At 54.8% G+C, this 57671-nt stretch carries 51 protein-coding genes (1 of these 51 only partly in view); 28 read left to right on the top strand and 23 right to left on the bottom strand.

The genetic code is table 11. The features are described 5' to 3' along the window. From pdxA to HZS52_RS13645, 9 genes are all read left to right on the top strand, one after another. Window positions 1-833, top strand: partial view of a 4-hydroxythreonine-4-phosphate dehydrogenase PdxA gene (gene pdxA, locus HZS52_RS13685; RefSeq protein WP_022522884.1) — the 3' portion only. Its footprint begins 121 nt before the window's first position; the window shows 833 of its 954 coding nt (coding positions 122-954); its start codon lies beyond the left edge, outside the window; the stop codon is at window positions 831-833. A 20-nt stretch (window positions 834-853) separates the two neighbouring features. Beyond that, window positions 854-1750 carry a dihydrodipicolinate synthase family protein gene (locus HZS52_RS13680; protein WP_263364878.1) on the top strand — a complete coding sequence of 299 codons (897 nt, stop codon included), beginning with the start codon at window positions 854-856 and terminating at the stop codon, window positions 1748-1750. Continuing rightward, window positions 1747-2871 (top strand): iron-containing alcohol dehydrogenase, encoded by a 1125-nt coding sequence (locus HZS52_RS13675; RefSeq protein ID WP_190372975.1) that lies wholly within the window; start codon window positions 1747-1749, stop codon window positions 2869-2871. The genes HZS52_RS13680 and HZS52_RS13675 overlap by 4 nt, the downstream gene beginning before the upstream one ends. A 117-nt stretch (window positions 2872-2988) precedes the next feature. Beyond that, window positions 2989-4038: a four-carbon acid sugar kinase family protein gene (locus HZS52_RS13670; RefSeq protein WP_190372974.1), complete on the top strand. Its 1050-nt coding sequence runs from the start codon at window positions 2989-2991 to the stop codon at window positions 4036-4038. A 12-nt stretch (window positions 4039-4050) separates the two neighbouring features. Further along, window positions 4051-4794, top strand: coding sequence for a FadR/GntR family transcriptional regulator (locus HZS52_RS13665; RefSeq protein ID WP_190372973.1), 744 nt, complete (start codon window positions 4051-4053; stop codon window positions 4792-4794). Window positions 4795-5065: 271 nt separating this feature from the next. Further along, window positions 5066-5656, top strand: a complete 591-nt coding sequence (locus HZS52_RS13660) for a DUF4202 domain-containing protein (RefSeq protein WP_190372972.1) — start codon at window positions 5066-5068, stop codon at window positions 5654-5656. Window positions 5657-5758: 102 nt separating this feature from the next. Next, on the top strand, window positions 5759-8965 hold the full coding sequence (locus HZS52_RS13655) for an FAD-binding and (Fe-S)-binding domain-containing protein (protein WP_190372971.1): 3207 nt from the start codon (window positions 5759-5761) through the stop codon (window positions 8963-8965). A gap of 105 nt (window positions 8966-9070) precedes the next feature. After that, window positions 9071-10132 (top strand): efflux RND transporter periplasmic adaptor subunit, encoded by a 1062-nt coding sequence (locus tag HZS52_RS13650; protein ID WP_190372970.1) that lies wholly within the window; start codon window positions 9071-9073, stop codon window positions 10130-10132. A 17-nt stretch (window positions 10133-10149) separates the two neighbouring features. After that, complete coding sequence (locus HZS52_RS13645) at window positions 10150-13293, top strand: efflux RND transporter permease subunit (RefSeq protein ID WP_190372969.1); 3144 nt, start codon at window positions 10150-10152, stop codon at window positions 13291-13293. Between the two features lie 11 nt (window positions 13294-13304). Here the strand turns inward: HZS52_RS13645 and trpC are convergent, their stop codons facing one another. The 3 genes from trpC to HZS52_RS13630 are packed head-to-tail and all read right to left on the bottom strand — an operon-like array spanning window position 13305 to window position 15825. Then, window positions 13305-14108: an indole-3-glycerol phosphate synthase TrpC gene (trpC, locus tag HZS52_RS13640; protein ID WP_190372968.1), complete on the bottom strand. Its 804-nt coding sequence runs from the start codon at window positions 14106-14108 to the stop codon at window positions 13305-13307. A gap of 24 nt (window positions 14109-14132) precedes the next feature. Further along, window positions 14133-15152, bottom strand: coding sequence for an anthranilate phosphoribosyltransferase (gene trpD, locus HZS52_RS13635; protein ID WP_027958429.1), 1020 nt, complete (start codon window positions 15150-15152; stop codon window positions 14133-14135). Between the two features lie 37 nt (window positions 15153-15189). Next, window positions 15190-15825, bottom strand: a complete 636-nt coding sequence (locus tag HZS52_RS13630; protein ID WP_190372967.1) for an anthranilate synthase component II — start codon at window positions 15823-15825, stop codon at window positions 15190-15192. A 384-nt stretch (window positions 15826-16209) separates the two neighbouring features. Between HZS52_RS13630 and HZS52_RS13625 the strand changes: the two genes are divergently transcribed. Beyond that, window positions 16210-17124: a metal ABC transporter substrate-binding protein gene (locus HZS52_RS13625; RefSeq protein WP_190372966.1), complete on the top strand. Its 915-nt coding sequence runs from the start codon at window positions 16210-16212 to the stop codon at window positions 17122-17124. 14 nt (window positions 17125-17138) lie between these two features. Here the strand turns inward: HZS52_RS13625 and HZS52_RS13620 are convergent, their stop codons facing one another. Further along, a complete protein-coding gene (locus HZS52_RS13620; protein ID WP_009287986.1) occupies window positions 17139-17882 on the bottom strand; it encodes a phosphoglycolate phosphatase in 744 nt (247 codons plus the stop codon). Window positions 17883-17985: 103 nt separating this feature from the next. Here HZS52_RS13620 and HZS52_RS13615 point away from each other — a divergent pair, with 103 nt between their 5' ends. Continuing rightward, entirely contained in the window at window positions 17986-19284 is a 1299-nt protein-coding gene (locus HZS52_RS13615; protein ID WP_190372965.1) for an NAD(P)/FAD-dependent oxidoreductase, read from the top strand. Window positions 19285-19305: 21 nt separating this feature from the next. Here the strand turns inward: HZS52_RS13615 and rpe are convergent, their stop codons facing one another. After that, window positions 19306-19998, bottom strand: coding sequence for a ribulose-phosphate 3-epimerase (rpe, locus tag HZS52_RS13610; RefSeq protein ID WP_190372964.1), 693 nt, complete (start codon window positions 19996-19998; stop codon window positions 19306-19308). A 252-nt stretch (window positions 19999-20250) separates the two neighbouring features. Between rpe and cysP the strand changes: the two genes are divergently transcribed. From cysP to HZS52_RS13590, 4 genes are read left to right on the top strand one after another with little or no spacing between them, the layout of a single operon-like run. Next, window positions 20251-21261 carry a thiosulfate ABC transporter substrate-binding protein CysP gene (cysP, locus tag HZS52_RS13605; protein WP_009287983.1) on the top strand — a complete coding sequence of 337 codons (1011 nt, stop codon included), beginning with the start codon at window positions 20251-20253 and terminating at the stop codon, window positions 21259-21261. Between the two features lie 26 nt (window positions 21262-21287). Beyond that, entirely contained in the window at window positions 21288-22142 is an 855-nt protein-coding gene (gene cysT, locus HZS52_RS13600) for a sulfate ABC transporter permease subunit CysT (RefSeq protein WP_190372963.1), read from the top strand. After that, complete coding sequence (gene cysW / locus HZS52_RS13595; RefSeq protein ID WP_022522802.1) at window positions 22142-22969, top strand: sulfate ABC transporter permease subunit CysW; 828 nt, start codon at window positions 22142-22144, stop codon at window positions 22967-22969. The genes cysT and cysW overlap by 1 nt, the downstream gene beginning before the upstream one ends. Continuing rightward, window positions 22966-24060 carry a sulfate/molybdate ABC transporter ATP-binding protein gene (locus HZS52_RS13590; RefSeq protein ID WP_190372962.1) on the top strand — a complete coding sequence of 365 codons (1095 nt, stop codon included), beginning with the start codon at window positions 22966-22968 and terminating at the stop codon, window positions 24058-24060. Before cysW ends, HZS52_RS13590 begins: the two co-directional genes overlap by 4 nt. 62 nt (window positions 24061-24122) lie before the next feature. Here HZS52_RS13590 and HZS52_RS13585 read toward each other — a convergent pair whose 3' ends face one another. Then, a complete protein-coding gene (locus HZS52_RS13585) occupies window positions 24123-24731 on the bottom strand; it encodes an alpha-ketoglutarate-dependent dioxygenase AlkB family protein (protein ID WP_022522800.1) in 609 nt (202 codons plus the stop codon). 280 nt (window positions 24732-25011) lie between these two features. Here HZS52_RS13585 and HZS52_RS13580 point away from each other — a divergent pair, with 280 nt between their 5' ends. Continuing rightward, entirely contained in the window at window positions 25012-25914 is a 903-nt protein-coding gene (locus HZS52_RS13580) for a DMT family transporter (protein ID WP_027958421.1), read from the top strand. A gap of 150 nt (window positions 25915-26064) precedes the next feature. Next, complete coding sequence (locus tag HZS52_RS13575; RefSeq protein ID WP_190372961.1) at window positions 26065-26658, top strand: YajG family lipoprotein; 594 nt, start codon at window positions 26065-26067, stop codon at window positions 26656-26658. A gap of 49 nt (window positions 26659-26707) precedes the next feature. Here the strand turns inward: HZS52_RS13575 and HZS52_RS13570 are convergent, their stop codons facing one another. From HZS52_RS13570 to HZS52_RS13560, 3 genes are all read right to left on the bottom strand, one after another. Further along, window positions 26708-27340 carry a class I SAM-dependent methyltransferase gene (locus HZS52_RS13570; RefSeq protein ID WP_141440886.1) on the bottom strand — a complete coding sequence of 211 codons (633 nt, stop codon included), beginning with the start codon at window positions 27338-27340 and terminating at the stop codon, window positions 26708-26710. Window positions 27341-27394: 54 nt separating this feature from the next. Continuing rightward, window positions 27395-28030 (bottom strand): TIGR04211 family SH3 domain-containing protein, encoded by a 636-nt coding sequence (locus HZS52_RS13565; protein ID WP_138800518.1) that lies wholly within the window; start codon window positions 28028-28030, stop codon window positions 27395-27397. 88 nt (window positions 28031-28118) lie between these two features. Next, the gene (locus tag HZS52_RS13560) at window positions 28119-28448 is read right to left on the bottom strand and encodes a DUF1820 family protein (RefSeq protein ID WP_022522794.1); all 330 of its coding nucleotides are present in this window, start codon (window positions 28446-28448) and stop codon (window positions 28119-28121) included. A 208-nt stretch (window positions 28449-28656) separates the two neighbouring features. On the opposite strand from HZS52_RS13560, the gene HZS52_RS13555 reads away from it, so the two are divergent. From HZS52_RS13555 to HZS52_RS13545, 3 genes are read left to right on the top strand one after another with little or no spacing between them, the layout of a single operon-like run. Then, on the top strand, window positions 28657-29880 hold the full coding sequence (locus HZS52_RS13555) for an ATP-grasp domain-containing protein (RefSeq protein ID WP_190372960.1): 1224 nt from the start codon (window positions 28657-28659) through the stop codon (window positions 29878-29880). A 30-nt stretch (window positions 29881-29910) separates the two neighbouring features. Beyond that, entirely contained in the window at window positions 29911-31983 is a 2073-nt protein-coding gene (locus HZS52_RS13550) for a hypothetical protein (protein ID WP_022522793.1), read from the top strand. Between the two features lie 30 nt (window positions 31984-32013). Continuing rightward, complete coding sequence (locus tag HZS52_RS13545) at window positions 32014-32772, top strand: TlyA family RNA methyltransferase (RefSeq protein WP_022522792.1); 759 nt, start codon at window positions 32014-32016, stop codon at window positions 32770-32772. A 20-nt stretch (window positions 32773-32792) separates the two neighbouring features. Here HZS52_RS13545 and mscK read toward each other — a convergent pair whose 3' ends face one another. After that, window positions 32793-36107, bottom strand: coding sequence for a mechanosensitive channel MscK (gene mscK / locus HZS52_RS13540; RefSeq protein ID WP_423250058.1), 3315 nt, complete (start codon window positions 36105-36107; stop codon window positions 32793-32795). Window positions 36108-36322: 215 nt separating this feature from the next. Between mscK and HZS52_RS13535 the strand changes: the two genes are divergently transcribed. The 4 genes from HZS52_RS13535 (at window position 36323) to HZS52_RS13520 (ending at window position 38486) form a co-directional block, all read left to right on the top strand. Next, window positions 36323-37354 carry a phospholipase A gene (locus HZS52_RS13535; protein ID WP_022522790.1) on the top strand — a complete coding sequence of 344 codons (1032 nt, stop codon included), beginning with the start codon at window positions 36323-36325 and terminating at the stop codon, window positions 37352-37354. 109 nt (window positions 37355-37463) lie between these two features. Next, entirely contained in the window at window positions 37464-37796 is a 333-nt protein-coding gene (locus tag HZS52_RS13530; RefSeq protein ID WP_022522789.1) for an ElaB/YgaM/YqjD family protein, read from the top strand. Continuing rightward, window positions 37796-38200: a phage holin family protein gene (locus HZS52_RS13525; RefSeq protein ID WP_022522788.1), complete on the top strand. Its 405-nt coding sequence runs from the start codon at window positions 37796-37798 to the stop codon at window positions 38198-38200. The genes HZS52_RS13530 and HZS52_RS13525 overlap by 1 nt, the downstream gene beginning before the upstream one ends. Then, on the top strand, window positions 38175-38486 hold the full coding sequence (locus HZS52_RS13520; RefSeq protein WP_022522787.1) for a YqjK-like family protein: 312 nt from the start codon (window positions 38175-38177) through the stop codon (window positions 38484-38486). The genes HZS52_RS13525 and HZS52_RS13520 overlap by 26 nt, the downstream gene beginning before the upstream one ends. A gap of 211 nt (window positions 38487-38697) precedes the next feature. Here HZS52_RS13520 and HZS52_RS13515 read toward each other — a convergent pair whose 3' ends face one another. The 7 genes from HZS52_RS13515 to HZS52_RS13485 form a co-directional block, all read right to left on the bottom strand. Next, window positions 38698-39987, bottom strand: coding sequence for an MFS transporter (locus tag HZS52_RS13515; protein WP_190372959.1), 1290 nt, complete (start codon window positions 39985-39987; stop codon window positions 38698-38700). A gap of 213 nt (window positions 39988-40200) precedes the next feature. After that, window positions 40201-41799 carry an IS66 family transposase gene (tnpC, locus tag HZS52_RS13510; RefSeq protein ID WP_190372958.1) on the bottom strand — a complete coding sequence of 533 codons (1599 nt, stop codon included), beginning with the start codon at window positions 41797-41799 and terminating at the stop codon, window positions 40201-40203. Window positions 41800-41844: 45 nt separating this feature from the next. Then, entirely contained in the window at window positions 41845-42201 is a 357-nt protein-coding gene (gene tnpB, locus HZS52_RS13505) for an IS66 family insertion sequence element accessory protein TnpB (protein ID WP_190372957.1), read from the bottom strand. After that, window positions 42198-42410: a hypothetical protein gene (locus HZS52_RS13500; protein WP_190372956.1), complete on the bottom strand. Its 213-nt coding sequence runs from the start codon at window positions 42408-42410 to the stop codon at window positions 42198-42200. The genes tnpB and HZS52_RS13500 overlap by 4 nt, the downstream gene beginning before the upstream one ends. 45 nt (window positions 42411-42455) lie before the next feature. Next, complete coding sequence (locus HZS52_RS13495; RefSeq protein ID WP_223827928.1) at window positions 42456-43319, bottom strand: alcohol dehydrogenase catalytic domain-containing protein; 864 nt, start codon at window positions 43317-43319, stop codon at window positions 42456-42458. Then, window positions 43319-44137: an SDR family NAD(P)-dependent oxidoreductase gene (locus HZS52_RS13490; RefSeq protein WP_027958417.1), complete on the bottom strand. Its 819-nt coding sequence runs from the start codon at window positions 44135-44137 to the stop codon at window positions 43319-43321. The genes HZS52_RS13495 and HZS52_RS13490 overlap by 1 nt, the downstream gene beginning before the upstream one ends. 8 nt (window positions 44138-44145) lie before the next feature. Further along, window positions 44146-44673 carry a 2,4'-dihydroxyacetophenone dioxygenase family protein gene (locus HZS52_RS13485; protein ID WP_022522783.1) on the bottom strand — a complete coding sequence of 176 codons (528 nt, stop codon included), beginning with the start codon at window positions 44671-44673 and terminating at the stop codon, window positions 44146-44148. A gap of 225 nt (window positions 44674-44898) precedes the next feature. On the opposite strand from HZS52_RS13485, the gene HZS52_RS13480 reads away from it, so the two are divergent. Next, the gene (locus HZS52_RS13480; RefSeq protein ID WP_190372955.1) at window positions 44899-46707 is read left to right on the top strand and encodes a sigma-54-dependent Fis family transcriptional regulator; all 1809 of its coding nucleotides are present in this window, start codon (window positions 44899-44901) and stop codon (window positions 46705-46707) included. A 184-nt stretch (window positions 46708-46891) separates the two neighbouring features. Here HZS52_RS13480 and HZS52_RS13475 read toward each other — a convergent pair whose 3' ends face one another. Next, window positions 46892-48076 carry a BaiN/RdsA family NAD(P)/FAD-dependent oxidoreductase gene (locus HZS52_RS13475; protein ID WP_027958416.1) on the bottom strand — a complete coding sequence of 395 codons (1185 nt, stop codon included), beginning with the start codon at window positions 48074-48076 and terminating at the stop codon, window positions 46892-46894. 136 nt (window positions 48077-48212) lie between these two features. Between HZS52_RS13475 and HZS52_RS13470 the strand changes: the two genes are divergently transcribed. Together HZS52_RS13470 and HZS52_RS13465 are read left to right on the top strand one after the other, a co-directional pair. Continuing rightward, window positions 48213-49295 (top strand): efflux RND transporter periplasmic adaptor subunit, encoded by a 1083-nt coding sequence (locus HZS52_RS13470; RefSeq protein ID WP_138800513.1) that lies wholly within the window; start codon window positions 48213-48215, stop codon window positions 49293-49295. Next, window positions 49295-52417, top strand: a complete 3123-nt coding sequence (locus tag HZS52_RS13465; RefSeq protein WP_190372954.1) for an efflux RND transporter permease subunit — start codon at window positions 49295-49297, stop codon at window positions 52415-52417. Before HZS52_RS13470 ends, HZS52_RS13465 begins: the two co-directional genes overlap by 1 nt. Window positions 52418-52557: 140 nt before the next feature. Here HZS52_RS13465 and HZS52_RS13460 read toward each other — a convergent pair whose 3' ends face one another. After that, entirely contained in the window at window positions 52558-52986 is a 429-nt protein-coding gene (locus HZS52_RS13460) for a DUF3617 domain-containing protein (protein WP_022522778.1), read from the bottom strand. Window positions 52987-53133: 147 nt separating this feature from the next. On the opposite strand from HZS52_RS13460, the gene HZS52_RS13455 reads away from it, so the two are divergent. Continuing rightward, window positions 53134-53343 (top strand): zinc ribbon domain-containing protein, encoded by a 210-nt coding sequence (locus HZS52_RS13455; protein WP_027958413.1) that lies wholly within the window; start codon window positions 53134-53136, stop codon window positions 53341-53343. Between the two features lie 6 nt (window positions 53344-53349). Here HZS52_RS13455 and HZS52_RS13450 read toward each other — a convergent pair whose 3' ends face one another. From HZS52_RS13450 to HZS52_RS13435, 4 genes are all read right to left on the bottom strand, one after another. Continuing rightward, the gene (locus tag HZS52_RS13450) at window positions 53350-54177 is read right to left on the bottom strand and encodes an ABC transporter permease subunit (protein ID WP_027958412.1); all 828 of its coding nucleotides are present in this window, start codon (window positions 54175-54177) and stop codon (window positions 53350-53352) included. Further along, window positions 54177-55085 (bottom strand): ABC transporter permease subunit, encoded by a 909-nt coding sequence (locus HZS52_RS13445; protein WP_190372953.1) that lies wholly within the window; start codon window positions 55083-55085, stop codon window positions 54177-54179. Before HZS52_RS13445 ends, HZS52_RS13450 begins: the two co-directional genes overlap by 1 nt. A 68-nt stretch (window positions 55086-55153) precedes the next feature. Beyond that, complete coding sequence (locus HZS52_RS13440) at window positions 55154-56335, bottom strand: ABC transporter ATP-binding protein (RefSeq protein WP_190372952.1); 1182 nt, start codon at window positions 56333-56335, stop codon at window positions 55154-55156. A 101-nt stretch (window positions 56336-56436) separates the two neighbouring features. Then, on the bottom strand, window positions 56437-57540 hold the full coding sequence (locus tag HZS52_RS13435) for a polyamine ABC transporter substrate-binding protein (protein ID WP_022522773.1): 1104 nt from the start codon (window positions 57538-57540) through the stop codon (window positions 56437-56439). Window positions 57541-57671 lie beyond the last annotated feature (131 nt).

Genomic DNA, 57671 nt, shown 5'->3' with positions numbered 1-57671 from the left:
TGGCGACCTTAGAGGCAGCCCAAAAGGCAGTCGGCACATCCATTGACCTTTCAGGCTTAGTCGAGGATGTAGACATTCCGGGTGCTCCATTGCCCTGGGGCCAACTTAGCCACGCGGCTGGGGATGCCGCTTTTCGCTTTATTGAGACGGCGGTTCGGGCGGCTCAAGACGGCTCAATTGGCTGCATTGTCACAGCGCCGATTAACAAGGAGTCGCTGAACGCGGCTGGTCATCATTATGATGGCCATACAGGCATGCTACGCACTTTAACGGGATCGGATGCGGCCTACATGCTGCTGGCATCTGAGCGGCTGGAAGTGATCCACGTATCGACTCATGTCTCACTAAAAGATGCCATTGAGCGCGTGACTCCCGAGCAAGTACTCGTGACGATTCGCGCCGGCTACGAGCATATGCGCCGTATGGGTGTCGAGTCTCCCCGTATTGCCGTCGCAGGACTTAATCCTCACTGTGGCGAAAACGGCTTATTCGGCAATGAAGATATTGAAAAGATCAAGCCAGCTGTCGCCATGGCGCATGACGAAGGCATGAACGTTGAAGGGCCCATTTCAGCTGACACTGTCTATTATCGCGCCTACCAGGGTGAATTCGACTTAGTGATCGCCCAATACCACGATCAGGGCCATATTCCGATCAAGCTAATCGCCTTCGACTCGACGGTGAATGTCTCGGTGGGACTGCCGATCGATCGCACGTCAGTCGATCACGGCACGGCTTTCGATATCGCCGGCACTGGTAAGGCCAACCACACCAACATGAAAGCTGCCATTGCCTATGCGCGCAAACTGGTAGCAGGCAGGTACACATCATGACAACCAACGATTTCGGCGGCGTGTACTGTGCCGCCGCCACCCCCTTTACCCAGGACAGAAGCCCTGATCACGCCGCCTTTGCACAGCATTGTCATGCGCTTATCGAAGAAGGCTGCGACGGTATCGCCCTCCTTGGCACAACCGGTGAAGCAAACTCGTTGGGTCTGAAAGAACGACAGGAGCTCCTTGAGCGGGTGATTGAAGCCGGTATCGCGCCATCGCGGCTGATGCCAGGAACCGCACAAACCAGTGTGGCGGACACCGTAGCGCTGACGCGACACGCGGTCGAGGCTGGCGTAAAGGCGGTCGTGCTGCTGCCCCCCTTTTATTACAAGGGCGTCAGTGACGAAGGCCTCTTCCGCACCTATGCCGACATTATCGACCAGGTCGCCGATGACCGGCTGCGCGTGATCCTTTATCACATTCCTCAGGTCTCCGGGGTCGCGATTTCGCAGGCGCTCATTACTCGCTTGCAAGCCGCCTACCCCGGCATTGTGATCGGGATCAAAGACAGCTCAGGTGATCTTGACAACATGCGCCGCACCATCGCCGAGTGTCCAGATTGCGCTGTGATGGCCGGGGCCGACCCGCTGATGCTGCCGCTTTTGCAATCAGGAGGCGCTGGTTGCATTACGGCCAGCTCGAATTTGGTCGCGGCGGATTTACGCATCGTCTTCGATAAATGGAATGATCCCACGCACCAGGCTGAGGTTGAGTCGGCACAGGCGCGCATCAATGCATGGCGCGAACTCACCAACGCCTACGTTCAGCTACCCACCGTCAAGACGATGCTAGCCCGTCGCCGAGGCCTAGATAGTTGGACACGCGTTCGCCCGCCGTTCATTGAGCTTTCTGATGAGGAGCGTGCGTCGGTCTTGACGCGAATGGAACAACTTGAGCATGAGGACAAAGCATGAGCGCAATCGATAAACCGATCACTATTCACCAGCCTAAGCGGCTGGAAGTGGGGGCCGGAGCCTCTGCTCGTTTAGGCTCATGGGCGGCCGGGGTCGAGCGATCGCTCGTCATCGCTGACCAGCACACGGCCAGCTATGCCGACGCACTAGAGCTGCCGGGTAACGTCACCATATTCGCTGACGTTACACCCGAACCCGACACCAGTGTACTTGAACGGGCAATTGCTTTCGCCCGCGAATGCCAGCCTGATCTGGTCGTGGGCCTCGGCGGCGGTTCGGTGATGGATATCGCAAAATTGGTCGCCGCACTTTGGGACGGTGAACAAGCGCTTAAAGACGTTGCGGGTCCGAACCGCGTGCAGGGGCGCCGCACTCTCCTCGCCCAAGTGGCCACAACCGCCGGCACCGGGTCCGAGGCGGGTATTCGCGCCCTGGTCACTGATCCGGATTCGAAGTCGAAAATCGCAGTTGAAAGCCCATATTTGCTGGCCGATTTCGCCGTACTCGACCCCGTGCTTACTTACTCGGTACCGCCTGCTGTCACCGCGGCGAACGGAATCGACGCCATGGCGCACTGTGTCGAAGCATTCACCAACATCAACGCGCACGACCTGATCGACGGCTATGCACGAATGGGAATGTCCTTGATCGGCAAATACCTACCCCGTGCGGTTGCCGATGGTCAGGATACTGAAGCACGTGCCGGCATGATGCTCGCCTCATATTACGGCGGGATTTGTCTAGGGCCGGTAAATACCGCCGCTGGTCATGCCCTCGCCTATCCCCTGGGAACACGCCTCAGTCTTCCACATGGCCTATCCAATGCGATCATTTTTCCACACGTGCTTGCCTTTAATGAGTCTGTGCACTCAGAAAAGACGCGCGAAATCGCAGGTGCGCTGGGGCTTCACTTCGATGGCTCCGCTGGATCGCTGTTTGATTCGGCGTATGCCTTTTGTCGAGATCTCGGCGTCGAGATGCAGCTTGCCAAGCATGGGACTCAAGAAGAAGACCTGTCTACCTGGGCCGAAGAAGCACATGGTATCCGCCGCTTGATGGACAATAATCCACGCGACATGACCGTTGACGATGTGCTTGCGATATACCGAGCTGCGCTCTAATTCACGGCACTTAAAAACCACCAGGCCTTAGCCCCATCGCTTTGAATAGCCAAAGCTATCGCTTGGCCTGCAGGTGATTGGAAATAACGGTTCAGCGAAATAAAAAAGAGATCCCCAATGGCGCCCAAGATAGAAGCTTTGAGACTCATCATTATTGCTGACGACCTCACCGGTGCACTCGACTCTAGCGCAGCATTTGCACGGTATGGGTTTCGCACCTATGCCGTGACCTCACCAGAGGCCATCGCGCGCGCGTTGGCCGAACGACGCCCAGAGGTTTTGGCCATCTCGACACAAACGCGTGACGCCTCCCCAGAGGATGCTAAAGAGCGAGTCGCTCAAGTAATGCGGGCACTGCCTAGCGGCACACTCATTTTTAAGAAGGTTGACTCCCGGCTCAAAGGACCGATTGCCGCTGAGCTAGACGAAATCTCTTACCATAGGATCGTCGCCATGCCGGCAATCCCGCAATTCGAGCGGATCGTTGTCAACGGCTGCGTCAGCGGCTTTGGGGTGGACGCACCAATCTCGGTCGGCGATGCGCTCGGCCACCATGCCAGCAGCGCCTGTATACCTGATACGCTGCATGACGAAGAGATGGATCAGTGGATTGGCGCTCATACCACCGACACCCTATTTTTGGGTGCACGCGCGCTCGCAGAACGCTTGGCAATGCACATGGCCGATCATGCGACCCCGCAAGACCTGCCGTTGTCGTTCCCGCCAGCGCTGTGTATAACCGCAGGGTCAAGGGACCCGATTACATTGGCTCAGATTAACGCGCTGCTCTCAGCTAAACTTGATGTCGTACATATACCGGCGCCCAACGGCTGCTTAGACGCAGAGCTGCAGCAAAACGCCCGTATAACCGTGTTGCAGGCCACTCCCGGCGCCACATCAATACCGGCTGCAACGGTGGCAACGAATCTCGCTGCGTCGCTCAAAAAGCTAACCCCAGAGAATGACGTTACCTGGTTTCTCACGGGCGGAGCGACGGCTGAGGCTGTGCTGCTAAGTAACGATATACTGGAAATGCAAATACTCGGTGAAATTCTTCCCGGCCTTCCCGTCTGCCGAACCGAAAATACGGTATTTATTACTAAGTCAGGTGGCTTTGGCGCAGATGATACACTGGTAAGGGTCGCCGAAATGATTTGCAAAACTTAACGGAAAAGCCGCATGAGTGATCAACGAGAACCCACATCGGGACGCCGCAGTTTAGGCGAGATGGTCTACGACCAGATGCAACGTGCGATTAAGTCAGGGTCTTACCAAGCTGACGAGCGCTTACCGACTGAACATGAGCTTGCTGCAGAATTTCAGGTATCTCGCCCTATCGTGCGCGACGCACTGCAGAAACTACGCGAGCAAGGGCTGATCTATTCCCGGCGCGGCGCTGGCAGCTTCGTACGTAGCTTCGGCCTACGGCAACCATTGGGTTTCGGACAGATAGAAAACATTGCCGATTTAGAAGATTGCTATGATTTTCGCCTTAGTGTCGAGCCGGGAGCAGCAGCCAGGGCTGCGGAACGGCACAACGAGGAAGACCTTCAACACATTAAATCTGCCTTGAAAATATTGCGCGATGCAACCAACCGTCGCCGACATCATGAGGACGCAGATTTTCAGTTTCATTTGGCAATATCGCAGGCGTCGGGAAACCGCTATTACGCGACAGCAATGGAAGCACTGGAAGATCACATCGCCGTTGGCATGCAGTTTCACGGGCTCTCCCTCAAGGCAACGCCCGATGGCCTGCAACATGTGTTTGAAGAGCACCGCGCTATCGCTGAGGCGATCGAGCAGCGTCGCTCCGAGCTAGCACGGGATCTCATGCGTCAGCACTTGACCGGGTCGCGTGACCGCTTGTTCGAAGGAAAACGACGCGCCACGACTTCCAGCCCTATGACAGCGACAAAGTAATTCTTATGGTCTTGCCTGGGCAGCGACGTCACTACCGCTATGAGAAAGCCTCTGGCAGCTACTTTATTCCTACCAGCACAGCGCCATGGTTGTACTACACATAAAAAAAGCCTGATAAGTCGGATGCCTACAAGACCGGGTGAGCAGGCGCCCGCTGTGATTAGCAGCGGGCGCTGCGCTCCCCTATTCTCATAACCCTCCCTACAGCAGTTGTGATTCACACAGTTTCTCGGCAACCTATTAGCATCATTTCTAGCCGAGCACCGCTGCTATGCCTACCGCTTTTGATCAAACGCTCGCCGCCATCGATGCCTTGCATGCCGAGGATCCGCGTTCCACGACGCTTGCCGATGGCACGTCCATGCCCCAGGAATTGGCCTATGCCCAGCGCATGAGCGAATGGCTAGACCGCGTGCATGACGCGCCCGATGAGGTGCTGCGCTTAGCCGTACGCGCACAGCACTTACAGCGCTGGTTAGTGCCGCGTGAGGAGTACCCCGAAGGGCGCGTAGGCTACTTAACCTGGCGGCGCGACCAGGGCAAGCGCGCAGGCGATACCACCGCCCAGCTAATGCGCGACGCAGGCTACAGTGACAAAGAAGCCAAGCGCGCCGCAGCGATTATTGGCAAGAAAGGCCTGGGCCGCGACCCCGATGTGCAAGCGCTGGAGGATTGTGCCTGCCTGGTATTTCTAGAGAACTACTTTGCCGATTTTTCACGCAAGATCGAGCACGACCATATGGTGCGTATTGTGCAGATGACCTGGCGCAAAATGTCACCCCGCGCCCATGCACTAGCCTTGAAGCTACCGATGTCGGATGCCTCATTAGCGCTAGTAAAAGAGGCCCTGGGAGCAGAGTAAGGTGCAGTGCAAAGCGCGACAGTGAGATGCAGCGGGGCAGCCGCTGCGGTAAAGTAGCGGTCTTCTTTTAATGCGCCCCCGGCACTGACGGCTTGATCAACTATGATTGCATCCTTGGACACCCGTACCGCCCCGTTCGAACGCTTGGGCAATGAGTATGTACGTTTTCTGCAGGCGCTTAAAACGCGCGGCTTCGAAGGCGAAATCGCGCCCGATTACGCCAACCGTACGGTGCTGGCAACGGATAACTCGATTTACCAGCGTCTGCCCCAAGCGGCGGTCTACCCCAAGCATGCCGAAGACCTAGAGCGCCTTACCCGGTTGGTCGCGCAAACCACTCACCGCAGCATTGTATTAACGCCCAGAGGCGGCGGCACCGGCACCAACGGTCAGTCGCTCACCGATGGCATCGTGGTGGATGTCTCCCGCCATATGAATCAGATCCTAGAGATCGATGTGGAAGCACGGCGGGTGCGCGTTCAGGCGGGGGTGGTGAAAGATCAATTAAACGCCGCGCTCAAACCCCATGGGCTGTTTTTCGCCCCGGAGCTTTCGACCTCCAACCGCGCCACTATAGGCGGCATGATCTCTACCGATGCCAGCGGCCAGGGTAGCTGCGAATACGGCAAAACCCGTGATCATGTGCTGGAGCTCGATGCCATTTTGATCGGTGGAAAGCACCTGCACAGCCGCGCTTTAACATCGGACGAAGAGCAGGCTGAGTGCCAGCAGGAAGGCATTCTGGGCCGCGTACATGCCACCGCCGCCAATATTATCGACCAACAGCGCGAATTGATTGCAGCCAAGTTCCCGCCGCTCAACCGTTGCTTGACCGGCTACGATTTGGCCCACCTGCGCGATAGCGAGGGGCAGCTCAACCTCAACAGCCTGCTGTGCGGCTCGGAAGGCTCGCTGGGCTTTTTGAACGAGGCGGTGTTGAATGTGCTGCCGATTCCCAAGCACTCCACTCTGGTCAATGTGCGCTACACCAGTTTTATGGATGCACTGCGGGATGCCAAAGCGCTGATGGCCGCTAGCACCTCTTCACAACCTCAGCCGCAGGCGCTACAACCCCAGCCGCAGGCGCTGCGCCCTACTTCCATAGAGACCATCGACGACACCGTGCTGCAGTTGGCCATGGAAGACTTCGTCTGGGACAGCGTGGCGGAGTTCTTCCCGGCGACCGCTAACACGGTGATTCGTGGCATTAACCTGATCGAATTTAATGACGACGATGAGAGCGCCCTCGCCAAGCGGGTTCGCGCCTTCACCGACCACCTAAGCCAAGACACCACCGTTGAGCGCCTAGGCTACACCTTGGCCGAGGGGCGTGGGCAGATCCAGAAAGTCTACGCCATGCGCAAGCGCTCGGTGGGTTTGCTCGGCAATGTGCAGGGCGAGAAGCGGCCGATTCCGTTTGTGGAAGATACCGCCGTGCCGCCGGAGCACTTGGCGGACTTTATCACCGAGTTCCGCGCCGCGCTGGATGCCAGAGGGCTCGCCTACGGGATGTTTGGCCATGTCGACGCCGGTGTACTGCACGTGCGCCCCGCCATCGATATGAAAGATCCCGAACAGGAAAAACTGATTCGCGCGGTGTCCGATGAAGTGGCGGCGCTGACCCAGAAATATGGCGGCCTGCTGTGGGGCGAACACGGTAAGGGCGTGCGCTCGGAGTATTCACCTAAATTCTTTGGTGAGCTTTATCCCAGCCTACAGCGGGTAAAAGCCGCCTTTGACCCCTATAACCAGCTAAACCCTGGCAAGATCGCCTCGCCTCTCTCTAACCCGCCCGGGGCCGCGGGCATTTCCACCTCGCCCGACGCTGCGAGTAAGCCTCAAAGCAACGAGCTAATCGCCAAAGATAGCGACCCCGATCTGTTGACGGTGGATGGCGTGCCTATGCGCGGTCAGTTTGATCGCACCATCGACGAGCGTGCCTGGCAGGCCTATGACGCCGCGGTGTACTGCAACGGTAACGGCGCCTGCTACAACTACGATGTAGACGACCCAATGTGCCCGTCGTGGAAGGCGACGCGGGATCGCCGTCACTCGCCCAAAGGCCGCGCCAGCCTGATCCGCGAGTGGCTGCGCCTGCAGACCCAGGCGGGAATCGATGTTGTTGAGGAGTCGCGCAAGAAAAAAGCCGAAGGCGGCTGGGGCTTTATTAAACGCTTTCCGCTGCGGGTGGCGAATACTCTAAGCCGCAAGCAGCACCATGACTACTCCCATGAAGTTTATGACGCCATGGCGGGCTGTTTGGCGTGTAAGTCCTGCGCGAGTCAGTGCCCGATCAAGGTCAACGTTCCCCAGTTCCGCTCGCAGTTCTTGGAGGTCTACCACGGCCGCTACCTGCGCCCGATTCGCGACTACGTGATTGGCGGCACCGAGTTTATGCTGCCGACCCTGGCCAAAGCCGCACCGCTGTATAACGCCGTGATTGGCCAGCGCTGGGTAGAGCAACTGATGCGCCGTACGCTGGGCATGAGCGACTCCCCGGCGCTTTCACGGGCCAGTGTTAAAAAGCAACTGAACGCCTGGGGCGTTGCCGAGGCAACACCGCTCTCACTGGCCCTGTTAACCGAACAGCAGCGTGCCAATAGCGTGATTATTGTCCAGGATGCCTTCACCACCCACTTTGAAGCCAAGCTGGTGATGGACGTGGTGGAACTGCTCTCGCGCCTCAATCTACGCGTGTTTGTGATGCCCTATTCGGCGAACGGCAAACCACTCCAGGTGCAGGGCTTTCTGGGCGCCTTTGAACGCGCCGCCGCCAAGCAGGCCGAGCGGCTACGCACCTTGGCCCGCTTTGATATCCCCCTGGTGGGCATCGACCCGGCAATGACGCTCACCTACCGCCAGGAGTACGTCAAAGCGCTAGGTAATGAGGCGGTGCCGGAGGTGCTGATGCTGCAGGAGTGGCTCACGACCCGCATCAATACGCTAGCGCCCAACCAACTTAAGCTAACCGACCCCGGCTTTAAGCTGCTCTCCCACTGCACCGAGAAAACCAATGCACCGGGTAGCCCTAAAGCATGGCAGCAGGTATTTGCGGCGTTTGGGTTAGAGCTTGAGCTGGTGGCCACCGGTTGCTGTGGTATGTCTGGCACCTACGGCCACGAAACCCGCAACGCCGCTACGTCCAAAACGATCTACGCCCAGTCGTGGCAGCCCCAAGTAGAAGCCGAAAACAACGTAGGCAAGTTGCTGGCCACCGGTTACTCCTGCCGCAGCCAGGTAAAGCGCTACTCTGAACAAGTGCTGCTACATCCTTTACAGGCGTTACTCATTGCCCTAAAGCGCAGCTAAAGTTTGTACAAACACTAAACCTTGTATAACGTTGAGGGAGCTAACGGTGTGCGGTGCAGAAAACTGTCACGCTGTTTATTGACTGTTATTTTTTCAGGAGCTGCCTTGTTATCTCTATTTTCTTCCCTGACTCGCCTAGGCGCAGGCGCTGTTTTAACCCTGAGCCTGGGGGCCATGGCGGTCGCTCAGGAAAACCGTGTTGAGACGCAGGTAGTTGCTGACTCTCCCCGGATAGAGATATTGCCACTTACCGGCAGCGTCAGTGCCCCACGTACCTCGCTGCTATCAAGTACTGAAGCGGGTCAGGTCAGCGAGCTAACGGTTGAGATGGGCGACACAGTCACTCAAGGCCAGCCGCTGCTCTCCCTGGATACCCGCGATATTAGCCTGGAAAGCCAGCGCGCCCGCGCGGATCTGGCCCAGGCCGAAGCCGAGCGTGACGAAGCACAGCGCCTAGTAAGCGAAGCCAACCAGCTCTCGGCGCAAAACTTTGCCGCCAGCGACCGCCGCCAGCGTGAAAGCGCTTTAGCGGCGGCCCAGGCCACCCTTGAAGCGCGCCGAGCAGATTACGAGCTGGCTCAACTGCAGCTTGAGCGTCACCAGGTACGCGCCCCCTTCGACGGCATGGTCACCCACCGGGAGAGCAATATCGGTGAGTGGGTCAACCCTGGCGATACCCTGCTCACCTTGGTCGATTTAGCTTCACTTCGTTTAGATTTCTCGGTGCCACTCTCTGCCTTCCAACGCTTTGAGGGCTCTCAATTAGAGGTGCGCTTAGAAGGCAGCGATCAATGGCACCCGGCGCGCACCCTCGCGCGTATTCCTCTCGATGCCAGCTCAAGGCAGTTTCTGCTTCGCGCGGCGCCGGAAACACCGCTGGAGATGCTGCCAGGTATGGCGGTGGAAGGCCGTTTGCAACTTAACGGCGAAAGCGGGCCCAGCGTGCCGCGGGATGCCCTCATTCGCCGCCCGGATGGCAGCGTTAGCGTTTGGCTAGCCCGCCAGAGCGATGATACTTGGCAGGCGTTCGAACAGCGGGTTGAGATCGGCAGCAGCTACCAGGGAGAGGTCGCCGTCAATGAGGGCCTATCAGCGGGAGACCGCGTTATCGTCGTCGGTAATGAGCGGCTTGAAGAAGGACAAAACGTGTCCCTGAGCGACGACTAAAGGAGCCCGCCCCACCTATGTTTGCCGCCATTATTCGTCACGGCATCTTGGTTAGCGTCATTACGCTGATCCTGCTGATTCTGGGTATCGCCGCCATCTGGCGCATCCCTGTACAGATGATCCCTGACCTGGAAACCCGCGTGGTGGGTATCGAGACCCAGTGGCCGGGGGCTACGCCACAGGATATTGAAAAGGATATCCTGATCGAGCAGGAGGAGTTCCTGCGCAATGTGCCTAACCTGCAGCGCATGGAGTCGACAGCAAGCAGCGGTAGCGCCGAAATCGAGCTAGAGTTCCCTTTCGGCGTCGATCTCACCGAAACCTTGATTCGGGTTAACAACGCGCTAAGCCAGGTGCCCTCCTACCCCAACAACGTCGACCAGCCGCGCATCGTGGCCAACTCGTTCTCCGCCAACGCTTTTATGTACTTTAACGTTGGACCCCGGGAGGGCAATCCGCGCCAGCTCGATATGCCCGCCATGCGCGACTACCTGGAAGATAACGTCCGCCCGCGCCTGGAGAGTGTTGCTGGCGTATCAGAAGTCACGGTTTCCGGTGGCGCCGAACGGCAAATGCAGCTGTTGATCGACCCCGAAGCGCTAGCCGCCCGTGAACTGAGTATCGCTTATATTCAGGCCGCCCTTCAGGCCCGCAATCAGGATGTCTCCGGCGGTAACCTAGAGAGCGGCAAACGCCGCTACCTGCTGCGTACCGTAGGCCGTTTTGAGGATGTTGAAAGCCTTGAAGCGCTGATTCTCATCCGCGACGGCGACGCGGTTACCCGGCTAAGCGATGTGGCTGAGGTGCGCCAATCCTACGCCGAACTCACATCCCGCGCTTACAGCTCGGACGGTCAGCCGGTACTGAGCGTGCAGGTGCGCCGAGAACCGGGCGCCAATGTGATCGACATCAAGCGCGCCATGCTCGACGAAGTCGCGGCGCTTAATGAAGGTCTACTAGCCGAGCAGGGCATGCGCATGACGCTCTCCAGCGACGACGTGCGCTACGTGGAGTCATCGATTGCCAATGTTTGGGTTAACCTGGGCCTGGGCGCGCTGTTTGCCACCCTGGTGATGTACGCCTTCCTGCGCTCTGCCCGCGCCACCATGGCCGGGGTTATCGGCATCCCTATCTGCACCATCGCCGCCTTTCTAGGCCTGCTGCTAGCGGGCCGCACGCTCAACGTTATTTCGCTGGCGGGTGTTGCTTTCGCCATTGGCATGACGATAGACAACACCATCGTGGTGCTGGAGAGCATTGAGACCCAGCGCCGCCGAGGCTTGGCGCGTTTTGAAGCGGCTCTCGAGGGCGTTAAGCAAGTATGGCCTGCAGTGCTCGCTTCAACGTTGACCACTATTTTAGTCTTTGTGCCCATCTTCTTTATTCAGCAGGAAGCCGGGCAGCTCTACTCCGATATTGCAGTGGCCATCTCAACCTCGATTATTGTCTCAATGGTGGTTGCCATTACCGTTATTCCCACCCTGGGCGCGCATATCGATTTTCGTGGTAAGGAGAGTGCCTCAACGTCATCACCGCGCTGGGTACGCGGCTGCCTGTGGGTGGTTGATGGCATGATCCGCACTGCTTCCCGGCGCTTTCTCGCTATCGTGCTGGGCATCATGGGAGGTATCGGCATTTTTGTATTGTTGACACCCCCGGCCGAGTACCTGCCCGAAGGCGAAGAGGCCAAAACTTTTGCCAGTATGAACGCCCCGGCGAGTTACAACCTGGCCACCATGGATGCCATTGCGCAAACGCTGCAGCAAGAACTGGAGCCCCATGTAGGCGCTGCTCCAGAGGGCTTCGAACGCGGCGACACCGATATCCCGCCGATTCGCACCATGGGCATACAAGCCGAAGCTCAAAGCCTACGGATCATTGCAGAAACCATCGACCCCACCCATATTGAAGCCTTGATGGACGCCCTCACCCGGCGCTTTGAAAGGTACCCGGACATGCGCGCCTTTGCCGCCCGTGGCTCGATTATCTCCAGCAACGACGGCGGAACGCGCAGCATCACGCTGGATATTGCCGGCAACGATCTAAACGAACTCTACACCACCGCCAATGCGATTTATCAGCGCGCCGAGACAGTGTTCGACAACCCGCGCATTCAGTCGCGGCCCTCCGCCCTGGATCTTGGCCAGCCGCTGATTGAGGTGTATCCCGATTGGGAGCGCGCCGCAGAAGTCGGCCTGGATACCAACGCCCTGGGCACCACCGTCGCGGTGCTCACCAACGGCGCCTACCTGGATGACTTTTATCTCAACGACGAGAAAATCGACCTTTACGGCTATGGCCCCGAGGCGGGGGATATTGACCTGGATGCCCTTGCCACCCTGCCCATCTATACCCCTTCTGGTGTGAGCGTTCCACTCAATACCCTTGCCGAAATTCGCGAAACCGTGGGAACGGCCACCCTTCGGCGGGTGGATGGTCGCCGCAGTGTTACGCTGGACGTCATCCCACCTCGCAGCGTGGCGCTGGAAGCCGGTATCGACCGTATGCAGCGTGGGGTGATTGAACCACTGCGCAATGAGAGCACAATCCCTGCCAACATTAACGTCAGCGTGACCGGCGCGGGGGATCAGTTAGACGCCACCCGCCAGGCGCTTATCGGCAATGCGTTAATTGCATTAGCTATTGTGTATCTGCTGCTGGTGGCAATTTTTGCCCACTGGGGTTATCCGCTGCTTATCCTCGCCACTATTCCATTAGGCGCCGCTGGGGGAATTGTGGGGCTATGGCTAATGAATACCGTGGGAGCTCAGTTGCCAAAAATTGGCTTGAGTGCCATCAGCCAGCCGTTTGATATGATCACCATGCTGGGCTTTTTGATTTTGATGGGGACAGTGGTTAACAACCCGATATTGGTTGTTCATCAGGCGAGAGAGAATCTGCGCACGGCGAGCATGGGGGTTCGTGAAGCCGTTCAACAGGCGGTAGAGAGCCGTTTAAGGCCTATCGCCATGACGACTCTCACTACCCTTTGCGGCCTTTCGCCGCTGGTGTTTCTGCCTGGGGAAGGCACCGAGCTTTACCGCGGCGTTGGGGCCATTGTGCTATTCGGGCTGCTCGGCACGGCGATTGTCACCGTCACCTTCTTGCCAGCGCTTACCGTCGCCGTGCTCAGTTGGAAAACCAAACGACCGGCGAGCTAAAAGCGGGCTACTTAGAAGAACAAACGCTTAAGTGCCAACCCCGGGTCACTTTCGCGCATAAAAGCTTCGCCAACCAGAAAGCCGTTAACATTGTGGTCACGCATTAGCTCAACGTCATCGCGGGTATGAATACCCGATTCGGTAATCACCGTGACGCCCTCAGGAATGCGCGGCAACAGATCCAGGGTGGTATTCAGGCTGGTTTCAAAGGTATGCAGGTTGCGGTTGTTGATGCCGACCAGCTTTAGATCCAGTGCCAGGGCACGCTCAAGCTCGTTGGCGTCGTGCACCTCGACCAGCACATCCATACCCAACTGATTGGCCTGCTGGTGCAGGTCGCGTAGCTGTGCATCGTCCAGGGCAGCAACGATCAGCAGAATACAGTCAGAACCAATCGCCCGCGCTTCACAGACCTGATAGCCATGGGTGATAAAGTCCTTGCGAATCACCGGCAGTGTGCAGACGTCCCGAGCGGCAATTAGATAGTCTTCATGGCCCTGGAAGAAGTCGGCGTCGGTAAGCACGGAGAGACAGGCAGCGCCGCCCTGGGCATAGCTTTTGGCGATATCCGAGGGGTGAAATTCTTCGCGAATAACGCCTTTTGACGGTGAGGCTTTTTTCACCTCGGCGATAATCGCCGGATCACCCGTTGCGATGCGCATATTCAGCGCCTCAATAAAGCCACGCGGGGTGCTCTGCTGCTCTCCTAACGCGAGCAAATCCGCCTCTGGAACGGCCTGACGGCGCTCTGCCACCTCCTGGTCTTTGCGAGCAAGAATGCGCGTTAAAATAGTCGGCGTTGCCTGTTGAGTCATGGTGGTCTCTTCTTATTTAAGAACTTACTGCTTAAAAACGCTGGTGAAGTGCGAAAGCTCTCTAAGCTTCTCAAGCGGCAGTTTAGAAGCTTGCGCGTCCTGGGCTACCATCACACCCTCTTTTAACGTATCCGCGACGCCCGAACAGTAGAGCGCGGCCCCTGCGTTTAGTGCGACCATATCGGCAGCGGCACCTTCACCGGAAAGCGCTGCCTTGACCAAGCGCAGGCTGTCTTCGGCGCTGGCGGCTTTCAGCGTTGCCAAGCTCTGGCGCTCAATACCCAGCTCTTCGGGTGTAATGGTGTACTGGGTAATCTCACCCGCTTTAAGCTCGGCTACCAAGGTGGGGCTGGCCAGAGATATCTCATCCAGGCCGTCCTCGGAGTGAACGACCATCACGTGGCGGCTACCCAAGGTTTGCAACACTTCAGCCATCAGCGGCACCAGCTCCGGCGCGTAAACACCCAGTACCTGATTGGGAGCACCAGCGGGATTGGTCAGCGGGCCCAAAATATTAAACAGCGTGCGCACGCCCATTTCACGGCGGGGGCCAATGGCATAGCGCATGGCCGGATGATGATTAGGCGCAAACATAAAGCCTACACCCACCTGCTCGATACAGCGCGCTACCTGGTCAGGCTTGAGATCCAGGTAGATACCCGCCACATCGAACAGATCCGCACTACCCGATGAAGACGAAACGCTTCGGTTGCCATGTTTGGCCACATGGGCACCAGCGGCAGCGGCGACAAAACTGGCGGCGGTGGAAACGTTAAACAGGTTGGCACCATCGCCACCGGTGCCGACAATGTCCACAACGTTTTCAGCACTCAGTTCAACGCGCTTCATCAACTCGCGCATTACTTGAGCAGCGGCGCTAATTTCCGCGGCGCTTTCACCTTTCATGGCGAGGCCTACTAACAGGCCACCAATTTGTGCATCGCTTGCATCGCCGGTCATAATCTGACGCATCAAAGCGTGCATGGCATCGAAAGAGAGGTCTTCGCGGCGCATCACCGCATTAATCGCATCTCGCATTTGCATGAGCAGAAGGGCCCCTAAAAGCGTGTGAAACCGGCTATCAGCCGCGTTTTAAAAAGTTGGCCAACAGCTCATGGCCTTGGCGGGTAAGAATCGACTCGGGGTGAAACTGCACCCCTTCAATATCCAACTCGCGGTGACGAAACCCCATGACTAAACCGGGGGTTACGTCGTCATCACCTGTCCAGGCAGTGATTTGTAAACAGTCGGGCAGGCTCGCTTTATCGACCACCAGGGAGTGATAGCGGGTAACCTCAACCGGGTTATCCAGCCCTTCAAACACGCCTTGGTTAGCATGCAGCACAGCGGAGGTTTTACCATGCATCACCTGCGGCGCGTGCACGACCTTGCCGCCATACACTTGGCCAATCGCCTGATGGCCCAGGCAAACGCCTAAAATAGGCAGCTTGCCTGCAAAGTGTTTGATGGCGGTCATGGATATGCCCGCCTCGTTGGGCGTGCAGGGCCCAGGCGACACCACCAAGTGTGTCGGCGCCAGCGTTTCGATCTGCTCAATGGTGATTTCGTCATTGAGGTGAGTGATGACTTCGGCGCCAAGCTCCCCCAGGTACTGGACAATGTTGAACGTGAAACTGTCGTAATTGTCCAGCATCACCACTTTTTGCGCTGACTGTTCCTGTGATGGCTGTTTATGCACCGACTGAGCTTGCGCCATTGCCCCACTTACTCCGTTGTGTCATTTCGACCACAGATTAAACCGTTAATGGAGTGATGATACCGCAACCGAGCACTCCCTTGCAGGGGTTAAGTGTCAACCAGCCCCCTCCCCTTTAGACCACCAGCGCTATGGGCGATAAATCACAGCTTTGGGGATGCCACACCGATGCCGCGAATAAGAAACCGTTCAGCCAGTCATAAGGCACGCTATGCTTAGGAGTGTAATACTATTCAGCATAGTGGCACTTTTCACTTGAGGGAATCCTCCCTTGGGTAATACTTCTTGCGGCCTCGCATTGCAGTGGAACTGGCAACGGGCCACCGCAGTCTTTATTATCTGCCGTCTTTTTCGATAGTTTTTTTAGCCAGTTAGGAGCGTGGGATGTCAAAGTGGTTTACCTGGGTGTGGGCGCTCTTATTCGTCGCGCTGATAAGCGCTGCGCCAGCTTATGCCAACACAACGCTGCGCGTAATTGCCTCCTTTTCAGTCATGGAGGAGCTAGTCAAACGAGTGGCGGGTGACACTGTCAGCGTCAATGTCATTGTGCCACGGGGAGAAGATGTTCACCGTTGGGAGCTAACCCCACCCAACGTACTGGCGTTAGAAGAGACGCATATTGTGTTTTATAACGGGCTTGGACTAGAGCCTTGGATACGCCATGTTGAGGCGATGTCTGACGACCGGCTAACGCTAGTGGAAGTGGCTAAAAAGGCCGACTATACGCCGCTGACGATTTCCACCGGGCAGTATAAAGGCGAGCCAGACCCGCATATGTGGATGGATCCAGAGGGCGCTGCAGCCTACATCGATGTCATTGCTGAGACCCTGGCCGAGCATCTACCCGAGCAAGCCGATGCGTTTTATACCCGCGCTGATGAGGCACGCAAGGCGCTGAACAATCTTAACCAAGCGGTAAAAGAGCGGCTTGAAGGTATTCCACAAACTAACCGCACATTACTAACCAGTGAGGCAGGTTTTGGTTATTTTGCCCGCGCCTACGCCTTTGATGCTCAAGGGGTGTGGGGGGTTAACCACGAGACCCAAGGCAGCGCCCAGGCAATGGCCAAGATCAGCGAACAGCTTGCCGAGAAACGCCCCCCTGCGCTGTTTTTTGAAAGCACTACACCTAGTATCCATATGGACGCCCTGTCCCGGGAGGCTTCACTGCCCCTAGCAGGTCCGCTGTATGTCGACTCGCTGAGCGCTGAAGATGGCCCCGCTGCCAACTACGCGGACATGCTGCGCCATAACGCTGAAGTGATGCATACCGCGCTAGGGGGCGCCACGGCCGAGTAAGCGACCGACCAAGCCTAGTCAATGACCTTTGTCGGTCGAGGTGCGTTCAACAGCAACTCAGTTAACGAACTGAGTACTAGGTCGGGATGGCTATTCTCTATCGGCTCCCCATGGTTATAACCATAGGGCAGCGCCAGAGTAGTAAAGCCTGCCGCCTTTCCAGCCGCCATATCGTGACGTGAATCGCCGACCATCACACATTCAGTTGGCGGTATTTGGCAATAGTGCGCAGCGTGAAGCAGCGGCAATGGGTGGGGCTTCTTTTCGGCCAAAGAATCACCGCCGAGACATAGGGTAAAATAGTTCAGCAGCTCGAAGTGATTTAACAGCGGCTCAATGAAGCGTTCGGGCTTATTGGTAATCAGCACCAGGGTCAGACCTTGCTGGTACAGCGCCTCTAGGGCTTGCTTTACGCCAGGGTAGAGCGTTGTCAGGGCATTAGGTGCAGCGCCGTAGTGCCCCATAAACGCATCATAGGCGCGCTGTTGCAGGCTAGGTTCTGGCGGGGCTTGCAACGCCCAGGTCAGAGCTCGTTCCACTAATACCGGCGCGCCATTGCCCACCCAATCCCGCACCTTTGCCTCATTCGGCTCGGGTAAATCCAGCTCGCTTAACGTGCGTGCCACGGCGGCGGCAAGGTCGGGCACTGAATCGATCAGCGTTCCGTCCAAGTCGAAGGCAATTAGCCGTTTTCCCTGTAGCACTGGGTGTCGTTCTGAGTAGTGGCTTGGATGTATTTTCAATGCGCTCTGCCCCATTTTGATTTAAAAACCATTTTACCTACTCAAAGCAAACGTTCGCATTAGTCAGACGCATCAGAACCTTCTATGCTGGGGCTAATTTAGTTAAGGAGGTAGTGATATGCCCACTCCCAGAATCGTGATTGTCGGCGCCGGTGCGGGCGGCTTAGCCCTTGCCACACGATTAGGCCGCACCTTGGGTAAGCGCAAACGCGCAGAAATTGTGCTGCTAGACCGCAATACCACCCACGTATGGAAACCGCTGCTCCACGAACTGGCCACCGGTGTACTGAACTCCAGCATGGACGAGGTGGATCTTCGCGGGCATTCATCGGCTCACTTCTACCGTTATCAGCGCGGTTCGCTAACCGGCATTAATCGCGAGCAACAGACGCTGCAATTAGCGCCGATTCATGATGAAGATGGGCAAGAGGTACTACCCGCCCGCGAGCTTGCCTATGACTATCTGGTCATGGCCATAGGCAGCGTTTCCAACGATTTCGGCACGCCCGGCGTGGCGGAGCACTGCCACTTTATTGATTCGCCCGAGCAGGCCAAGGCGTTCCAGCGCGATATGATCAACACCTTTCTGCGCTATACCGACCCCAACCTACGCCAACATACTCAGTTAACCATTGGTATCGTCGGCGGCGGTGCAACAGGGGTAGAGCTTGCGGCCGAATTATTTGACGCTTCGCGCATGCTCAATGCCTATGGGGTGACGTCCGTTGACCACCAGCAAATCAGCGTACACCTACTGGAAGCGGCGCCGCGCTTGCTTCCAGGGCTTTCCGAGCGGGTCAGCCAAACTGTCAAAACAGAGCTTGAGAGCATGGGCGTAACCGTCCATACCGATACCGCCGTTAAAGAAGCTCAGGCGCATCAGTTGATCACCGGTGACGATGAAGTGATCAAAACCGATATCAACGTGTGGGCAGCGGGTATCAAAGCGCCGCCGTTTTTGGCGGAGCTAGGCCTGACAACGAATAAGAAAAACCAAATTGAAGTAAAAAGCACCCTACAAAGCGTCGATGATGAGAAAATTTTTGCTCTAGGCGACTGCGCCAGTTGCCCGATGGGTGAAAGCGGCACGGTGCCTCCTCGCGCCCAGGCTGCTCACCAGCAGGCTAAGCTGCTCTCCAAAAACCTGGTCAATAAACTGGAAGGCAAACCGCTAGCCGATTTCCGCTACCGCGATCACGGCTCACTGGTATCGCTGGCCCGCTACGATGCGGTAGGTAATTTGATGCGCAGCTCCGCCTCCCGCGGCCTGTTTTTAGAGGGCTGGCTGGCTCGCCAAGCCTATGCATCGCTCTACCGCATGCACCAGCTCTCTATTCATGGGGCGCCGAAGACGGGGCTGGCCTGGCTGGTCGATAAGCTTAATCGTTACTTAAAACCGCGCATGAAATTGCACTAAACGACACTCGACACTGACTTTTTACTTGGCCAGCGCCGCTCGCATCTGCTTGATCACCGTGTCATAGCCGTGCGGGTCGCTGGCTTGGTAGGCGCTGAAAATGGCGGATCCCGCCACAAAGGTATCGGCGCCTGCTGCGGCGATCTCGGCGATGTTATCCACTTTCACCCCACCGTCGATTTCCAAGCGCATATCAAATTTTGAGGCATCAATGCGCGCCCGTGCTTCGCGCAGCTTGTCCAGCGTGCCGGGGATAAAGGATTGCCCACCAAAACCTGGGTTGACGCTCATCAGCAGCACCATATCGACTTTATCCATCACATAGTCGAGATAGGAGAGCGGCGTGGCCGGATTAAATACCAGGCCGGCTTTACAGCCACCATCACGGATCAGCTGCAGCGAGCGATCAACGTGCTCAGACGCTTCCGGGTGAAAGGTGATATAGCTGGCGCCCGCCTCAATAAAGTCGCTGATCATGCGGTCTACCGGTTTAACCATTAGATGCACGTCGATGGGCGCCGTGACGCCATGCTTACGCAGCGCCTTACACACCATGGGCCCAATGGTCAGGTTGGGCACATAGTGATTATCCATGACGTCGAAGTGCACCACATCCGCGCCTGCAGCCAGCACGTTATCCACCTCCTCACCCAGCCTGGCAAAGTCAGCCGATAAAATAGAGGGGGCAATCAAGAAATCCTGCGCAGCGGTCATATTCCATTCCTGCTTATCAATCAGTAGACGAAGTGTAGACACTCGATATACCCGCGAGTGTGCAGGCAAGAGAGCAAAGCCAGGCTGCTATCTTATCAGAGCCGCTTAACAGAACCACGTATCCGCGTCGCGCATCTCATCACACACATATTCTTAAATAGAATATAAAGCATGATTGTAATTCCACATTGATAGATTTAACCTTGCCAATATCGCGATACTAAGCGCTTACTGTTTTTAAGGAGTTTCTCTATGGCACTGCCAACAATTTTCCGCCGCAGCCTGATTGCCATTGCATTAGGCGTTACGGTAAGTGGAACCGCCGCCGCCCAAGAGCGGGAGCTACTTAACTCATCTTACGATATCGCTCGCGAGCTGTTTGCTGCGATCAACCCCGAGTTTCAAGCCTGGTGGCAGGAAGAACACGGTGAAGAGATTGCCATTAGCCAGTCTCACGGCGGCTCTTCCGCACAAGCCCGTGCCATCCTTCAGGGTCTACGTGCCGATGTGGTGACCTTTAACCAGGTGACCGACGTGCAGGTACTTGCCGATGCTGGGCTGGTGGCCGAAGATTGGCAGGATGCCTTTGAGAACAATGCCTCCCCCTACTACTCCACCACCGCCTTCCTAGTACGTAAAGGCAACCCTAAAGGAATTGAGAGCTGGGACGACTTAGTCAAAGAAGATGTACAGATGGTCTTCCCCAACCCGAAAACCTCGGGTAATGGTCGTTATACTTACTTAGCCGCCTGGGGCTTTGCCGAGAACGAGTTCGATGGCGATGAAGAGCAAATCGAAGAGTTCATGCGCACCTTCTTAGCCAACGTAGCGGTGTTTGATACCGGCGGTCGTGGCGCAACCACCAGCTTTATCGAGCGTGAAATTGGCGATGTACTGATTAGTTTCGAGTCTGAAGTCAACAATATTCGCAAAGAGTATGGCAGTGACGACTACGAAGTCATCGTGCCACCCGTTAGCATTCTGGCAGAGTTCCCCGTTGCCGTTGTTGGTGAAAACGCAGAGCGCAACGGTAACAGCGATTTGGCCCAGAGCTATCTTGAGTACCTTTACACAGAAGAAACTCAACGCCTACTGGCAGGCTTCAACTACCGAGTGCATAACGAAGCCGTGGTCGAAGAGTTCGCCGACCAGTTCCCGGAAACCGAACTGCTTGAAGTAGATGAAGTGTTTGGTAGCTGGGATGAAGCCATGGAGACCCACTTTGAGGGTGGTGGCCTTCTCGACCAGTTACAGCGCCGCTAATATTCACTCATGAGCCAGCCTGAACTATGAGTCAACTTGCCTCCTGGCGAACCGGCAGCACCCGCGTGCTGCCGGGTTTTGGCCTTTCTATGGGTATCAGCGTGCTGTTTATCTCGCTGGTGCTGCTGCTCCCTATTACGGGCCTGTTCGGTCAGTTAGCGAAGCTTAGTTTTGCCGAATACTGGGCGATCATCACCGAAGGGCGCGTGGTTGCCAGCTATATGGTCACCATTGGCGCGGCAGCCGTTGCAGCGATTATCAACGCCATATTTGGCTTATTGCTGGCGTGGGTGTTAGTTCGCTACGACTTTCCTGGCAAGCGCTTACTCGATGCCTTAATGGATCTCCCCTTCGCGCTACCCACCGCAGTGGCAGGCATTACGCTGGCAACCCTTTATGCCAGTAGCGGCTGGATGGGTGGATTGCTGGAGCCGCTAGGGTTTCAAGTCGCTTACACCTGGGTGGGCATCGCCCTGGCTATGGCCTTTACCAGCATCCCGTTTGTAGTGCGCACAGTGCAGCCGGTGCTGGAAGATATGCCAGTGGAAGTCGATGAAGCCGCTATGTCATTGGGTGCTACCGACGGCGTGGCCTTTCGCCGCGTGATCTTGCCGCATATCTGGCCTGCCTTGGTGACCGGCACTGGGCTGGCGTTTGTTCGTTCGCTAGGCGAGTTCGGAGCGATCATTTTTATCGCCGGTAATATGCCTTATGAAACGGAAATCACCGCGCTGATGATTTTCGTCAAGCTGCAAGAGTATGACTATGCGGGGGCCTCGGCGATTGCTTCAGTGGTGCTGTTTGTCTCGCTGGCGCTGCTACTGGCCATTAATATTTGGCAGGGCCGCTTTGTGCGCCGTCTGCATGGAGGTAAGGGATAATGCGTCGAATTGGTGATGCGCCGCTTATCCGGCGCCTGCTGATAAGTGCCGCTCTGGTGCTGTCAGCACTGTTTTTACTGCTGCCGCTGGTGGCCATTTTTGCCCAGGCATTCTCCCAGGGCGTTATGGTTTTCTGGTCGAATGTCAGTAACACCTTCACCCTGCACGCGATTGGTCTGACGCTGATGATTGCGCTACTAACCATTCCCGTGTGCCTGGTATTTGGCGTTGCCCTGGCGTGGCTGGTCACGCGCTTCAGCTTTCCTGGGCGGCGCATTTTGCAAACGTTGATCGATATCCCCTTTGCGGTCTCTCCCGTTGTCGCGGGTCTGATTTACCTGCTGCTGTATGGCCGCAACGGCTGGATCGGCACTTGGCTGGACGGCCATGATATTCAGCTGATGTTTTCTTGGCCGGGCATCCTCATGGTGACTATTTTTGTTACCTGCCCCTTTGTGGCCCGGGAACTGATCCCGTTGATGCAGGCCCAAGGCTCCCGTGAAGAAGAAGCAGCCGTGACGCTTGGTGCTTCCGGATGGACGACCTTCCGGCGCGTCACGCTGCCCAACATCCGCTGGGCACTGCTGTACGGCGTTATCCTTACCAACGCCCGTGCGGTGGGGGAATTTGGGGCTGTTTCAGTGGTTTCCGGCGCTATACGCGGCAAGACCAATACGCTACCACTGCACCTTGAGCAGCTTTATCAGGATTATAATGCCGTAGGGGCGTTTGCCTGCGCGGCGCTACTCGCCTTTATTGCCCTACTGACGCTCGCCGCCAAGGCCGGGCTGGAATGGCGCGCAGCGCGCCGGGAGGCATTTGCATGAGCATTCACTTACATAACATCGCTAAGCACTTCGGCACTACCCAGGCGTTAGAGCCGATCAACCTGGATATTCACGAAGGCGAGCTAGTCGGCCTGCTTGGCCCTTCGGGCTCGGGCAAAACGACGCTGCTGCGGATTATTGCCGGCTTGGAAAATGCCGACCGCACCGCACAACCCAGCAAGATTTTGTTTGGCGACCGCGACGTGACCAATGTACATGTGCGCGACCGGCGAATTGGCTTTGTTTTCCAGCACTACGCGCTGTTTCGCCATATGAGCGTCTACGACAACGTGGCCTTTGGCCTGACCGTGTTGTCGCGTAAACGCCGCCCCAGCAGCGGTGAGATTCGCACCCGGGTGTTTAGGCTACTTGAAATGGTCAAGCTGGAGCACCTCGCCAACCGCTACCCTGCTCAGCTTTCCGGCGGCCAGCAGCAGCGAGTATCGCTAGCCCGCGCCTTGGCAGTGGAACCGGAAGTACTGCTGTTGGACGAGCCTTTTGGCGCACTTGATGCCAAAGTGCGCCAAGAGTTACGCCGCTGGCTGCGCCACCTGCATGACGAGTTCAATTTCACCAGCGTCTTTGTCACCCACGACCAGGAAGAGGCGCTGGAGCTTTCCGACCGCGTCGTAGTCATGAGCAACGGCCGTATTGAGCAAATTGATACTCCCGATGAGCTCTACCGGGAGCCCAAAAACCGCTTTGTGTTTGAGTTTTTAGGCGATGTGAACCATCTGGAAGGCAAAGTGACCAACGGCGTACTTACCTGTGGCGATGCCTATTGGCACGTGGATCTACCCGATGGCCATGAAGAGCTGCTGCTACGCCCCCATGAAGTGCGGCTAACCGAGCAACCCACCTCTGAGAGCCATCTACCGGTCACTATCACGGCGATCTCACCGGTGGGCGCGGAAGTGCGCGTGGAGCTAGAGGCGGATTGGCTCGCCCAGCCTTGGCTGGCTACCGTGCGCCATACTGACTTTGAGCACTTGGCGCTACGCCGCGGGCAACGCTTATTCGCCCACCCCCGCCACTGGCGACGCTTTCCCAAAGCTGAGTCGAAAGCGACGGAGCAAAGCCGCGTGGCATAAAGCTGCTGAAGCGCTAGCTGCCCTAAATGGAGCAGCTAGCGTTGACGTTTCATCGCATTAGCTCAAAAACGCATTTGCCTAAAGGTCAGGCTCACCCGTGGCTCAACATCTTTCTTGGTTTTAGGCAGGCTATGTAGCCAATTTTTCTGTGTGGTGCCTTTCATAATTAACAGACTGCCGTGCTCTAGATTAAGCGACACGCTCTCCCCTGTTGGCTTATGTTTAAACGAGAATTTCCTTGCGCCGCCTAGGCTCAACGCCCCGATTGATCCACTCTCAACAAGGTCTTTTTCGGCGTCACTGTGCCAGCTCATGCCTTCATCGCCTGAGCTATAAAAATTACCCAGACACGAATTAAACATCTCCCCGCAGTGGCTCTCCACCACCTGCTTAATCTCTCGTAAAAAATCAGGCCATACTAACGCCATCTTTGCATATCCTGAGTATGTATAGGAAACCGGCTTATCCGCATACCAGGCTATTTTCCTCTTTGTAACGATCTCTTTGCCGTAAATAAACGCACGATCATGCTCCCAGGTTAATTCGCTTAGGCACTTATCCAGATACATATCGGCGGTAACTGTATCCAAGACTTTACCGTGGTAGTAAACCTCACCATCCCTTGGAAGCAGATTAATCAACTTCATATCGTCGTTTTCAAACAGATCCATTTTCACCCCTCTAATGCCCGAAGCCGCGGAAAGCGGCGCCAGCCGCCCCGTGGCACGAAGCCAACCCCGACGCCTCAAACCATAAGCCTTCACATTCCGGTTTAAAAACACGTAACAAGAGCAAGAAACGGGTTTTTTCGATGCTATCAAAAGCCAATACTGCATTGCCATGGAGTAAAAAACCAAAAAACACCCTGACCACTCCAGATAAAAAACTTAAAAAAACCAACCATCACTTAGCGGCTTGAGGCTAAGAGAAAATCTTGCAAAGGGACATAAAATGAGAGCAATAGACTATATACGACTGCTGTCGCTAGCCGCTATCTGGGGAGCAAGCTTCCTTTTTATGAGAATCGCCTCACCGGCGATAGGTCCAATCAACACAGCATTTTTTAGAGTCTTTTTTGGCCTCATTGGTTTGGCTTTTATCATCGTTATCATACGTAAAAGCCTGGCGTTCAGAGGCAAACTAGGCAAAATTTTGATTTTGGGTGCTATAAATTCAGGCATCCCATTTCTTATGTACAGCATAGCAGCAACACTACTACCTACTGGCTATTCAGCGATTCTAAATGCGACAACGCCTTTAACAGGTGCCATGATTGGCTTTTTTATCTTTAGCGAGAGTTTAACTATAAAAAAATGGCTGGGCGTAACGCTAGGAATTGTTGGCATCACTGTTATCACCACTGTGGGTGACTCAAGTATCGTTGGCAACATCTATATTGGCGTGGCTGCCTGCATGATAGCCACTATTGGTTACGGCTTTGCTGGCTTTCTTACCCGCAAGTGGATAACCCAACAGGGTGGCCTGGATTCAACGCTGGTTGCGTTTGGCAGTCAAATAGGCGCTACCGCTTTTCTCAGCCCTTTTTTGCTTTGGAATATTTCATCTGGCCCCACTATCGACTGGCTTCAAGGTGATGTGTGGATCAGCCTGTTCGCAGTCGGCTTTTTATGCACCTCCCTCGCTTATATCCTTTATTTTAGATTGATTGCCGACATTGGGCCGTTACGGTCACTCACCGTTACATTCTTGGTGCCACCCTTCGCGGTGTTATGGGGCTTTTTAATCCTTGATGAAACAATTTCCAGCGGATTCTTACTTGGCTCTTTGATCGTTTTACTTTCCGTTTGGCTAATCGTGAGTCCCGATTCTCAAAAAAACAGCCTAACGGGCTAGCTTGTTTCACTGCTTTCGCATTCACAACGGTGTGCAAAGGCAATATACAGTGAGACATCGGAAGTGATTGAGCAAAGCCACATCGCCAGAACATACCGCCAACGCGCTACCCGCGTTATACTGGCGTTTTAGCCATAGCGGAGGAAGACCATGCTTCGGCGTCACTTTTTACGGATTTCGGGTGTACTGCTTGCCAGTGCATGGCTTGCTGGTTGCGCAAGCCCCCAATACTTACAGCTCAGCCCTGAACGCAGTACCCAGGTGCCGCAAGTTGGCTCAGGCCAGCAGGTGACTGTGATTGCCCAGGATGGACGCGAGAGCGACATTATTGGCAATCGAGCAGGTGGTGGTATGTCGACGGCGCACATTACCGTGAGCAGCCACGAGTTAATTCCCCGTCTCCAAGAAGAAGCTGAGCGCGCGGTACGCGATATGGGCTTTAGCCCCACCACCGAGCAGGCCGAAGGCCGCCCGAGCTTAACCCTGGAACTTGCCAGCCTGCACTACGCCCGTGGCGACAGCGGCCAGCCACTGGTAGATGAAGCACGTCTTGAAGGCGTTTTCCACGCTATTGCTAAAAACAAGGGCACTACCTATACGGGCACCTACACCTCGCGCCGTACCCAGGGCTACGCCCTTAAGCCCGATGCCGACAGCAACGCACGGATGCTTAGCGACCTACTTAGCGATGGCATGAACCGCGCCTTTAGCGATCCAGAACTGGCCAATTTACTCGCACGCTAAGATTACCCTTTATAGAAACACCTCTGACTCGGGCTGCGCCTCTTTACTCCTAGAGCCGCGGCCCGCGTCGTTCAAGTGCCCATACGCTTTCCGTTCGGCCACGCTCATCGGGGCTGCCCTCTTCCAGAAACGTCAGTATGAAGTTGGGGGTGAACAGGCTTTCGATTTCGCTGTTGGGCACGCTATAAGGCGGCCCAGCACTGCCCTCAGGATGCGACAAACTAATCAGCAACCCCTTGGCACCAGGCGGCACCAACTGAGCAAGGTGAAACGCATAGCGCTGCCTTGTTGCAGGTGGCAACGCTATCAGCGAGGCGCGATCATAAAACGCCCCGATCTCGGCGGCTTGCTGGATATGCAGGTGAAAAAAGTCCCCGCACCATAGCTCCACGCTGCCTTGGCGGGAAATCGTAAAATCTGCCTGACGGTAGCGGGATACCGATGTGCTGCGCTGAGCCAAAAACTGCTCAATGGCTTCCGGGGCAAACTCAATTCCCAGAACGGGATAACCCTCGTCTGCCAACCAGCGCATATCAAGGCTTTTACCGCACAGCGGCACCAATACCTTGGTGCCTTTAGCAACGCCGAGCGACGCCCAATGACGCAGCAACGCCGGGTGTGCCTGCTGCAGGTGAAAGCCTATACGCCCTTCTTGCCAGCGCTTGCGCCATTGATCGCTCATTATTTGGCCACCGTGAAGTCGATTGCACTAGCGAAGAGGAGGCTTATCGCGCCGTTAAAACCAGCGGTCACGCTTTTTACGCCGCCGCGGTAGGTGCGGCACAATCAGTCCCACCAACAAACCTGCGCCAGCCACACCGCCGCCATACATGAAGTAACGCATCAGCAGGTCTTCTTCCTGGGTTTCCAGCCGCGCTTGGAGCGCCCTAACTTGCCGGCGGGACTGCTCCGCTTGCGCATCCAGCTCTTGGTTGCTGGCCTCAAGCTCGGCAATGCGACGCTCACGCAACTCTAGAGTCTCAGTCATTGAGGCCGTACGCTGTTCCCAGGTTTCATTGATACCCTCAAGCTCGGCGGTGAGTTCCTCTACCTGGGCTTCTAACGCAGGTAGCTGTTCAACCGCACTGGGTGTTTCTTGAAGCTCATTGCTCAACACCCAGACCGCATTGCCATCACTGTTGCGCACTCGGGTGTAGTCACCGCTGGTTTCCAGCACCTCTACCTGCTCACCTGCGTTGAGCGTGCCAATAATGCGGTAACCATCAGTTGGGCCGCTGCGCACATAGGTGCTCAGTTCATCGGTCACCCAGGCTTGGTTAGCAGATTGGGCAGTGGCATTGAGGCTGGTAACACTGAGTAAAATGCCAGCCGCAGCGGCGTAATTTCGATAACGAGTTCTATTTACTAGCATGACATCATGTCCTGATTAAAAACGCTGCAAGGCGGACGAAGCCAACAGCGCTTATCGCCTAACTTAGCGGTGCGCTTGTCTCATACGCTTACCCTTCTCCGCGCGGGGGCAACGGAAAGGGACGGGGGAACTCCGCTACCCGAGTATCGGTTTTGACCGCTTTCAATGGTCCTTCGCGCTCTACTTCATCAATGCGCACAATCGCATTTAACGGTAGGTAGCTACGCTTGACGCCATCGAAGGTTCGTTGCAATTTTTCAGTTGCAGGGTCAACCACTACCCGTGAAGCATCGTCAAAGACAAACTCCTCGACTTCAATAAAGCCCCAGAGTTCGCTTTGAAAGATTTCTCGGACGTATAAATCCCAAATTTCACCCTGCTGGTGGACCACCACACGGTAGATCGGCTTGGCCGCCATCTTGGCCTAATCCTCTTGCCATTCGTACATTAAAAGTTGAACCGCCTAGCTTACCATATTCCCATCGCCGCGCCTTTAGGCTTAACCCTTAGCAAGCTTAGCGTTAATACGACGGACAAAGCGCTCATTAGCCGGGCATGCGCCTCTCATGTATGGTAGCTAGCGTGGTTTAGCAATAATATTTTTTCACCAAGTAGGAGTCATCAACATGCAGAAGGATCCAAATAAGGGCTATATCGCTCTGTTAGGCTGGAGCCTCAATGCGATTGAAGCGGCCGAAAATTATGACCGTCGCTACATTGTCGTTGCACCTGATTGGGCGGAAGAGTATTGCCAAAAACACGACATTCCCTACGTGCCTTGGAATTTCGAGCGACTCAATGACCGCTCAATGGAAATTGCCGAGACGCTTAAAGAGAAAGGCGTCGATGTCGCCATTCCGCTCTACGAAGAGACCGTTGAATGGGCCGGGGCCATCAACTCTGTGCTACTGGATAACCCGCGCCTTTACGGTCAGTCGTTGCTGCTACGCGATAAAGCGTTGATGAAGCGTCGCGCCCAACTCGGCGGCATCCGTGTGGGTATTTTTGAAGAAGCCCACGATAAAGAAGATGTCGTGCGCTTCCTAAAGCGCGTTAACCAGACACTGCTTAAGCTGGACGGCGACCCCAACGACCCGATTCACCTTAAAGCGTTTGATAAAGCAGGCTGTCTTGGTCACCGCGTCATTCGTACGCCAGATGAAGTCGATACCATCCCGGAAGAAGAGTTCCCGGTACTGATGGAATCGCACCTGGATGGCTGGGAATTTGCCGTTGAAGCATGGGTTCACGATGGCAAAATCGCTTTCTTGAACATCTCAGAGTACGTGACGCTGGGTTACTCAGTGTTTGTGCCCGCATCGCCTGAACTTGAGATTTACCGCGAGCAGATCACCCAACAGATCGAGAAGTTAATTAAAGCGTTCGACATTGAGTTTGGCTTGATCCATCCGGAATACTTTGTCACCAGCGATGGTGAGATGTACTTTGGCGAAGTAGCTTACCGTCCGCCCGGCTTTAAGGTATTCGAGCTGCTAGAGCGTGTTTACGGCTTCAATGCTTACCAGGCTTCCATGCTGGTGTTCGACCCGAAAACCACGAAAGAAGAAGTGGCCACGTTCTTTCCGAAAGAAGTGGTCGATGCCGATGGCTTTGCCGGTTGCTTTGGCGTTTACCCCCGCCGTCGTGTGGTCAGCCGCTTGGAAATTCCCGAAGAGACCGAAGATCACCCCTACTTCGAGTCTCATGAGCTAACCTCACCAGTAGAAGAAACCGTTACTAAACGCACCGCGTTTGGTACCCATTGGGGTCTGGTCTACTTCAAAGGCGAGGATGCGCATACGATTCGCGATCTGCTAAAACGCCAAGAAGACCTCGACTTCTATGTATAATCCCCGCTAACGCTGGGATAAGGAGTCACCGTGGAGACAGATCAAGTGACGTCTTCTCAAGAAGATAGCAAGCTCAATGGATTGTTGAGCAAATTTGATGACGCCGTTCGCCTGCTTACCCAGGCGCCCGCCTTCTCAAAACCCGCCAAGCTGCCGCGTGTGATGGACACTGCGCGTCGAGTACTGCTTCAGGACGGCGGTTGTGCAGCACTGGAGACCCGCGCGCAAGCGTTTGAGGACTCCGGTGTATTTTTGGGCTCCGATTGGGAAACACCCCAATATTTGGTGCCGACTCTGACAACCTTCTCGCTGAAAAGCGCGGATGCCAATGTTGTCGTCATTGAGGCGCTAAGCGAGCTTCGGCTCCTAGCTGTGGCTAAAGGCAATTTTGAGCATCCACTGGTGTCCGCAGAGCATGCTCACCATTACCTGACTCAGGTAATGGCGATCAATTTGTGGCTACTGTTTTTACCGCCCAGCGAAGCGGAGCGGGAAACCCAGGGGCGCCTGGCCACTATTCCCCGCCAGCTTTTCCAGCATTTAGCCGAGCGCATCGGCTACGAGCACATTGTTGATCGCCTGATCGATGAGATTTGGCGCATTTTAAAACAGCGCCCTATTCAGGTTGATTCGATCAAACAGATGATCACCCAAATTGCGCTGTGTCAGGCCAACCCGGAAATTGATCTTGGCGCCAGCGGCCAGGGCGCCGACCGCCTGGTGAGTTCGCTTTATGGCCCAACTCAAGCCTGTCGTGAAGACCCTGGGGTCGACGTTTACCGTGATCGGTTAGAACGTATGGATCAGGCTGCTTTGCAGGCTGAATCCACCGGTTTCGCCCGGGCGATGCACGACACCGGCCTGGTATCGCCATATCACGCCGTATTACTGCGTCATCTACTCGAAGAGGGGGATCACTTACTCTCCGAAGCACTGGGCCTTTCATCTACCGGCCGCGACTGCCTGCTCTGCTACCGCGAGCTTGTTCAAGCGCTAATTCGTGGCGGCGTTTACCCTGCTACCGCTCAAGCGGTTTACGGCCTGGCGCTGATGCTTGAACGCGGCATTCTCTATCAGCCGCCGGTAGCACCGGCAATGTGGCGTCAGCTTAATCTACCGCTATCAGAGTGGGCACAGTCGCGACTCTCCATGGCCTATGGCGACACTGTTTCTCCCCGGGCACGCTTGATTGAGGGCGTGCTCTGCATGCTGGGATTACCGCTAGGCGTTGGTCAGGGCAACAACCCTACCTGCCAGTCGGCACGGGCGCTCTCCATGTGGGCCTATAACGACCCAGATTACCTGCTGCAGATGGTGGCCTGGGCGGCCCGGGATGACGAAATCATTATGCATTTTGAAGGACAAGCCATTTCATCAATGGCGAGTCTCTCAGGTGTGGCGACCCAGTTACCCATCGATCTCGACCCGGTTTCGCTGATTGTCGTGCCGCACTTGGATCGAATTTATGCCGAAATGGGCCGGCGCTGCATTGGCCGTGAAGGTGACCCTCACCGCTGGGTGAATCCTGAATTTCACGGCTGGTGGTCTGGCCGCGGCTTTCGCATCAATGTCGACGTTGCCACAGGTCAACTAAGCGATGTGGACGACTTTATACGCCACTTCTTCGCTTACTATCACCCTTATTACAATGGCAACCAGCCGCTGATTCACCCTCAGCCAGCGGGCATTGCGGTCACCGATAGCGCGGCGCGTTTTATCGGCTGGCACGCGATTACTATTTTGCGGGCCTCTCTCGACCCCTCTGATGTTATGCGGATTTACTTCTATAATCCCAACAATGATAGCGGGCAGGATTGGGGCGATGGCGTCATTGTGAGTACATCGGGCAATGGTGAACGTTTTGGCGAAGCCTCGCTGCCTTTTGAGCGCTTTGCATCGCGGCTGTATATTTACCACTATGATCCCCTGGAGCGCGTTGACATCGCCGACGTCACCAGCGAAGAGGTGGAAAATGTCAGACACTTCCTGCATCGGAGCTGGGGAGCCTCGCGCCTTCCACCTACCGAGCTACAGGCGGATCAAGGCTCCAACTCAACCCTCCCCCATTCACCGCTACCCGAAACGCCTCGCGACGAAGGGTAACAAGTACGCTTAGCGACACTTTCAATCACTATGATGCGACTCGATCAATTGTTGGTCATCCAGGGGCTGGCCAACTCGCGTACCCGCGCCCAAAGGCTTATTCGGCACGGGCGGATACGGCTTGCCGAGAACGGTAAGCCGTTAACCAAAGCATCCGAAAAATGGCCCGACGATACCCGGTTTGAAGTAGAGGACGATCCCGAAGAGCGCTATGTGTCCCGAGCAGGGTTGAAATTAGAGGCGGTGCTCACAGCGCTTGAGCTGCGTTTTGATGACGCTGTTGTGCTCGACATTGGTCAATCAACCGGCGGCTTCAGCGACTGTGCGCTGCACTTTGGCGCCCACCATGTGATTGGTGTAGAGGTTGGCCACGGACAGCTTGCACCTGAGTTGCGCAGCGACCCACGCGTCACCTGTCTAGAGGGGATAAATGCGCGCTCAATGAGTAGTAGCGAAGCCCTCAATAGCGCGCTTGCTGCTTTCCCCATTGATAGCGCCATCATGGATGTGTCGTTTATATCGCAAACGCTGATTCTGCCCGAGATTGCTGCCCTGCTGCCAGCGGGCGGTCAGTTGATTTCGCTGGTGAAACCGCAGTTTGAGCTAAGCCCTGGCGCCCTGGATAAACGTGGCGTGGTACGCGACGCTAAACGCTTTGCAGAAGTGGAGGCCAACATTCGTCGCAGTTGCGACGCCTGCGGACTTACCATTCAACATTGGCAGGAGAGCCCGATCACCGGTGGCGACGGCAACCGAGAATTTCTCCTGCATGCAGTAAAAGAGCCTTAAAAAAGAGAGCTTAAAGTGCATTACGTAGACGCAGGGGGCAACTGATTCGCCGACTGCACTTTAACCTCGTCGCCTTGCTCAGGGTGTAGCCACACATCCATCTGCTCAAACGCCACGCGTATACCCGCTTCGCGAAACAGCGCATCTATACGGCAGTTGATTTCATCGGCAGCAAACAGCCGGTCGAGCAGATCATTGACGAAAATACGCAGTTCAAAATTGAGGCTGTGCTGTCCATAGCTTAAACAGAAAACCTGAGGTTCTGGGTCGGTTAGCACGCGGGGGTTTTCGTCCGCCACCTTACGTAATAGCTGGTGCACCTTGGCCATATCGGAGCCGTGGGCCACACCGTAGGTGAGCACAACACGGGTGATATTATCCGACAATGACCAGTTGATCAGTTGGTCAGTCACAAAGGTTTTATTGGGGATAATAATCTCTTTACGGTCGAAATCGGTGACAGTGGTCGCACGGATACGGATACGGCTGACGGTGCCGTGCAAATTTCCCAGGGTAATCGTATCGCCAATCCTAATCGGGCGCTCAAACAGGATGATCAAGCCCGATATAAAGTTGGCAAAAATTTCCTGCAAGCCAAACCCCAACCCCACACTCAAGGCGGCCACCAGCCACTGCAGCTTGTCCCAGGAAACGCCCAGGGTCGACAGCCCCATGACAACCCCCGTACCCACAATGGTGTAGGAGAGCAGCGAGCTAATGGCATAGGCGCTGCCCTGTTTCAATGACAGCCGGGATAGCACCATCACTTCTAACAGGCCGGGTAGATTGCCTGCCATGATAAAGGTAATAGCGACAATCAGCAGTGCAGCAAAGACGTCGGATATCGATAGAGCGTTATCGACCAGATCCCCTTCTTGCGCCTCCCACAATGACACGTTGTCCAAATAGCCGAGCACCGAGAGCAAGTCTGACCAGACCAAATAAAGCAGCGCACTGAAGCCGATCAAGACAATCAACTTGGAAAGCCGCAGCGACTGGTTATTGATCTGCTCCATATCCAGCGGCGGCTCTTCCACGACTTCGAGACCACCTTCCGCCCCTTCCTGCACCTGAGCACGACGGCGCGCCAGAGCACGGCGATAGGCAAGCCGCCTTGCAGCCACCGCAAGGCTTCTTACCAAGGTCGCCTCCACCACAACCCATAACCCCAGCAAGTAAAGCGTGATCGCGAATCGCCCCACTAGGTGCAACGCGGTGTATTCGTAGCCCCAAACTACCAATCCCAACAGCATCAGCGGCACCGAGGCCATCGCAAGCCCCAACAGCAAGCGAAACAGGCGCACGCCAAAAATAGGGATATGCGCCAGTATCAACTGCGCCAGCCACCAGCTCATCGCCAACAACCCAAGCGACAGCAACCCCAACGCAACGGGACGCAGTGCCAGCGGGGTTTCCATCTCTCCAGACATCGCCGCAATGGCTATGACAGGCACCAAGGAAATGCCGAGCCCACCTAACAGCTGGCGTAACCGAGCGTTGTAGTGCGCAGACCAGGTAAAGTGGCGCTCGGCCACGCCATCGGCGACCAATAGCCTGCGGCCCCAGGCGACCACCGCCCAACTTAACGCCAACTGAAGCAGCGCAGGGGCAACGCTATTAGCCAATGGCCCAGTTGCCCCCAAGAGCCCAACCCCAACCCCCGCCAAGGCCAGCGGGCCGGAGAGCGCTAGCAGCGCATTCAGCAGCACCGCTTTGGGGGTATGCAGCTGGGTATCGCTTTTTAACCGACCAATCTGCGAGTGCAGTTTATCCAATCGGGCTTTAATCTGGCGTCGTGACCCGATTAATACCAGGCTTAATACCATCAGGGGCGCCCCTCTGAGCACCTCCCAAGAGAGCCCTTTCCAGCGAGTGGGTAAAATGGCTCGCCACTCCCCTTCCTGCCACTCCAGCTGGAGGTTGCGGGGCAATTGACGCAGCCAATTGATATCTAAAGGGCGACTATTAGCAACCCAAAACAGCTGCTCATCAATGGTTTTACGCAGCTCACTGGTCGTTGTGACCAGCTGCTGCTGGTTGAGCTGAAGCTCAATCGCCGCACTTAATAAGCTGCCGTAAGACTGTTCCAACTGCTCGACCAGCTCACGGCGGGATTGATAAAGCTGCGAAAGGGAATCGATCAGTCCCGGCGTCGCCTCTATGCCCTCCTCGGACAACCGCGTAGCAGCATACTGTTCGCTTTGGCGTAGCTGATCGCGCTGGCGGACTAAATCAAACTGCTTTAAGCGCAGGTCGGCAATTTCGTCCTGCAAATCCCGGGGCGCAGACAACGGAGGCAGCGACTTGCGCTGTTCGCGCAGAATCCGCGACAGCAGTTGACTGCCGCGAATAGCCTCGATTTGCTCATTAAGGCTACGCTGTAGCTGACGCACGTTCTCCAACTGCCGCTGGGCTTCAATATTGTCACGCACAACAGTATTAGCACGGTCGGTTGCCCGTAGCAGCTCCAGGCTTAGGGTCTGGTTGGTTTGCTGCGCTTGCACCACCACCGGATGTCCCGCGGCGATCAGCGGGTTATCCCTGGCAGCGTCGGCAATGGCTTGTTCAGAGGCCAACCGACGCTGCCGATCAATCACCCCTTGTAACATCGTTAGCTGCTGCTCTTGATAATCGACCTGCAGCATCAGCACATCGCGCCGCTCCTGAGCTAATTCGCGCAGGCGGCTGTTAGCGCTTAGCTCGCGCTGATAAAAGCTTACTTCGCGTTCGGCCAGCGCCCGTTCAAGGCGTAATTGGATCAGTTGCGCATCGCTAAGGGCAGAAAGTTGACGATCCGCCAGCAAAGCCTCGCGCTCATCGTGCTGTCGGCGTAAACTTTCCGCGCGCTGAAGGGTTTCCGCAATGGATTGCTGGGCCCGCTCAGGGAGTGTTTGAGCGGCTAACAGTTGCGAGTTCACTTCCGCCAATTGGCTTTGCAACTGCTGCAGCTCGACCACGGCGTTAGTTTGCAACGTTTCCAGCTCGTCGAGTGGGCGGTCGCTCAAGTCGGCAACCGTTAGCTGCTGCGAAGCTTCTTCCGCTTCGCTCAACTCGCGCTGCAGGCGTGCTAACATTTCAGGGGCTTGTTCTACCCGGGTATCTAGCGCGGCAAGACGCTCGTCAACAGAAGCCAGCCGCTCATAAGCTTCGAGGGCCGCTTCCAGGGCCTCTTTATCGTTGGCCTGCTGGGCGGTCAAGGGTTCTTCAAGGGCTTCTAACTGAGCAAGCCTTGATGCCAATTCAGTCTGCTCGGGCACCCGCTCCAGCATATTGGTCTGAAGCGCAGCGTAGGCTGGATTAATAGCGACACTGCTCATGACAAGCAGCAGCAACAAACAGGTTATACTCCACTTACAGGCGCATCTCACCACGTTACGTATCAACACGTTACTTAGAGCCTCGCTGACATCAAATGCTCCGCAGAGACGGAGAATGAGGTTATTGTCAGGCGTTCTGATGGTCAGCGCAATCAGAGGTGTTGACTTCCACAGGCGGCGTGATAGAAACAAGCTTGGCGTTTACTTATTCCTTCATTTTGCGAGTCACCTTGATGGTCACCCGAAAATTGCCGTTGACGAAACTTATTGTTCTGCTGAGCCTTGCTACGTTTAGTGTGAATGCCGTTGCCGAGTCTCAGCAAGAGATTGAGGCGCGTATCCGTGCCCTCAATGCTGAACTGTATGATCTGCATCAACAGTTGCAGCAGATAGAAAACCCCGAAGACGCCGCGCTAGACATACCGTTTGAACAGTTGCCTGAAGAGGCTGCAAGGGAAGATTTAAGCGATCGCCGTGAACTTGAGCAGGAATCAACCCGGAATCCGTTTTCAATCACCACCCACCGCACCAACTATCTGTTCCCTGTTAGTTACAATGCTAACCAAAATCGTGAAAGTTTCCGCACGGTGGCTAACGGCACCCCCGCAGATCGCGTGGAGTTAAAATTCCAGTTCAGTGCCAAGGTTAATCTGGCTGAACAGGTATTCGGTAACTACGGCGACGTCTACTTTGGCTACACCCAGCGCAGTTGGTGGCAGGCTTATAATACCGACGCCTCATCACCCTTTAGGGAAACCAACTACGAGCCGGAAGTGTTTATCGACTTTGACAATGCCTGGGAAGCGCTTGGCTGGGTGAATACCCGCAACCGAGTATCTCTCAATCACCAGTCTAATGGTCGCTCAGATCCTCTCTCGCGCAGTTGGAACCGGGTATACCTTGAAAGCACCTTCCAGCGCGGCGACTGGGCGTTCACCCTGGCACCCCACTGGCGGGTACCGGAATCCTCAGAGGATGACGACAACCCGGATATCGAACGCTACATGGGATACGGCGATATTCGCCTCGCCAAGCGTCTCAATAATAACCATGAAGTGAGCGGTCAGTTACGCGGCAATCCCAGCGCTGGCAATATCGGCACCCAGATTGATTACAGCTGGCCCGCTTTCAACAGCTTGCGAGCGCATGTACAGTACTACTACGGATATGGTGAAAGCATGATCGATTATGATCATCGCGTGCACCGCTTGAGCCTTGGGTTTAGTTTAAATCCCTTATTTAGTGCGACAGGGCTGAACCGATAGACGCATTTGCTTGTCTGTTACTAGCTGACTGCTATGCTTGTAGTCAGCAGCAAAAATACAGTAACTAATAGTTAGTAGCCCAATCATTCACTCGTCAAAGGAAGACTCCATGGCTAAACGTCAACCCACCTACTCTACTCAAGCCGATCAACTCAAAGATGATCTGCGCCACTTGAGTGAAACCGTTGAAGAGCTGGTCAATGCGACCGCTAAAGATGCCAGCGGAGAGATGAACGATCTACGTACTCGCGCCGAACGTCGTTTGAAAGACACTCGTGCACGTCTTGAAGCTCGTGGCGAGCGTATTTATGACGAAACCCGCGACTCGCTGACTCATCAGGCCGATGCGTGTGATCGCTACGTCCATGAAAACCCCTGGACAAGTATTGGCATTGGTGCCGCAGTAGGTATGGTTGTGGGTATGCTGCTCGGTCGTCGCTAATGGCTTTGGGCCCCACCCAACGCGTCTTCTCTGCCGCCAAACGCTTGCTGAAATCGCTGATTGCGAATAGCGAAACCCGCCTGCGTTTGGCGGTGTTTGAGTTAGAAGAGGAGCGTGCTCGCTTACTGGTTCTACTTCTTCTGGCAGGAGCTAGCTTACTGCTGCTCTTGTTGGGTATTGCCACTTTGACGGCACTGGTAGTGGTTATATTCTGGGATACCTATCGCTTAACCGCCATTGCCATCAGTGCAGGTGTGCTGATCGGCGCCAGTTTGCTACTCGCGGTTATTGCGATTCGCCAGTCCAAGCAACACTCTCTGTTAAAAGAAACACTCAAACAGCTTGCTGCTGATCGAGCACTGCTTGAGGAGCCAAGTGATGAAACCATCCGCAGACACCGCTAAGCCACCAACCAAACCGCTCAGCCGCGCTGAACGCAAAGCGCTTTTGTTAGCCGAGCTAGAGCAGCAGCGCGTGGATATTTTGGTCGATAGCGAATTTTTACAGCAAGCCGCCTCACCACTGGATAGAAACTGGCAAAGCTTCAAGCTGCCGCTTTACGCCATTGGCGGCTTTGCTGCATTCAAGCTGATGCGCCACCCAGGTGGAGCAATGGCGGCAGGCAGAAAAGTCCTTGCGGGCTATATGCTACTCAAAAAACTTAAATTATTAGCCAAAGTGGCTAGTTAATTTGGACGGCTGTGCGGCTCGCTGACTGTACCTTAGAAGCCAGCGAGCGGAGATTAGCCAAACATCGTTTAAGGCGGCCACTCAGTGAAAAATTCTGGCCTGTCGGCCAACTTAATTTGATCACTTTCGTTAAATAGCTCGCTATTCGCTTTATACCCGACACATTTGGCCCGAAAGCTGAGCTTCTTGTGTGATTATCGGTATTTAGCGACTAACTGCTGAAAGATGCCGAAACATCAGGCGCCTGAGCACGCTTAACCAGAACTGCTGGTGCGGTCTCTTTGAGCCCCAAAGCCAGGACTCCAGCAATCACACAAATAGCGCTCATTAACCACAACGGTGCGGATTGGCCAACACTATCTGCCGCAGCGCCTGCTAGCGCCGGTAGAACCCCACCTCCCAATATCTCACCAATACCCATTACAAAACCCAGGGCTGTTGCAATATGGCGCGAATCGACGGTTTCAGAGGGAACGGTGGCCATAAAAAGCGGAAAGATGCCGTTCAATGCCCAACCAAAGAAAAACAACACTGCCAGAATAATAGCCGAGCCATCAAAATACATGGCGCTTAAGGTGAGGATGAGCCCCATAAATGGGGTAATTACCATTACTGGCTTACGACCAATTTTGTCAGAGATACCGCTGACGACGAAGCTTCCGACCGCTGCCGAGATGCCTAAAGTTCCCATCAGCCACCCCATGGTTTCAGCAGAATAACCACGTACACTGGTTAGGTAAATTGGCATGAAAGACCAGCAAGTTACTAAGTATCCAATCAATAACACCGCAATAAGCGAACATAGCAGCATATTTCGATGAGCGAAGACCTCTTTGAGACTTGGGCGCTGACAGGACTGATTCACACCCGTTGCGATAGGTACTGAAGATGCTGTCGGTTCACGCATTAACCACCAGAGGAGTCCAGCGGCTAGAAGACCTGGAAGCCCTGCAAGGAAAAACGCCTCTCGCCAGCCAAAAGCAGAAGCAACAGCCACAAGGACAACCGGCGCAGCAAAAGAACCCAATAAATTTGACCCGAAGTTCTGCATGATCCCCATAGCAATGCCCCGCCTTTCAGGAGTAACTTCTATTGCCGTTACTGATTGCGATATAGGCAGGATAGGGCCTTCTGCAACACCCATAAGCAATCTAGCACCGAGAAGCAATAAGAATGAGGTGGCAAGACCTGATAAAAAAGAGCAGAGAGAGAACACAATCGTCGCCATGATCAAAAATATCTTTCTTCGGCCACTTCGATCAGACATTGCACCAAATATTAAACCAGATATTGCCCAGGTGACTGATAACGCAGAGGCTGTTAGGCCTATCTGTAGGTTTGTCAAGGCCAACTCTGGCTGAACAAATGGCATCAGGAAGTTAAGTGCATTCCTGTCAAAAAATACAATGCCAAAGTTAAGGCTCAATAGAGTAACTAAAAGGATTTGATAACGAGTGTTATTGGGCGTGTTAGGCAGGGTAGCTGTATTATTGTTAGTCATGGCTTATTAACACCTTGCATTGATGGGTGCGCTTTTTTAACGCTTCAAATGCGGTTGGCACATTGTTAAGTGGCACGGTCTCGGTGATTAAATGGCGAGGCTCTACAACGCCAGAATCGAGAATATCCAACGCACTTTCGTATTCACGTCGTGAGAAGAAAACGGCAGTTTGAAGGGTAAACGATCCAATAACTACATCTAGCCAGTCATTGTTCAGACCGGTAATGTCTCTTTCCACTGCCAGGGCAGCAGCGTGTTCAGTTCGTCATCGTTTTTGAGGGTGGGCAGTGTCGCGAAGACGTGCTGCAAGTAGTCGTAAGGCGAGAGGCCATTGGCCTTGGCGGTTTCGATCAGGCTGTAGATCGCCGCGCTGGCCTGAGCACCGCTCGGGGTGTGGCTGAACAGCCAGTTCTTGCGTCCCACCACAAACGGGCGGATGGCGTTCTCTGCCAGATTGTTGTCCAGCGGGATAAGGCCATCGTCCAGGAAACGGGTCAGCCGGGGCCACTGATGATCCAGGTAGTGAAGGGCTTTCCCCAGTGCGCTTTTGGGCAGCACCTGGGCCAGTGACTTGTCGAGCCAGGTGCGAAGTTGATCGATTAACGGGCGGCTCTTCTGGTCACGCAGCGCATGGCGCGCGTCGGGCTCAAGCGCCTTGGCCTGCTTTTCCACGCCGTACAGCTTGCGGATCTGGTTGAGCGCCCAGTCGGCTTTACCGGTTTTGCCTTTGGGCTGCACTTTCTGGGCCTCGACGAACTTGCGCCGGGCATGCGCCCAACAGCCCGCCTGGGTGATCCCATTACGACGCACGACCTCGGCGTAGCCTTCATAGCCATCGGTGATCAAGCGGCCCGCATAGTCGCCCAGCAGGCGAACAGGTACCCGCCCGGCACGGCTAGCGTCATAATCGAACAAGACGACCTGTTGGCCCGGCGGCCCACCGCGCTGTACCCACATGTAGGACGTGGCACTCGCGTGACGATCCGCTTCTTGATTCACCTGGAGCGTCGTCTCGTCCATGTGGATCAGCGGGGCGTTTAAGAGGTGTTGGCGCAAAGTGTCGATCAACGGGATGATGCGTTCACCGGCCTGCACCATCCAGCGGGCCAAGGTATTACGGGGGATCTCAGCCCCATGGCGGGCTAAGAGCTGGCTTTGTCGATATAGCGGCAAGGCGTCCTGGTACTTGGCGGTCGCCACATACGCCAACAGCGTGGCGCTGGCATTGCTTTTGGGGAGTAGCTTAGCGGGTGCCGCGGCGATCTTAACGCCCTCTTCGCAGGTTCGGCACGCATACTTGCGCCGGACATGACGGATGACCTCGACCCGTGCGGGCACCACGTGAAGTTCCTCGCTAACCGCTTCACCCATGACCGTTAGCGCGGTGCCATCGTCCTGACAGTGGCGAGCTTCTTCGGGGAGTTCATGCACCACCTCAACCCGTGGAAGTTCGGGCGGCAACGCCACCCGGCCACCCCGGGTTCGATGTGTCGTCGGCGTGGCGAGCTTGACCGTGGTGTCATCCACGACATCGTTATCTGTCGCCTCGGTGGCGCCGTCTTCCTCGTCAACCGCCACTTCGGCTTCGTTGATCAGCAAGTCTTTCTGATCCACCTGATACTTCTCAGTGGAAGGGCCGAACTGGCGCTCCAGGGCCAACCGGAACTGTTCAAACAGCGATTGCTTGGTGGCTTCCCACTGGGCTTCCTTTTTCTCCATCAACGCCAACAGCCGCGCATTTTCAGCGTCGGCAGCGGCTAGCTTGCGCTCAAGCTGGGAGACCGTTGGCGAGGAGGAATCGGCGTTTTTCATATCGCCTAGTCTATCAAAAACGCCACTGAAGCGGGAGCAAAAAAGCTAACCAACCTGCTGAAAATCCAACGCTTTATGGGGTTGCATGGCCTTCAAGTTAACCCCGTCCAACAGCCAATTTAGTTCCTGGCCGGTCAGTGTCACCGTGTCGCCTTCCAGGTGCGTGGGCCATTTAAATCGTTCGCGCTCCAAGCGCTTGTACCACACCACAAAGCCGTTACGTTCCCAGAACAGCAGCTTCACTTTATCGCGTTGGCGATTGCCGAACACAAAGAGCGCCAGATCGAACGGATTCAAGTCCATGGCCTCCTGAACCAGCAAGGCCAAGCCATCGATTTGTTTACGCATGTCCACGGGATCCCGGCACAGGTACACCGTCAGATCGGTGCCGGGACGGATCATGTCACCACCTCCACCGACAAAAAGCGGGCAGGACGGCAGCGTGGTGGTACCGGCAAGCCTTGCACGCTTAAGCGCTTCTCCCATGTCAGCAGGTCAGTGAGGGGTAACGCCTGTGAGTCGGCGTAATCACTTAACGGTATGCTCAACGCTGAGGCACAGTAAAGATGGCCAAGCCAAAAGGCCTGGGTGGGGTTAAGTTCACAGCTCATGACGATCTCCAAAACCAAAGAGATCGTCAGTGTGATCAGCACGCGTTAGCTTGGGTAGATGGGGTTTATGGAGCGCTTACTTTGAAGGCGTATTTCCTTTGATAAAGCACTAAAGGGTATAAAGCTGTCAGGCTTAGTGCATAAACCAAGAAGCAGAATCGTACCGTGCGTGCGAACCTGCTCAATGGCTTGCGCAATGAGACCAGGAACGCCCGCACACTCGAATACTATGTCTGCTGAACCTCCAAGTGACCGCTCTGCAGCTTTAATGGGTTGATATGGATCACAAACAAAACCGGTCGCCCCCATGTCATAGGCACGTTGTTCTTGGTATCGGGTAATATCCTGTATGACAACCGTCTGAGCGCCAAAGCGGCGCGCCCAAAAAGCGACAGCTAACCCGATAGGCCCAGCACCAAGGATGAGGACACGGTCACCAGGTTTCATGCCGGATAGCTGGAGACCATGGAGAGCAACGGCTAAAGGCTCTACAATTGCACCGTCGTCCATGCTTGCATTGAGAGGAAGAGGTACGCACTGGCGCGCAGCGGTGACGGCATATTCACCATATCCCCCTCCCTCCAACGCCATATCTAGACACCAAGCAGGATTCCCAGAACGGCATGCAGCGCAATAACCGCAACTTCGGAAAGGTATAACGGATACAAGATCTCCTATAGATACATCACTGACTTTTCGACCTAAAGCGACTATCTCGCCTGCATATTCGTGACCCAGCACATCGCCAGGACAAATGCCGAAAATGGGATCCTCAGTCATATGGAGATCGGAGCCACAAATTCCACATCGTTTCACCTGGATGACAACCTCATCGTCTCCTGGTGTAGGGTCTGGAAGTTCGCAAACATCTAAAGGCTGGTGTAACCCCTGAAAGACGGCAGCACGCATCAGCCCACCCTCCCAAGAGAAGTGCCTCCGTCAATAACCAATTGAGCACCGGTCATATAGGAAGAGGCGTCAGAGGCTAGGTATAGCGCCAGTGCCTTGATCTGTTCAGGATCAGCGATTTCCCCTAGAGGTACCTTGGCGTTCCAGGCCTGGCGAACTGCTTCGTCTTTCAACCAGCCACCACCAATGTTGGTTACGAAACCGCCGGGCGCGATAGTGTTGACCCGGATCCGGAACTCTGCCAACTCTAAGGCAACTTGACGTACTAAATGGGACACTCCCGCTTTTGCAGGCATGTAAGCAAGCCCGACCACAGGCTCTGTAATAAAGGCAGCATTGGAGGACGTGACAACAATTGATCCTCGACGCCGTGGCTTCATGTATTTAGCTGCCACTCGCAGAGTATTAAAGACCCCCGTCAGATTAATAGAAATTGTTCTATCCCAGCGGGCTGGATCTAAAACGTCAATCTGACCATCTCTATTTCGCCCTCCTGAAGGGTTCCAAAACCCTGCCCCAGGATCGATCCCCGCATTAGCAAAAACAATATCCAAGTTGCCAAACTGGCGGACATGTTCTTCGAAGGCTCGACTGGTCTGCATTCGATCAGCGACATCTAGCTGGACAGCATGAACCTTGCAGCCTTCGTCACGGAGCCTTTGTGCCTCACATTCGGCTGCGTCGATGTTTATATCCGCTAGTGTCACGTTAGCGCCGTTTTCTGCCAACGCTTCGGCATAGGCAAGTCCTAAACCTGAGGCTCCCCCCGTGATCAGGGCTGAACGCCCTTCTACGCTGAATTGCTCTAATACACGCATACCCCACCTCATAGAAATAACTGCTCATTGATGGGGATATTGTGTTCTTCACAGTAAGTGACGTAGTGATTGATGAACCAGAAAACATCCAGCGTTTCTGCCCACTCCCCCTTCTCATCGAAGAACTCGTTAGCTCCCTGCATCCAAAATAGAGCTTTCATTCCATTAGCATCGTCGGTCACTAACGTGTGAGCCTGTCCGGGCATTTCCGTTATAAACTCTCCAGGCCCGCAAACCCAGTCGTATTCCAAATATCGGAAAGATCCCTCCATTCCTACAGCCCATACCATTCCTCGGTGCTTATGGGTACCAATCACACCAGGGCTTTTAATCCATAAAATATTGCAATAAACATTATTTCTTACATCAAAGGCCAGATGCCGTATAGCTGCATTATCACCAAAAGGAACCCATGGGCTTTCTACCTCAGAGAGCCCTACATAGCTTCCCTCACGCCCAAATCGGTCTTGCATTGCCTTCATTGGTTCAGGAACTTCTACGATACGATAAGCATTACTAGCGGGTGCATTAGCCATTATTGTTCTCACTTTATTTATGGAAACGATGTATTACAGAGAACTATTCAGCAATTGCTATGCCAACTACTCAAAACCTAGACCTTAGTATAAAAAATCAAGTAAAATTCTTATTATTCAAAGGAAGTTAAGAGACTAGACACGACTAAAGTACAACTGAAGGATTGAACAAGACTCGCCAGTATTTAATTAATTTAATATTTTTAATAAAAAAATGAGAAAGACATGACAAAAAAAATGATGCTTTCGAAAATGACAACGCAACCCAATCAAGCGAGTTCTTGTAAGATAGGCCTTGATGATGGAGACCCACCCACTTTACGTGATTTGACAGAGAGGCTGCGCCTTACCCCTAACGATGGAAAAATTTGGTTCGATGATCGCCGCATGGTGCTACTTGGGGCTAATGCATTTGGTGTGTTGCGCAGGGAAATCATTGAATCACTAGGCTTTTCTAGAGCATGCAGCTTGCTGATGCGCGTAGGTTTTTCAGCTGGATCTGCCGACGCAGCTTTTGTACGAAAACATTGGCCACTAAACGATGAAGCTGGTGCGTTGACCGCGGGGGAGCGGTTACATGCAGTCATGGGGATGGTTAAAGTCGAAACGGTACGACGCGACCACGACATCCCGAACGGTATTTTCAATGCCGAGTTCCTTTGGCATGGTTCAATCGAGGCCGCCGAACATATAAATGCGTACGGCCTATCACGTGAACCGGTTTGCTGGATGCAGCTAGGTTATGCCAGCGGCTACGCCAGTGCTTTCTACGGTAAGCGAGTGATATATCGTGAGTTGGAGTGTGCTGGCTGCGGCGGCTCTTTCTGCCGAATCGTAGGTGAGATGACAAACCAAGAAATAGGCAGTACCCATGACCTTAGCTGGCTCACTCCAGGAGAATACCTTGCGCCTAGAGCGCGTAAGTCGTCTCGACAAACCCCTGGCGTGACGACAGCGTCATCTCCTGCCTCTATCCGTGAGAAAATAGATACCCAAAAGATCGTGGGTATTTCAGCAGCCGTCAGTATTGCTTTGCAGAAGATCGAAAGAGTCGCGCCAACGCCAGCCACGGTACTGTTCAATGGAGAATCCGGTGTTGGGAAAGACTTGTTTGCTAACGAGCTTCACCGCAAAAGCAACTTGGCAAACGGCCCCTTTATCGCCCTTAACTGTGCTGCAATCCCTGACACATTGGTTGAGGCAGAGCTGTTTGGCGTAGAGAAAGGTGCGTTTACAGGTGCAGAAAAAAGTCGACCGGGTCGGTTCGAACGAGCCAATGGGGGCACACTATTTCTTGATGAAATTCCATCATTAAGTTATGAGGCACAAGGTAAGCTTCTGCGCACCCTGCAGAATGGCGAAATAGAAAGAGTCGGTGGAGCACACCCTATCCAAGTTAACGTCAGGGTTGTTGCCGCCTCAAATAAAGATCTTTTCAAGGAAGTGCAGAATGGACTATTCAGAGAGGATCTTTATTACCGCTTAAATGTTTTTCCTATTCGCCTTCCCCCTCTTAGAGAACGCCAGGATGATATCCCCTTATTGATCGAACATTTTTTATACCGCTACTCAAACGTTTATAAAAAAAATATTCCAGGACTCACCCGAAAGGCTAGTGAAGCACTTTTAGACTATAGTTACCCTGGAAATATTCGCGAGCTGCAGAATTTAATAGAACGTGGCGTGATTAACGCGCTAGATTCTGAATCGCTCAATGTGTTTCATATGTTTGATGACGTTGGCTTTGCCACAAAACTCAACCCCCCTGGTCAGTCAGGTCTCAATATTGATCCCACAGGGGAACTGGAGGCTGGCACAAGTGGGCCTGATCTATTGGGCCGGGGTAAGCTTGACGATACGCAGAAGAGCGCTAAATGTCACCGGAGAAGTGAGGCAGAAATTTTGTCAAATGCACTTTATAAAACAGATGGCAACGTGTCGAAGGCCGCCAGAGAACTAGGCGTAACGAGAGCTAAGCTAGCCTATCGAATTCAAAAAGCTGGATTAGATCCTAGTCTGTTTCGGCACTTGTAAGGAAGCGCCTGATCGACCTACCAGCCGACCTCTTGGCAGCATTGCCCTAGGCTCTGTTGACTTTTCAGCGCTGCCATAAGCGAAACGTCAACAGCCCCTAAACTTGAACCCATCGCCAAAACACAAGAGGCTTAATACAGCCAGTGTATCGGTTTACGGCACTTGCAAATCTTTGATCAGCTTATTAAACAGCCTGCCCGCAGGCTACGCCACTCGCCCACGCCCACTGAAAGTTATACCCGCCTAGCTCTCCCGTTACATCTAATACTTCTCCGATAAAGCGCAACTGTGGTAAGCCTTTAACCTCAAAGGTTTTGGACGAAATCGCGTCGGTATTGACCCCGCCCATGGTTACCTCTGCGGTACGCCAACCTTCTGTTCCTGCTGGTTTCAGTTGCCAAGCGTTGAGTCTTTGCGCCCACTCATCCAATGCGGCATTAGCATACTGGGCCAGGGGCCGCGCCAAGTCATGGTCGGGGTACCACTCCAGCAGTGCTTGCGCAAAGCGTTTCGGAAAGCGTTCGCCAAGCCAAGTCGAGAGCTGACGCTTAGGCGTTTCTTGGCGTGCCTCACGTAGGGATTCCGCCACGTTTTCATTGGGCAGTAGATCGATACTAATGCTCTCCCCTGGCTGCCAAACGCTGGATATCTGCAGCATCGCCGGCCCAGACAAGCCGCGGTGGGTAAACAGCATGGGTTCCACAAAGCGGCGACTGCCAGCACTAACAGCCACTGGCACGCTCAAACCAGAGAGCTCAGCTGCGCGCGCTTTCCAGCTATCGCTTAAGGTAAAGGGCACCAGCCCGGGTCGCGTAGCGAATACCTCTAGACCAAATTGACGGGCAATGTCGTAGCCAAAACCCGTCGCGCCCATGCTCGGAATGGAAAGCCCACCGCTCGCGATGACGACCACCCCGGCATCGATTTTACCTATCGAAGTCGTTAGACGCATGGCACTGCCCTGTTGCTCCACGCGGGTAACCTGGGTGCTGAGCCTGATTTCAGCCCCAGCCCACTCACACTCGGTTAGTAACGTATGGACAATATCTTTAGCCGAGGTTGCACAGAATAGCTGACCCGGCGTTTTCTCAACATGTTCAACGCCATGGCGCTCGACCAGCTCAACAAAGTGCTCAGGGCGGTAACGTTTGAGCGCCGAAATACAAAAGTAAGGGTTTGAAGAGTAAAAGTGCTGTGGCGTTGTGCCAAGATTGGTAAAGTTGCAGCGGCCACCCCCGGACATGAGAATCTTCTTGCCCGCTTTGTTAGCATGATCAAGCACTAAGACCCGCTTTCCGGCATAGCCCGCTTGCGCTGCGCACATTAAGCCTGCGGCGCCAGCACCGATGATGACAACGTCATAGATCATAATGGACAGCTCATATTGAGAGCGACTCCCGTCGTAAAAGGCAGGCATTCTAACAGGGTCGCACTTAAAAATTATTATGCGGATACAATTACCATATACAATAACTGTATAAATATTATCTAACGCTGAGAACACTATGCTTTTGCCCTTTCATCAACGACGGCTGTTGCAACTCGCACTCGTGCCTCTCACTCTTCTGCTTTCCAGCGTAGCGCTCGCCCAATCGGCGCCGTCAGTCATAGGCACCCGGGCGATCATGACTACCTGGTCGGATCCAATAGAAGCCTTGGGCACCCTCCGTGCCGATGAGAGCGTCACACTATCGGCTACCGTCACGGATATCGTTGCCGAGATCAATTTCCGTGACGGCGAACAGGTCGAAGAAGGCCAGTTGCTTATTCGTCTGGAGGATGCCGAGGAGCAGGCGCAGCTGAGGGCGTCCCAGGCACTTCGCGAAGAGCGGCGTAATGCGTCAAATCGCGCTTCCCAGTTGCAAGAGCGCAACCTGGCGGCTCGGGCCGATGTAGAAGATAGCCAATCACGGCTGCGCCAGGCAGATGCCGATATTCAAGCGATTGAAGCGGAGTTGGCCAATTACCAGATAAAAGCCCCCTTTAGTGGCCGTGTCGGCTTTCGCAATATCAGTGTTGGCGCCCTGGTCACTCCAGGCATGGATCTGGTGACGCTCGATAAATTGGATGTTATGCAGCTAGATTTCAGCGTCCCCGAAGTATTTCTCGACCGCCTCTCACCAGGCTTGATGCTCAATGCCACAACTGCCGCCTACCCTGACGCCCTCTTTAGCGGTGAAATTGCCACCATCGGCACACGGGTGGATCCAGTCACGCGCAGCGTAAGCGTCCGCGCTGATCTCGAGAATACCGATGGCCGCTTGCGGCCTGGCATGCTGATGGAAGTGATCGTTCAACAGCACGTACGCGATACGGTTGTTATCCCTGAGGCGGCCATTGAGCCTAGCGGTGACCGTCACTTCGTGATGTTAATTGAACAGAGTGGAGGCAGCACACGCTTGGCACGGCGTGAAGTGGTGATAGGCGAGCGCCGCAATGGCGAGGTGGAAATTCTCGAGGGACTCGCCGCCAACGATTTAATTGTCTTTCATGGCCTACAGCTGGCCCGTGACGGGCAAGAAGCCAGGTTAATCGGGATCGCCGATGACGAGACCGGTATACGAGCGCTGTTGGAGGCCGACCGCTAATGCGTTTATCGGATATCTCTGTTCAGCGGCCGGTATTGGCGATGGTAATCGCGGCGCTGATTATTGCCTTTGGCCTGCTGGCACTCAATCGTCTGCCGCTGCAAGAGTACCCCACCATCGACCCGCCAGTGGTCACCATCGATACCCGCTACCCCGGAGCCTCGGCCAGCGTCGTCGAAACACGGATTACCCAAGTATTAGAAGACCGCATTGCTGGCGTTGAAGGCATTGAGCTGATTACCTCGCAAAGCGAGGATGGTCGCTCTCAGATCGAGATCGAATTTGGCATTGATATGGATATCAATGCCGCCGCCAATGATATTCGCGACCGCATCTCCGGTGCGCTGCGCAACCTACCCGACGACGCTGACAACCCAGAGGTCACCAAAGCCGATAGCAGCGAAGAAGTGGTGGTTTGGTTAAGCCTTTCCGGAAACGACTATTCCATTACTGAGCTAACCGACTACGCTAACCGCTTTTTGGTCGACAGCCTCTCCGTTCAGCCAGGGGTAGCACGGGTGCGTGTCGGCGGCGGCAGTGACTACGCCATGCGCGTGTGGCTGGATCGCAATGCCTTGGCCGCACGGGGACTCACCGTTAGCGATATCGAAGACGCACTGCGGGCAGAGAACGTAGAGCTACCGGCAGGCTCGCTTGAATCCAAGGATCGGCAGTTTATTGTCCGCCTCCCCCGTAGTTTTGCCAGTGCCGAAGATTTTCAGCGCCTCGCCCTCAGCTCTCCTCAAAACCAGGAGGAAAACGGCTATCTGGTGCGCCTTGCTGACGTAGCAAGAGTAGAGGTCGGCGCGGTGGAGGATCGTTCTGTCTTCCGCTCTAACGGCATCCCCATGGTCGGCCTAGGTATGATCATGCAGTCGACGGCCAATGTGATAGAGCTCTCTGAAGCCGTTCAGGTCGAACTTGAACGCCTACAAGGTACCCTGCCTGAAGGGATGTCACTGAGCCTGAACTACGACGCCTCGCTGTTCGTCTCCGGGGCGATTGAGCAGGTCGTTATGACGCTGTTTATCGCCATGGGCTTGGTGGTGGTGGTGATCTTTATGTTTTTGGGCAATTTGCGCACCACCCTGGTACCCGCGGTGACCGTTCCGATTGCCGTTATTGGCGCCTTTACTGCTCTGGCAGCGATGAATTTCTCAATTAACCTGCTAACTCTGCTGGCGCTGGTGCTGGCGATCGGTCTGATTGTCGATGATGCCATCGTTGTGCTTGAAAATATTAACCGACGTATGCACGACTACGGCGAGACACCGCTAGTCGCCGCCTTTCGCGGAACCCGGCAAATCGCCTTTGCAGTCATTGCCACCACTCTGGTGTTGGTGGCGGTTTTCTTGCCACTCAGTATGTTGCAAGGCGATATTGGCCGACTATTTTCCGAGTTCGCGCTGACCATGGCCGCCGCGGTCGTAGTCTCTACGCTGCTGGCACTGACGCTTACGCCGATGATGGCGTCTAAAATTCTTAAGCCTAGTATGCACGACAGCCGGATTGGCAAAGCCGTGCAGTGGTTGCTCAGCGGCACACAACGCCGCTACCAGGCCACGTTAGAATGGATGCTCAAAATGCGTTGGCTGGTGGTCGCGGCGTTTGTATTATTGATTGGCGCCACCGCCTGGCTGGCCACGGTACTGCCCAACGAATACACGCCTCAAGAGGATCGCGGTAACTTTATCGTATTAGTGAATGGCCCTGAAGGCGCCACCTTCGACTACATGATGGATTATATGGATGAGATCGAAGCGCGGATGACGCCACTGGTGGAGAGCGGTGAGTTGGAGCGCGTAGTCGTTCGCGCCCCCCGTGGCTACGGCAACATAGAGAATTTCAATAGCGGCTTTATTATCGTCAATATGGCCGACTGGGGCAGTCGACGCAGTGCCTGGGAGATCATGGGCGAAGTACGCGAAAAGCTGCGTACGTTGCCGGGGGTACAAGCCTTCCCGGTGATGCGCCAGGGGTTTGGGCAGCGTACCCAGAAGCCGGTGCAGTTTGTGCTGGGCGGCGGGACTTACGAAGAGCTTGCCCGCTGGCGCGATACGCTGATCGATCATGTGCGTGAAAACAACCCGCGCTTGATGGCACTAGAGAGCAACTACAACGAAACCCAGCCGCAGCTAAGAGTCGATATTGACTACGAGCGTGCCGCTTCGCTAGGCGTTACGGTTACCGAGATCGGCAGAACGCTTGAAGTGCTGTTAGGTGGCCGTAACGTCACTCGCTATGTTGATGATGGTGAAGAGTACGACGTCATTTTGGAAGGTGACCGCGGCAGTCAAAACAGCCCGAGGGCGTTGGATAACATTCAGGTTCGATCCGCTCGCACAGGTGAGCTGATCCCTCTGGCCAGTTTGGTCACCCTCTCCGACTTTGCTGGCGCCAGCACTTTGAACCGCTTTGACCGTATACGGGCGATTACCATTGAAGCCAACCTGGCGGATGGCTACCCCCTTGGCGAAGCTTTGACCTATTTAGAGCAGAGCGCCGCGGAGCTACTGCCGGAAGAGGCGCAAACCAATGTGGCAGGCGCCTCAAGGGACTTCCAGCAAGCCAGTGGCGCCACCGCCTTCCTGCTAATACTGGGCGCGCTTGTGGTCTTTTTGGTGTTAGCAGCGCAGTTCGAAAGTCTGATTCACCCCTTTGTGATAATGCTTACGGTGCCGCTCGCAATGAGCGGCGCTTTGCTCGCCCTGCTGCTAAGCGGTCAATCGCTTAATATCTACAGCCAAGTAGGCTTGGTGCTGCTAATTGGCCTGGCGGCGAAAAACGGCATTTTGATTGTCGAGTTTGCCAATCAGTTGCGCGATGAGGGTAAAGCCTTCCGTTCGGCGTTGATTGAAGCCTCTGTAACGCGTTTAAGACCTATCTTAATGACCGCCGTGACCACCATGGCCGGCGCCATTCCGCTGATTGTCTCGACAGGGCCGGGGTCTGAGTCTCGCTTGGTTATCGGCACCGTGATTATGGCGGGGGTCGGCTCGGCCACGCTGTTTACGCTGTTTGTGGTGCCTGTGGCTTACGACTTGCTGGCGCGCCACACCGGTTCGCCCGGGGCAGTGAAAAGGCGATTAGAGGAGGAAATTGCTAATGCACCATCTGACTGATGTCATTGCCAACGCAGCGAAGCAATCTGGTTTTTAGAGGCCACCGCACGCTTGAGATTGCCGCGTCGCTGCGCTCCTCGCAATGACGACCTCAATGAAAAAGGGTGCCTGTTGGCACCCTTTGAAAAGAGAGCTAGCGATTACTCACACTCGCCAAGATACTCGCCTTCAATCACGGTATTCATGCTCAGCTCACCCATGGGGGACTGGGTAAGGATATCGACGCTGCCTTCGATACGCTCGCCCATAAAACGCATTTCGCCATCGATGGTAGCTTCGCCACCCTCAGCGCGACACACCATGCTGTAGCTTAGACCGTCCGCATTGAGCTCCTGGTCGAGCAGCTCGCAGCCTTCTTCTTCCTCGATGAAGCCAAATTCAGCTCCCTCAAGCTCTTCCTGACTAATACACTGGCGCTCGGTTTCCGTTTGATCCGGAATTTCCATTTCGCCGGTGACGCTGGTTTTGCTCACAAACTCCCACTCACCAGCGGTGACATTGGGGGTTTCAGCCAACGCGACCATCGGAAAGGCCACTAGGGCCGCTACTGCCATGTTACGTAACATCATCGCTACTCTCGCTGCGTTGCTTTGGGAACTTAAATCCTGGGATATCCTACCTGATTCAATCCTACGATGCCCTACCCGACGACCACACTGCTACACTCATTGGGTAAGAAACTGATTTAGCGCATCCGCTATACAAGGTAGCCAACAATGCAAGACGACGCCCTGGTCAATTATGACTTCCACTGCCCCTACTGCGATTCGCCGCTGACCTTCTTGATTGATACGTCACAGGGCAGCCATGATACCTGGGAGGATTGCCATCAATGCTGCGCGCCCATCCAGCTACAGATCATCGTCTCACCGGTGACCGGAGAACTCGATAGCGTCGTCGCCGGGCGCGACGACGACGTTCTATAGTTTGATTTAAACTTCTCGTAGAGCAGCCTTCCGCCGGGTCTCATTACGTCGCATAAGAAACCACGCCAACAGTGTCGCCAGCGATACCGTTAGGATGATCAATGTAGCAAGCGCATTAATCTTCGGCGACACCCCCATACGCACCGAAGAAAACACCACCATCGGCAGCGTATTGGCCCCTGGCCCGGAAACAAAGCTGGCGATCACCAGGTCATCCAGGGAGAGGGTAAACGCCAGCAGCCAGCCTGCAGCCAGCGCGGGGGTAATGATCGGCAGCGTGATAGAAAAAAAGGTTTTCACTGGAGGTGAACCCAAATCCATGGCGGCCTCTTCAATGGAGTGATCCACTTCCCGCAGCCGCGCAGCCACCACGACCGCCACATAGGCACTGCAAAAGGTGGTGTGAGCAATCCAAATGGTTGCCATACCCCGGTCGGCTGGCCAGCCGGTAATCTGCGCCATCTGCACAAATAGCAACAGCAGCGAAAGACCGGTGATGACTTCGGGCATCACCAGCGGCGCTGTGACCATACTCGACAGCGCCGTTTTGCCCCGGAAGTGACCATAGCGTGTCATTACAAAGGCTGCCACGGTGCCCAGGCAAACCGCCATGCTGGCCGCGAAAAACGCGATGCGCAGGCTCGTCCATACCGCCGACAAAATCTGCTGATCTCGAAACAGCTCGCCGTACCACTGGGTGGAAAACCCCGCCCACACCGTCACCAGCTTCGATGCGTTAAACGAATACACCACCAGCACAAACATCGGTAGGTAAAGAAACAGCAGACCAAGCACCAGCATGACCGTTGAGAAGCTCGGCCGTCGCATGCTCATTATTCAAGCTCCTTGGACTGGTAACGATGAAACCAGACTATCGGCACCAGTAATAGCAGTAGCATCACCATGGCCAGCGCCGACGCCACGGGCCAGTCGCGGTTGAGAAAGAACTCTTCCCACAGCACTTTGCCGATCATTAGCGTATCAGGGCCGCCCAGCAGTTCAGGAATCACAAACTCCCCTACCGCAGGTATAAACACCAGCATCGAACCGGCCACAATGCCGCCCGTAGAGAGCGGCAAGGTGACTTTGATAAAGGTATTGAACTTGCGCGAGCCAAGATCTGCAGCGGCCTCTAACAACGAGTTATCCATGCGCGTTAAGTGGGCATATAGCGGCAGCACCATGAACGGCAAGTAGGCATAAACAATGCCAATAGTTACTGAAAACTGGGTATTCATCATGCGCAGCGGCGAATCAATCAGGCCAATCCCGATCAACAGGTTATTGATTAACCCACTGTTGCTTAGAATTCCTATCCAGGCATAGACACGAATCAAAAACGACGTCCATGACGGCAACATGACCAGCAGCAGTAACAGCAGTTGCCAGCGTGCTGGGGCTCGGGCCATGGCATACGCCATCGGGTAACCGAGCAACAAACAGGCCAGCGTGGCAATAAACGCCGTTTTCACTGAGCCCCAATAGGCGGCGATATACAACGAATCTGAGAGCAGAAAGAGATAATTGCCCAGATTAAGAAAGACATGCAGCGTCTGATCGGCGTACTCAAGCAGCGGGCCATAGGGCGGAATCGCAATCGCCGCTTCGGAGAGGCTGATTTTGAGCACCAGCGCAAAGGGCAGTAAAAAAAACAGCATCAGCCACACGAGCGGAAACGCGATCACTGCTCGGCGCCCCAGCTGCAAGCGTTTGAGCAGTGCTGAAGAACGAGATAACTTCATTAAAGGCAGTCTCCTCGCGGTAAGGAATGCGCCACTATCGCAATTCAAAACGTTAGCAGCTCAAGACGCTAGCGGTTCAAAACAATCGTACTGTGATCTTCCCAGTAGACATACACACTGTCTTCCCAGGTGGGTCGATCACCGCGACGCTCGGTATTGGCCATACTGACTTTAATGATCTGGCCCGACTGGGTGCGCACGTAGTAGAGCGAGAAACCGCCTAAATAGGCAATATCATCCACCTTGCCTTCTGCCCAGTTATATTCTGTTGTGGGTTTCTCGCGGGTTAGCCAGATTTTTTCAGGGCGCAGCGCGACCCAAACCCACCGATTCGACGCCTGGGTGGTAATACCGTGGTCAATATAAATGGGCCGCTCGAGCGCGGGAGCGACGATGCGGCAGTGGTCAGCAGCATCTTCGCTAATCTCTCCTTCAAACAGATTCACCGTACCGACAAATTCCGCCACCATGCGGCTCACCGGGCTTTCATAAATATCGATCGGCGAGCCTATTTGTTCGATCCAGCCATCGGCCATGATCGCCACGCGGTCGGCCATGGTCATGGCCTCTTCCTGGTCGTGAGTGACCATAATGCAGGTAACACCCACCTGCTCGATGATCTCCACTACCTCTAGCTGCATTTCAGTGCGCAGTTTTTTATCCAGTGCGCCCATGGGCTCGTCTAACAGTAACAGTTTGGGCCGCTTGGCCAGCGAACGCGCCAGTGCTACACGCTGGCGCTGACCGCCAGAAAGTTGATGCGGTTTGCGCTTGGCAAAGCGCTCCATATGCACCAGCTTCAACATTTGCGCGACGCGAGCGTCGATATCCGCTTTGGGGAGCTTATCCTGCTTTAAACCAAAGGCAATATTCTGCGCCACCGTCATATGCGGAAATAGCGCATAGGACTGGAACATCATATTGATAGGCCGCTTGTGCGGAGGCATAGCGGTGATATTTTCACCGTCTAATAAAATACGGCCCTCAGAAGGAGTTTCAAACCCCGCCAACATCCTCAGCAGGGTTGATTTACCTGACCCGGAACCACCCAATAGCGCGAAAATTTCTCCGCGCTTAACCTGCAAATTGACATCATCCACCGCCAGCGCATCATCAAACCGCTTGCTTAAGCGTTTTACTTCCAGCACCACATCTTCAGCAAACCGCGGGGTTTTACCCTGGGGGCGCGACGAAGAAGGAGTGATTGGCGAAGCAGATGAAGGCTCGTTCGACAGGGGCGTAGTGACCATTCGCCACTCCCATCAAAAGGCCCGGCAATCCGGGCATTAAAAAAGACGAGCAGCGAGCCATAGAGAATTAACTCCAGGCTCGCCGTCGGATAAATGTCGGTTTAACGACCAGACTTTACGCGGTTCCAAATGCGCGTACGGGCACGCAGCACATCTTGAGGCTTTTCAGCCTGTACGTATAGGTTTTGCATGACCTCGGTTTCTGGGTAAATAGCCGGGTCATTGATGATTTCATCAGAGAGGTACTCATCGGCCGCCGCGTTAGGATTGGCATAACGCACGTACTCGGTAATTTCAGCAGCGATTTCCGGGTCAAGAATAAAGTTGATAAAGGCGTGAGCGTTTTCAGTATTAGGCGCATCGGCGGGTACTGCCATCATGTCGAACCAGAGCGCGGCGCCTTCTTTAGGAATGCTATAGGCGATGGTGAAATCTCGCCCTGCTTCTTCAGCACGATCGGCGGCCTGGAAAACATCACCCGAGTAACCAGCGGCCACGCAGATATCGCCATTCGCCAGATCGGACACATAGCGGGAAGAGTGAAAATAAGTCATGTCGTCGCGAACGTCGGCGATCAGTTCGCCAGCCGCTTCAATATCGTCCAGATTTTCACTCAGGGGATCAAACCCCAGGTACGCCATGGCGGGCGAGAGCATTTCATCGGCAGAGTCCAGCATCGACAAGCCGCAGCCCGCTTCGCTCAATGCAGCGGTTATTTCAGGATCAAACAGCAGTGCCCAACTATCTACCGGCGCGTCATCACCCAGAATTTCTTTTACCCGGTCAACGTTATAGCCGATTCCATTGGTGCCCCACATATAGGGAACCGAGTATTCGCTACCGGCGTCGATAGTTTCCAGGTTGGCCATCAGCTCGGGGTTGAGATTGTCTAAATTGGTTAGTAACTCATGGTTGAGCGGCTGAAAAACACCGGCTTTCACTTGGCGGGTAAAATAGTAGGTAGAAGGTACCACCACATCGTAGCCGGAACGCCCGGCGAGCAGTGCGGCATCCAAAATTTCATTGCTGTCATAAACGTCATAAGTCACTTCAATGCCGGTACGCTCGGTGAATTTTTCCAGCGTTTCCGGGGCAATGTAGTCTGACCAGTTAAATACCCGCACCTCTTCAGCGTGGGCAGCGCTAGCCGCTGCGGCGAATGAGATAGCCGCAACGGCCGCGGAAAGTTTGTGGATGTTCCCCATTATCACTGCTCCTGTTGTCTCAACTAGTCATTAAACAATTCAGCATTCACTAAACAATTCAGCCAAATGTTTTGCCAAGTGTCTTCATACCAAGTGCGCCCTGCTGCTGCCGGCAACAGCCCTCAGCGGCT

The organism is Vreelandella titanicae, assembly GCF_014697095.1.
Classification (GTDB): domain Bacteria; phylum Pseudomonadota; class Gammaproteobacteria; order Pseudomonadales; family Halomonadaceae; genus Vreelandella; species Vreelandella titanicae.
The sequence above is the reverse complement of the archived record's forward strand: the minus strand, read 5'-3'. Positions and strand labels throughout refer to the sequence as shown.

Coding starts and splice junctions, on each gene's coding strand:
- HZS52_RS13675 (WP_190372975.1), top strand. CDS start 1,747: ATGAGCGCAATCGATAAACCGATCACTATTCACCAGCCTAAGCGGCTG.
- HZS52_RS13670 (WP_190372974.1), top strand. CDS start 2,989: ATGGCGCCCAAGATAGAAGCTTTGAGACTCATCATTATTGCTGACGAC.
- HZS52_RS13665 (WP_190372973.1), top strand. CDS start 4,051: ATGAGTGATCAACGAGAACCCACATCGGGACGCCGCAGTTTAGGCGAG.
- HZS52_RS13660 (WP_190372972.1), top strand. CDS start 5,066: ATGCCTACCGCTTTTGATCAAACGCTCGCCGCCATCGATGCCTTGCAT.
- HZS52_RS13655 (WP_190372971.1), top strand. CDS start 5,759: ATGATTGCATCCTTGGACACCCGTACCGCCCCGTTCGAACGCTTGGGC.
- HZS52_RS13645 (WP_190372969.1), top strand. CDS start 10,150: ATGTTTGCCGCCATTATTCGTCACGGCATCTTGGTTAGCGTCATTACG.
- trpC (WP_190372968.1), bottom strand. CDS start 14,108: ATGACTCAACAGGCAACGCCGACTATTTTAACGCGCATTCTTGCTCGC.
- trpD (WP_027958429.1), bottom strand. CDS start 15,152: ATGCAAATGCGAGATGCGATTAATGCGGTGATGCGCCGCGAAGACCTC.
- HZS52_RS13630 (WP_190372967.1), bottom strand. CDS start 15,825: ATGGCGCAAGCTCAGTCGGTGCATAAACAGCCATCACAGGAACAGTCA.
- HZS52_RS13625 (WP_190372966.1), top strand. CDS start 16,210: ATGTCAAAGTGGTTTACCTGGGTGTGGGCGCTCTTATTCGTCGCGCTG.
- HZS52_RS13620 (WP_009287986.1), bottom strand. CDS start 17,882: ATGGGGCAGAGCGCATTGAAAATACATCCAAGCCACTACTCAGAACGA.
- HZS52_RS13615 (WP_190372965.1), top strand. CDS start 17,986: ATGCCCACTCCCAGAATCGTGATTGTCGGCGCCGGTGCGGGCGGCTTA.
- rpe (WP_190372964.1), bottom strand. CDS start 19,998: ATGACCGCTGCGCAGGATTTCTTGATTGCCCCCTCTATTTTATCGGCT.
- cysP (WP_009287983.1), top strand. CDS start 20,251: ATGGCACTGCCAACAATTTTCCGCCGCAGCCTGATTGCCATTGCATTA.
- cysT (WP_190372963.1), top strand. CDS start 21,288: ATGAGTCAACTTGCCTCCTGGCGAACCGGCAGCACCCGCGTGCTGCCG.
- cysW (WP_022522802.1), top strand. CDS start 22,142: ATGCGTCGAATTGGTGATGCGCCGCTTATCCGGCGCCTGCTGATAAGT.
- HZS52_RS13590 (WP_190372962.1), top strand. CDS start 22,966: ATGAGCATTCACTTACATAACATCGCTAAGCACTTCGGCACTACCCAG.
- HZS52_RS13585 (WP_022522800.1), bottom strand. CDS start 24,731: ATGGATCTGTTTGAAAACGACGATATGAAGTTGATTAATCTGCTTCCA.
- HZS52_RS13580 (WP_027958421.1), top strand. CDS start 25,012: ATGAGAGCAATAGACTATATACGACTGCTGTCGCTAGCCGCTATCTGG.
- HZS52_RS13575 (WP_190372961.1), top strand. CDS start 26,065: ATGCTTCGGCGTCACTTTTTACGGATTTCGGGTGTACTGCTTGCCAGT.
- HZS52_RS13570 (WP_141440886.1), bottom strand. CDS start 27,340: ATGAGCGATCAATGGCGCAAGCGCTGGCAAGAAGGGCGTATAGGCTTT.
- HZS52_RS13565 (WP_138800518.1), bottom strand. CDS start 28,030: ATGCTAGTAAATAGAACTCGTTATCGAAATTACGCCGCTGCGGCTGGC.
- HZS52_RS13560 (WP_022522794.1), bottom strand. CDS start 28,448: ATGGCGGCCAAGCCGATCTACCGTGTGGTGGTCCACCAGCAGGGTGAA.
- HZS52_RS13555 (WP_190372960.1), top strand. CDS start 28,657: ATGCAGAAGGATCCAAATAAGGGCTATATCGCTCTGTTAGGCTGGAGC.
- HZS52_RS13545 (WP_022522792.1), top strand. CDS start 32,014: ATGATGCGACTCGATCAATTGTTGGTCATCCAGGGGCTGGCCAACTCG.
- HZS52_RS13535 (WP_022522790.1), top strand. CDS start 36,323: ATGGTCACCCGAAAATTGCCGTTGACGAAACTTATTGTTCTGCTGAGC.
- HZS52_RS13530 (WP_022522789.1), top strand. CDS start 37,464: ATGGCTAAACGTCAACCCACCTACTCTACTCAAGCCGATCAACTCAAA.
- HZS52_RS13525 (WP_022522788.1), top strand. CDS start 37,796: ATGGCTTTGGGCCCCACCCAACGCGTCTTCTCTGCCGCCAAACGCTTG.
- HZS52_RS13520 (WP_022522787.1), top strand. CDS start 38,175: ATGAAACCATCCGCAGACACCGCTAAGCCACCAACCAAACCGCTCAGC.
- HZS52_RS13515 (WP_190372959.1), bottom strand. CDS start 39,987: ATGACTAACAATAATACAGCTACCCTGCCTAACACGCCCAATAACACT.
- tnpC (WP_190372958.1), bottom strand. CDS start 41,799: ATGAAAAACGCCGATTCCTCCTCGCCAACGGTCTCCCAGCTTGAGCGC.
- tnpB (WP_190372957.1), bottom strand. CDS start 42,201: ATGATCCGTCCCGGCACCGATCTGACGGTGTACCTGTGCCGGGATCCC.
- HZS52_RS13500 (WP_190372956.1), bottom strand. CDS start 42,410: ATGAGCTGTGAACTTAACCCCACCCAGGCCTTTTGGCTTGGCCATCTT.
- HZS52_RS13495 (WP_223827928.1), bottom strand. CDS start 43,319: ATGCGTGCTGCCGTCTTTCAGGGGTTACACCAGCCTTTAGATGTTTGC.
- HZS52_RS13490 (WP_027958417.1), bottom strand. CDS start 44,137: ATGCGTGTATTAGAGCAATTCAGCGTAGAAGGGCGTTCAGCCCTGATC.
- HZS52_RS13485 (WP_022522783.1), bottom strand. CDS start 44,673: ATGGCTAATGCACCCGCTAGTAATGCTTATCGTATCGTAGAAGTTCCT.
- HZS52_RS13480 (WP_190372955.1), top strand. CDS start 44,899: ATGACAAAAAAAATGATGCTTTCGAAAATGACAACGCAACCCAATCAA.
- HZS52_RS13475 (WP_027958416.1), bottom strand. CDS start 48,076: ATGATCTATGACGTTGTCATCATCGGTGCTGGCGCCGCAGGCTTAATG.
- HZS52_RS13470 (WP_138800513.1), top strand. CDS start 48,213: ATGCTTTTGCCCTTTCATCAACGACGGCTGTTGCAACTCGCACTCGTG.
- HZS52_RS13465 (WP_190372954.1), top strand. CDS start 49,295: ATGCGTTTATCGGATATCTCTGTTCAGCGGCCGGTATTGGCGATGGTA.
- HZS52_RS13460 (WP_022522778.1), bottom strand. CDS start 52,986: ATGATGTTACGTAACATGGCAGTAGCGGCCCTAGTGGCCTTTCCGATG.
- HZS52_RS13455 (WP_027958413.1), top strand. CDS start 53,134: ATGCAAGACGACGCCCTGGTCAATTATGACTTCCACTGCCCCTACTGC.
- HZS52_RS13450 (WP_027958412.1), bottom strand. CDS start 54,177: ATGAGCATGCGACGGCCGAGCTTCTCAACGGTCATGCTGGTGCTTGGT.
- HZS52_RS13445 (WP_190372953.1), bottom strand. CDS start 55,085: ATGAAGTTATCTCGTTCTTCAGCACTGCTCAAACGCTTGCAGCTGGGG.
- HZS52_RS13440 (WP_190372952.1), bottom strand. CDS start 56,335: ATGGTCACTACGCCCCTGTCGAACGAGCCTTCATCTGCTTCGCCAATC.
- HZS52_RS13435 (WP_022522773.1), bottom strand. CDS start 57,540: ATGGGGAACATCCACAAACTTTCCGCGGCCGTTGCGGCTATCTCATTC.